At 65.1% G+C, this 57,321-nt stretch carries 51 protein-coding genes and 1 pseudogene (1 of these 52 only partly in view); 25 read left to right on the top strand and 27 right to left on the bottom strand.

The window, feature by feature from the left end; genetic code table 11:
- From QRN45_RS18370 to QRN45_RS18355, 4 genes are all read right to left on the bottom strand, one after another.
- Positions 1–72, bottom strand: the beginning of a protein-coding gene (locus tag QRN45_RS18370; RefSeq protein ID WP_284764232.1) for a tyrosine-type recombinase/integrase. It extends 864 nt beyond the left edge of the window; only the first 72 of its 936 coding nucleotides appear in the window; it begins with the start codon at positions 70–72; its stop codon lies beyond the left edge, outside the window.
- Entirely contained in the window at positions 69–1,190 is a 1,122-nt protein-coding gene (locus QRN45_RS18365) for a tyrosine-type recombinase/integrase (RefSeq protein WP_284764231.1), read from the bottom strand. Before QRN45_RS18365 ends, QRN45_RS18370 begins: the two co-directional genes overlap by 4 nt.
- A 272-nt stretch (positions 1,191–1,462) precedes the next feature.
- Positions 1,463–2,242, bottom strand: a complete 780-nt coding sequence (locus QRN45_RS18360) for a PDDEXK nuclease domain-containing protein (RefSeq protein ID WP_284764230.1) — start codon at positions 2,240–2,242, stop codon at positions 1,463–1,465.
- Positions 2,243–2,939: 697 nt separating this feature from the next.
- On the bottom strand, positions 2,940–3,830 hold the full coding sequence (locus tag QRN45_RS18355; RefSeq protein ID WP_241707822.1) for a ribonuclease Z: 891 nt from the start codon (positions 3,828–3,830) through the stop codon (positions 2,940–2,942).
- A gap of 103 nt (positions 3,831–3,933) precedes the next feature.
- Between QRN45_RS18355 and QRN45_RS18350 the strand changes: the two genes are divergently transcribed.
- Together QRN45_RS18350 and QRN45_RS18345 are read left to right on the top strand one after the other, a co-directional pair.
- Positions 3,934–4,908 carry a dienelactone hydrolase family protein gene (locus tag QRN45_RS18350; RefSeq protein WP_241707821.1) on the top strand — a complete coding sequence of 325 codons (975 nt, stop codon included), beginning with the start codon at positions 3,934–3,936 and terminating at the stop codon, positions 4,906–4,908.
- 29 nt (positions 4,909–4,937) lie between these two features.
- On the top strand, positions 4,938–5,609 hold the full coding sequence (locus QRN45_RS18345) for a DNA alkylation repair protein (protein ID WP_241707820.1): 672 nt from the start codon (positions 4,938–4,940) through the stop codon (positions 5,607–5,609).
- Here the strand turns inward: QRN45_RS18345 and QRN45_RS20960 are convergent.
- Positions 5,606–7,078 carry a polysaccharide deacetylase family protein gene (locus tag QRN45_RS20960; RefSeq protein WP_308196774.1) on the bottom strand — a complete coding sequence of 491 codons (1,473 nt, stop codon included), beginning with the start codon at positions 7,076–7,078 and terminating at the stop codon, positions 5,606–5,608. The genes QRN45_RS18345 and QRN45_RS20960 overlap by 4 nt on opposite strands.
- A 220-nt stretch (positions 7,079–7,298) precedes the next feature.
- Between QRN45_RS20960 and QRN45_RS18330 the strand changes: the two genes are divergently transcribed.
- The 5 genes from QRN45_RS18330 to QRN45_RS18310 all read left to right on the top strand — a co-directional run bounded on the left by QRN45_RS18330 (position 7,299) and on the right by QRN45_RS18310 (position 11,993).
- The gene (locus tag QRN45_RS18330; RefSeq protein WP_241707819.1) at positions 7,299–7,493 is read left to right on the top strand and encodes a DUF1918 domain-containing protein; all 195 of its coding nucleotides are present in this window, start codon (positions 7,299–7,301) and stop codon (positions 7,491–7,493) included.
- A gap of 69 nt (positions 7,494–7,562) precedes the next feature.
- Positions 7,563–8,051, top strand: a complete 489-nt coding sequence (locus QRN45_RS18325) for a DedA family protein (protein ID WP_241707818.1) — start codon at positions 7,563–7,565, stop codon at positions 8,049–8,051.
- Positions 8,052–8,083: 32 nt separating this feature from the next.
- Positions 8,084–8,887: a thioesterase family protein gene (locus tag QRN45_RS18320; RefSeq protein ID WP_241707817.1), complete on the top strand. Its 804-nt coding sequence runs from the start codon at positions 8,084–8,086 to the stop codon at positions 8,885–8,887.
- Entirely contained in the window at positions 8,887–9,663 is a 777-nt protein-coding gene (locus QRN45_RS18315; protein ID WP_241707816.1) for a lipoate--protein ligase family protein, read from the top strand. Before QRN45_RS18320 ends, QRN45_RS18315 begins: the two co-directional genes overlap by 1 nt.
- Positions 9,664–9,692: 29 nt before the next feature.
- Positions 9,693–11,993, top strand: coding sequence for an FdhF/YdeP family oxidoreductase (locus tag QRN45_RS18310; protein WP_241707815.1), 2,301 nt, complete (start codon positions 9,693–9,695; stop codon positions 11,991–11,993).
- Between the two features lie 34 nt (positions 11,994–12,027).
- On the opposite strand, the gene QRN45_RS18305 is transcribed toward QRN45_RS18310, so the two are convergent.
- Entirely contained in the window at positions 12,028–12,285 is a 258-nt protein-coding gene (locus QRN45_RS18305; RefSeq protein WP_059389319.1) for a mycoredoxin, read from the bottom strand.
- A 208-nt stretch (positions 12,286–12,493) separates the two neighbouring features.
- Here QRN45_RS18305 and QRN45_RS18300 point away from each other — a divergent pair, with 208 nt between their 5' ends.
- Entirely contained in the window at positions 12,494–12,937 is a 444-nt protein-coding gene (locus QRN45_RS18300) for a universal stress protein (protein WP_241707814.1), read from the top strand.
- Positions 12,938–12,950: 13 nt separating this feature from the next.
- On the opposite strand, the gene QRN45_RS18295 is transcribed toward QRN45_RS18300, so the two are convergent.
- The gene (locus tag QRN45_RS18295) at positions 12,951–13,340 is read right to left on the bottom strand and encodes a hypothetical protein (RefSeq protein ID WP_078108751.1); all 390 of its coding nucleotides are present in this window, start codon (positions 13,338–13,340) and stop codon (positions 12,951–12,953) included.
- Between the two features lie 184 nt (positions 13,341–13,524).
- On the opposite strand from QRN45_RS18295, the gene QRN45_RS18290 reads away from it, so the two are divergent.
- The gene (locus QRN45_RS18290; RefSeq protein ID WP_241707813.1) at positions 13,525–14,742 is read left to right on the top strand and encodes an MFS transporter; all 1,218 of its coding nucleotides are present in this window, start codon (positions 13,525–13,527) and stop codon (positions 14,740–14,742) included.
- Here the strand turns inward: QRN45_RS18290 and QRN45_RS18285 are convergent.
- From QRN45_RS18285 to trxB, 3 genes are all read right to left on the bottom strand, one after another.
- On the bottom strand, positions 14,732–15,979 hold the full coding sequence (locus QRN45_RS18285; protein ID WP_284764229.1) for an APC family permease: 1,248 nt from the start codon (positions 15,977–15,979) through the stop codon (positions 14,732–14,734). The genes QRN45_RS18290 and QRN45_RS18285 overlap by 11 nt on opposite strands.
- A gap of 4 nt (positions 15,980–15,983) precedes the next feature.
- Positions 15,984–17,234, bottom strand: coding sequence for an Nramp family divalent metal transporter (locus tag QRN45_RS18280; RefSeq protein ID WP_284764239.1), 1,251 nt, complete (start codon positions 17,232–17,234; stop codon positions 15,984–15,986).
- A gap of 170 nt (positions 17,235–17,404) precedes the next feature.
- Positions 17,405–18,382, bottom strand: a complete 978-nt coding sequence (gene trxB, locus QRN45_RS18275; RefSeq protein WP_241707810.1) for a thioredoxin-disulfide reductase — start codon at positions 18,380–18,382, stop codon at positions 17,405–17,407.
- A 102-nt stretch (positions 18,383–18,484) separates the two neighbouring features.
- Here trxB and QRN45_RS18270 point away from each other — a divergent pair.
- Positions 18,485–18,967: pseudogene (locus tag QRN45_RS18270) on the top strand (GNAT family N-acetyltransferase).
- Between the two features lie 28 nt (positions 18,968–18,995).
- Here the strand turns inward: QRN45_RS18270 and QRN45_RS18265 are convergent.
- The 4 genes from QRN45_RS18265 to QRN45_RS18250 form a co-directional block, all read right to left on the bottom strand.
- Positions 18,996–19,592: a TMEM175 family protein gene (locus QRN45_RS18265; protein ID WP_241707808.1), complete on the bottom strand. Its 597-nt coding sequence runs from the start codon at positions 19,590–19,592 to the stop codon at positions 18,996–18,998.
- 152 nt (positions 19,593–19,744) lie between these two features.
- Positions 19,745–20,728 (bottom strand): aldo/keto reductase, encoded by a 984-nt coding sequence (locus QRN45_RS18260; RefSeq protein WP_284764228.1) that lies wholly within the window; start codon positions 20,726–20,728, stop codon positions 19,745–19,747.
- Positions 20,729–20,741: 13 nt separating this feature from the next.
- Positions 20,742–21,785: an NAD(P)-dependent alcohol dehydrogenase gene (locus QRN45_RS18255; protein ID WP_078108758.1), complete on the bottom strand. Its 1,044-nt coding sequence runs from the start codon at positions 21,783–21,785 to the stop codon at positions 20,742–20,744.
- A gap of 126 nt (positions 21,786–21,911) precedes the next feature.
- On the bottom strand, positions 21,912–23,474 hold the full coding sequence (locus tag QRN45_RS18250; RefSeq protein ID WP_284764227.1) for a CehA/McbA family metallohydrolase: 1,563 nt from the start codon (positions 23,472–23,474) through the stop codon (positions 21,912–21,914).
- Between the two features lie 234 nt (positions 23,475–23,708).
- On the opposite strand from QRN45_RS18250, the gene QRN45_RS18245 reads away from it, so the two are divergent.
- Positions 23,709–23,951, top strand: coding sequence for a hypothetical protein (locus QRN45_RS18245; RefSeq protein WP_139359754.1), 243 nt, complete (start codon positions 23,709–23,711; stop codon positions 23,949–23,951).
- A gap of 102 nt (positions 23,952–24,053) precedes the next feature.
- Here the strand turns inward: QRN45_RS18245 and QRN45_RS18240 are convergent, their stop codons facing one another.
- From QRN45_RS18240 to QRN45_RS18225, 4 genes are all read right to left on the bottom strand, one after another.
- The gene (locus QRN45_RS18240; RefSeq protein ID WP_284764225.1) at positions 24,054–24,659 is read right to left on the bottom strand and encodes a DUF305 domain-containing protein; all 606 of its coding nucleotides are present in this window, start codon (positions 24,657–24,659) and stop codon (positions 24,054–24,056) included.
- Between the two features lie 135 nt (positions 24,660–24,794).
- The gene (locus QRN45_RS18235) at positions 24,795–25,223 is read right to left on the bottom strand and encodes a hypothetical protein (RefSeq protein ID WP_284764223.1); all 429 of its coding nucleotides are present in this window, start codon (positions 25,221–25,223) and stop codon (positions 24,795–24,797) included.
- Positions 25,224–25,319: 96 nt separating this feature from the next.
- On the bottom strand, positions 25,320–26,147 hold the full coding sequence (locus QRN45_RS18230) for a slipin family protein (protein WP_284764222.1): 828 nt from the start codon (positions 26,145–26,147) through the stop codon (positions 25,320–25,322).
- A gap of 206 nt (positions 26,148–26,353) precedes the next feature.
- Entirely contained in the window at positions 26,354–26,539 is a 186-nt protein-coding gene (locus tag QRN45_RS18225) for a hypothetical protein (RefSeq protein WP_078108763.1), read from the bottom strand.
- A gap of 83 nt (positions 26,540–26,622) precedes the next feature.
- On the opposite strand from QRN45_RS18225, the gene hrpB reads away from it, so the two are divergent.
- The 3 genes from hrpB (at position 26,623) to QRN45_RS18210 (ending at position 32,470) form a co-directional block, all read left to right on the top strand.
- Positions 26,623–29,358 (top strand): ATP-dependent helicase HrpB, encoded by a 2,736-nt coding sequence (gene hrpB / locus QRN45_RS18220; protein WP_284764220.1) that lies wholly within the window; start codon positions 26,623–26,625, stop codon positions 29,356–29,358.
- A 69-nt stretch (positions 29,359–29,427) separates the two neighbouring features.
- Complete coding sequence (locus QRN45_RS18215; protein ID WP_284764238.1) at positions 29,428–30,180, top strand: M50 family metallopeptidase; 753 nt, start codon at positions 29,428–29,430, stop codon at positions 30,178–30,180.
- Positions 30,181–30,292: 112 nt separating this feature from the next.
- Complete coding sequence (locus tag QRN45_RS18210; RefSeq protein WP_284764219.1) at positions 30,293–32,470, top strand: elongation factor G-like protein EF-G2; 2,178 nt, start codon at positions 30,293–30,295, stop codon at positions 32,468–32,470.
- Between the two features lie 3 nt (positions 32,471–32,473).
- Here QRN45_RS18210 and QRN45_RS18205 read toward each other — a convergent pair whose 3' ends face one another.
- From QRN45_RS18205 to kynA, 8 genes are all read right to left on the bottom strand, one after another.
- Positions 32,474–33,139 (bottom strand): alpha/beta hydrolase family protein, encoded by a 666-nt coding sequence (locus QRN45_RS18205; protein ID WP_284764218.1) that lies wholly within the window; start codon positions 33,137–33,139, stop codon positions 32,474–32,476.
- A 2-nt stretch (positions 33,140–33,141) separates the two neighbouring features.
- Positions 33,142–33,762, bottom strand: a complete 621-nt coding sequence (locus tag QRN45_RS18200) for an L-threonylcarbamoyladenylate synthase (RefSeq protein ID WP_241707796.1) — start codon at positions 33,760–33,762, stop codon at positions 33,142–33,144.
- Between the two features lie 27 nt (positions 33,763–33,789).
- The gene (locus tag QRN45_RS18195; protein WP_284764237.1) at positions 33,790–34,590 is read right to left on the bottom strand and encodes an ABC transporter permease; all 801 of its coding nucleotides are present in this window, start codon (positions 34,588–34,590) and stop codon (positions 33,790–33,792) included.
- 58 nt (positions 34,591–34,648) lie between these two features.
- On the bottom strand, positions 34,649–35,635 hold the full coding sequence (locus QRN45_RS18190) for an ABC transporter ATP-binding protein (protein WP_284764216.1): 987 nt from the start codon (positions 35,633–35,635) through the stop codon (positions 34,649–34,651).
- Positions 35,632–36,726: a LolA family protein gene (locus QRN45_RS18185; protein WP_284764215.1), complete on the bottom strand. Its 1,095-nt coding sequence runs from the start codon at positions 36,724–36,726 to the stop codon at positions 35,632–35,634. Before QRN45_RS18185 ends, QRN45_RS18190 begins: the two co-directional genes overlap by 4 nt.
- Positions 36,727–36,792: 66 nt before the next feature.
- Positions 36,793–37,647, bottom strand: coding sequence for a PaaX family transcriptional regulator (locus tag QRN45_RS18180; protein WP_284764214.1), 855 nt, complete (start codon positions 37,645–37,647; stop codon positions 36,793–36,795).
- On the bottom strand, positions 37,644–38,882 hold the full coding sequence (locus QRN45_RS18175) for a kynureninase (protein WP_241707792.1): 1,239 nt from the start codon (positions 38,880–38,882) through the stop codon (positions 37,644–37,646). Before QRN45_RS18175 ends, QRN45_RS18180 begins: the two co-directional genes overlap by 4 nt.
- Positions 38,883–38,931: 49 nt before the next feature.
- Positions 38,932–39,816 carry a tryptophan 2,3-dioxygenase gene (kynA, locus tag QRN45_RS18170; protein WP_264636489.1) on the bottom strand — a complete coding sequence of 295 codons (885 nt, stop codon included), beginning with the start codon at positions 39,814–39,816 and terminating at the stop codon, positions 38,932–38,934.
- Between the two features lie 298 nt (positions 39,817–40,114).
- On the opposite strand from kynA, the gene QRN45_RS18165 reads away from it, so the two are divergent.
- The 7 genes from QRN45_RS18165 to QRN45_RS18135 all read left to right on the top strand — a co-directional run bounded on the left by QRN45_RS18165 (position 40,115) and on the right by QRN45_RS18135 (position 49,911).
- A complete protein-coding gene (locus tag QRN45_RS18165) occupies positions 40,115–41,413 on the top strand; it encodes an aspartate kinase (protein ID WP_308196773.1) in 1,299 nt (432 codons plus the stop codon).
- A gap of 109 nt (positions 41,414–41,522) precedes the next feature.
- A complete protein-coding gene (locus QRN45_RS18160; RefSeq protein ID WP_241707790.1) occupies positions 41,523–42,923 on the top strand; it encodes a diaminobutyrate--2-oxoglutarate transaminase family protein in 1,401 nt (466 codons plus the stop codon).
- A gap of 46 nt (positions 42,924–42,969) precedes the next feature.
- On the top strand, positions 42,970–47,124 hold the full coding sequence (locus tag QRN45_RS18155) for a Pls/PosA family non-ribosomal peptide synthetase (RefSeq protein ID WP_284764212.1): 4,155 nt from the start codon (positions 42,970–42,972) through the stop codon (positions 47,122–47,124).
- Between the two features lie 54 nt (positions 47,125–47,178).
- The gene (locus QRN45_RS18150; RefSeq protein WP_241707788.1) at positions 47,179–47,676 is read left to right on the top strand and encodes an HAD domain-containing protein; all 498 of its coding nucleotides are present in this window, start codon (positions 47,179–47,181) and stop codon (positions 47,674–47,676) included.
- 169 nt (positions 47,677–47,845) lie between these two features.
- A complete protein-coding gene (locus QRN45_RS18145) occupies positions 47,846–49,060 on the top strand; it encodes an inorganic phosphate transporter (protein WP_264636487.1) in 1,215 nt (404 codons plus the stop codon).
- Positions 49,057–49,278, top strand: a complete 222-nt coding sequence (locus tag QRN45_RS18140; protein ID WP_241707786.1) for a hypothetical protein — start codon at positions 49,057–49,059, stop codon at positions 49,276–49,278. The genes QRN45_RS18145 and QRN45_RS18140 overlap by 4 nt, the downstream gene beginning before the upstream one ends.
- Positions 49,279–49,314: 36 nt before the next feature.
- Positions 49,315–49,911, top strand: coding sequence for a dihydrofolate reductase family protein (locus QRN45_RS18135; RefSeq protein WP_241707785.1), 597 nt, complete (start codon positions 49,315–49,317; stop codon positions 49,909–49,911).
- Here QRN45_RS18135 and QRN45_RS18130 read toward each other — a convergent pair.
- Positions 49,864–50,331 (bottom strand): hotdog fold thioesterase, encoded by a 468-nt coding sequence (locus QRN45_RS18130; RefSeq protein ID WP_241707784.1) that lies wholly within the window; start codon positions 50,329–50,331, stop codon positions 49,864–49,866. The genes QRN45_RS18135 and QRN45_RS18130 overlap by 48 nt on opposite strands.
- Before the next feature lie 157 nt (positions 50,332–50,488).
- On the opposite strand from QRN45_RS18130, the gene polA reads away from it, so the two are divergent.
- The 4 genes from polA to rpsA all read left to right on the top strand — a co-directional run bounded on the left by polA (position 50,489) and on the right by rpsA (position 57,153).
- Positions 50,489–53,131, top strand: a complete 2,643-nt coding sequence (polA, locus tag QRN45_RS18125) for a DNA polymerase I (protein WP_241707841.1) — start codon at positions 50,489–50,491, stop codon at positions 53,129–53,131.
- An 87-nt stretch (positions 53,132–53,218) separates the two neighbouring features.
- On the top strand, positions 53,219–54,535 hold the full coding sequence (locus tag QRN45_RS18120; RefSeq protein ID WP_241707783.1) for a GNAT family N-acetyltransferase: 1,317 nt from the start codon (positions 53,219–53,221) through the stop codon (positions 54,533–54,535).
- 237 nt (positions 54,536–54,772) lie between these two features.
- Positions 54,773–55,510 carry a polysaccharide deacetylase family protein gene (locus QRN45_RS18115; RefSeq protein ID WP_241707782.1) on the top strand — a complete coding sequence of 246 codons (738 nt, stop codon included), beginning with the start codon at positions 54,773–54,775 and terminating at the stop codon, positions 55,508–55,510.
- Between the two features lie 167 nt (positions 55,511–55,677).
- Positions 55,678–57,153, top strand: a complete 1,476-nt coding sequence (rpsA, locus tag QRN45_RS18110; protein WP_284764210.1) for a 30S ribosomal protein S1 — start codon at positions 55,678–55,680, stop codon at positions 57,151–57,153.
- Positions 57,154–57,321 lie beyond the last annotated feature (168 nt).

Genomic DNA, 57,321 nt, shown 5'->3' with positions numbered 1-57,321 from the left:
GCCCAGACCGACTCGCCATTCGAGCATCGCCTCGATGTGCGCCGCGAAGTTGCTGCTGAATGCCGCGCTCATCGCAGGCCCTCCATGGTTGGAACGAAGCGGTCCAGAGGCAGACAGCACTCCCGCAGCGACTCATCTGCCAGGGCAATGTAGCGCCTCGAGGAGGCGAGCTGGCCGTGGCCAAGTACCTGTGCGGCCAGCTCCAGCTCGGCACCGGACTCGACCAGACGAGTGCCCGTCGTGCGCCGCAGGGCGTGGAAGGTCTTGCCGTCGTGGGCCTGGTGGGACACTCCGGCTTTGTGGAGCCACCGATTCATGATCAGCGCCCCGGTCGGGCCGCTCAGCTTCACGAACGGGGCGTAGACACGGACGAAGACCTCAGGCGTCTCGCACACTGGTCTGCCATGCAGGAGCCAGTCGGCTATCGCGTTGCCAGCTTCTGCCGACAGCGGCAGTGTCAGCGGTGCTGACGTCTTGTGCTGGACCAAGTGGATCTCATCCCGACGCCAGTCGATCTGGTTAAGCCGTAGCGAGACGATGTCGCCGCAGCGCAGCCCGGTAGACAACGCCAACCGGACCATCGCGTAGTCCCTTTTCCCGCGCGGGGAGCCAGTCTCGATCACGGCGAGGATCCGGCCGGTCTCCTCGGGCGTGAAACAGGGCAGCGCCCGTGCCCGACGCGGCCCGACCCTTGCCAGCATGGCCTGGACCTTCAGCTCCGAGCTGCCCTGCTGGTTGGCGAACCCGAAGAACCGCTTGATGGCCCACACGGTGTTGCCCATGCCCGATGTGTGACGGGGCCCGACCGCGACGAGGAAGCCACGGACATCATCAAGCGTCGCCGCTCCGAGAGTGCGGCCGGCGCTGTCCAGGTAGCGCAGGAACTGGCGCGCCTCGCAGACCGCCAGGCGTGCCGAGCTCGACGCCAGCTCGCCGCGCAGCGACTCGGCGAAGGCAATGAGGACCGACTCCCCAGTCGTGCTCAGGCCGGACGCCGGTCTGCGCCGCCGCCAGACAACGACCCCGGTCTCCTGAAACTGCAGCATCATCCTGGCTGTCTTCTCCAGCGCCGACCGCATCGCAGGACCGATCTCCCCACGGCGCTCCCGCTCGTCGATGGCCGCCAGGAACGCCTCCACGGCCTGTTCTGTCAGCCGATCGATCCCTCGGCCGTCGCAGAACCTAATCACAGCGTGACAGCAGCTTCGGTAGTACCTGACCGACTCATCCGCTAAGCCGATACTCGCGGTTTCCGCCAGCACGCCCTCAGCAAGCGTTGATAACCCCTTCTCCATGACCCGGACCTCCATCGGACGGTCGCGGCCACTCCGAATGGGCCGCGATCCCACCACGATGCACAGGAAACCCCTTCGATGGACAGGAAACGCCCGGGACCAAGTCGCCCGCGCTTAGCCTCGAAGCAGGACAGGATTATTCCGACCCACACGGGAGACTGTCGAGGTCAAGGGCCTGCCCTCGCAGCAATCCGAATAATCCGAGAATCGGAACAATCCGTGAAGAACTCGTCGCTGCTGATGGTGAGCCTTACCTGCCGGCCCACGAACGCGAAGCCTTGGCCAAGTTCCAAGAGGAACTTCTCAACGTGCCGGATCAACTGGTTTTCAAGGTCGCGCTCGTCCCGCTTGCCACTCATGGCGACGAAATCGAAGACATAGGGGTCTTTGAACGACTGTTGGGCAAGATCAGAGTCCGACGGCGGCATGGTCGCCTTGAAGTTGGTGATCGCCTTGCCGGAGCGTTCGTGAAGCCGGGTTTCGATCTGGACTGCCAAGACGCTTCGCGACCAGCCTTCCGCCAGGGCCTGGTCGGCGTACCAGACCCTGTCAGCTTGGTCCGCCAGTTTGTCGAGCAGGATGACGTTGTGGCCCCACGGCAATGTTGCAACAGACTGTTGCAACATTGGGAAGTCCGGCCAAGCCTCTGCAAAAGACTTCATGTACCGGAGGTTTCGTGGTGAGAAGCCCTTCGCCTCAGGGAAGGCCGACCGGATGTCTGCCGAGAGCCGCGTGACCACTTTGCTGCCCCACCCCTCCGCGGACTCCCGCTCGGCCAGTTGCTTACCAATGGCCCAGTAGGAAAGGAGCATCTCCCGGTTGGCGGCTGAGACTGCCCTGGACCTGCCGGAATGGATCTGACGTGACACCGAAGCCAGCAGCTCCGGGTACCAAGCAGGCATGACGGATTTCGCGGGCGTTGATTCAAACGAAGCTGGTGCGGACATACCGGGGCGGATCCTTTTCTCGGCAATCATTTCAAGGTGAACCTATCGGCGGGCACTGACACTTTCTCCAGGACATTGGCCCAGGACAGGAGCCCGGGGGATGGGCCCGGGGGATGGGCCAAGAGCTCCAGACGGCCCCGTTACCCTGGGTGGTCAGCCGGGCTGCCATCTGCCGGCGCATCCAGTCATAGGCGTCCTCATGAAACGGATCGACCAATGAGTTGTGCGGAACATGGACGCCAGTCGACAGGAGGGCCTCAAGCACTTCCCTCGGCTGAATCGTGTGGAGCAGGAGCCGCTCAGCAGAGATGTCGTAGCCGATCCGGCCGCGCGGGACGGCAGCGGCGGGCCGGGCTTTTCTGATAGGAAAGATCAACACGCAGGCATCTTCAGTGCGGGCACCGACATTTCCGGCCGGCTACCAGGCAGCCAGCCACAAAGTAAAAGCCGACGCCCCCAACCAAGTCAGAACAGCACAGACCGGGGGGCCGGCGGCGTCTGGGGTAGAGAGCCCCGAGCCCCGGGCTCCAGGGGCCCTCCCGCCGTCGGCCCCGTCTTTTCCGGACCCGTCAGGGCCGGTAGCTGTCGAAGTGCCGAATCTGTTCCTACATATATTCAACCGTCTTTTCCTACGATCTGAAACGAGTGGCGTGTACTCGTTTTAGGTCCGGAACCTCGGCAATACCACCCTCACCAGCTATGGCCACCGCTGCCGTTTTGGAAAGGGAATCCGGTCCAAGTCGTTCGCCGCGAGCACCGGAATTCCTCCCGACCGCGCGCGGGCTTGCTCCGCGAGCAGGCCGACGTCGGTATAGCGCGACGAGAAGTGGGTGAGGATGAGCATGCCAGCGTGGGCGGTGGCAGCCAATGCGCCCGATTGGCCCGCCGTCAGGTGACGGTATTGGGCGGCGAGCTCGCCGTCGTCGTCGCTGAAAGTGGACTCCGCGACGAGAAGATCGACGCCCTCGGCGAGTTCCTCAGCACCGGCGCATGGCGCCGTGTCCATGACGAAAGCAAAGCTCTGCCCGGGCCTCGGCACGCTCACATCCTCCAAGCGCACCCCGCCCAGTTTCCCGTCCTGCTGGAGGAGGCTGATGTCCGGACCGGCAATCCCGGCCGCCGCCAGCCGGTCCGGAAGAAGGCTGCGACCGTCGCGTTCTGCAACCCTGTAGCCGTAAGTCTCGATCCGGTGCAAGAGCGGGCGTACCTCCAGTCCCGGGGCGACGGCTCCTGCGCCGCCATGCGGATGCAGGCGAAGGTCGGCGCCGGGGGAGGCCACGGCAACGAGCGCACGGATCATGTCCTCGCCGGATGCGGGATAGTGCAAGTGGACCGGATGAGGAACCCGGTCTAGGGCCATGCGGGAAAGCACCCCTGGAAGCCCCAGGCAGTGGTCGCCGTGGACATGGGTGATGCAGATACGGGTGATCTGGCGGGCCGAGACACCCGCCTGGATCATTTGGCGCTGGGTGCCTTCTCCAGGGTCGAAGAGCAGGCCCTCCCCGTCCCAGTGGAGCACATATCCGTTGTGGTTGCGGGTCCGGGTGGGGACCTGGGAAGCGGTGCCGAGGACCACGAATTCGCGCATGGATCCGAGTCTCTCACTGCCGGGCTGCTTTCCCCATCGTTTGCTGCCCTTGCCGGTCGCCAGCCTTGGGAGGAAGATATGCGGCAGACCCAGGAGGCCTTCCATGATCCAGCTCGGGAAATTTGAAAAGTACTTGGTCGAGGAATTCTTCGACGATTACCGCTCGGGAGACATGTCGCAGCGGGCATTCGTCCGTCGGCTCGCATTCATCACCGGGAGCATGGCTGCCGCGTCCTCGACGATGCTGCAGCTCGGATGCACTCCGGAGGAGGTCCCGCGAAGCGGTGATCCCATGCCAGCACCGGACGCATCGTCCGTCCGGCCGGTTACCACGGCGATGGCCGGGGCCGTGCCTGGAGCGAAGAGCCCTCTTTCCGTTCCCGAGGGCGCGCCCGGATTGGAGGCGGCCATGGTCCGGTTCCCGGCAGGCGAAACCGAAATCAGCGCCTACCTTGCGCGGCCCGACACGGCCGGCGCTGGGCCGGCGGTGCTGGTTTGCCACGAGAACCGTGGACTGACACCGCATATCCAGGACATAGCGCGGCGTTTCGCGCACGCCGGATACGTTGCCTTGGCCCCGGATCTCCTCAGCAGGGAAGGAGGCACATCGAGCCTGGATCCCGACGCCGTACCCGGAGCCCTGACCCGGGCCGGAGCTGAACGCCACGTCTCCGACTTCTCGGCGGGTTTCGACTATCTCCGGTCGCTGGATGACGTTGACGGAGAGCGGATCGCGATGAACGGCTATTGTTTTGGCGGCGGCATCACCTGGCAATGCGCGACGGAAATACCGAGGCTGAAAGCCACTGCCGCCTTCTATGGACCCGCCCCCGATCTCGATAAAGTCCCATCCATCAAACCTGCCGTCTTTGGCGTCTATGCCGAACTCGACCAGCGCATCACCGGCGCGATGCCTGCCCTTCGGGATGCCCTGGCTGCCACCGATGTGCGCCACAAGCTCACTGTCTATCCCGGCGTCGACCATGCATTCCACAACGACACCAGCGAGCGGTACAACGAAGCGCAAGCGACCGCTGCGTGGCGGGACATGCTGGCCTGGTTTGGCGAGTACGTCTGAACGCACGCTATTGCGGAAGAATGTTTCGCATGAGTGACGCTGGCGAGTTCATCGATGAGGCTTTACGCCGTGAAAGCTCCTGGATCCGCGCGGAAGACATGCAGAGCCGGCTCGGAGGAGGCCACCGTTATTACGGCTCCTCCGTGGGTGCCGTCCGCGGGACAGTCCGCGACGCCCTCCGCAAGTACCCGGCACTCGAGCACGACGAAGTCACCGCCTTGAGCTCGGAATTGTGGGAGGTTCCCGTCTTCGAACGAAGGCTCGCGGCAATCGTCCTGTTGCAGTCAAACGTCCAGCTCCTGATCAATACCGATCTGACCAGGCTTGAGGGTTTTATCCGCGAAGGAAGGCTCCGCGAATTGGTCGATCCGCTGGCGGTCGACGTGATCGGGCCGTTGATCGCCGGGCTGGAAGGGCAGCTAAGGTCGCGCGCTGACGGCGTGCTGGACCGGTGGGCGCAGGAACCAGACGAATGGCTTCGCCGCGCCGCCCTGATGTCGCCATGGAGGGCACTCCGTGCCGGCGGAGGCGATTGGGACGCGTTCCTACGGCACGCCGCCGTAGCGCTCGACGCCGTTCGCGATACGGGCGGTGACGCTGCGGTGGTCCGGGACGCGGTCTCCACTGTTCTGGACGGGATTGCCAAGCGCCGGCCCGATCTGCGGTTTACCGCGGTGAGCTCCGGGGGGAATTCCGCTTAGCTTCTCGGGAAACTGGTGTTGTAGCGGTACATGAATGCTGCCATGGCATCCCGCGCGACGGCGGTGACCGGCCGATACGTCCTGGTGCTGTTCGACTCTGTCCACCCGGTGGAGATTCCCGTGGTCGAGAGCCAGTTGATTTCCTTGTAGAACGGAGTCTGTGGTGTCACGTCAGTGAACGGTGAGGCGGCCGGGGCCGCGTAGGCCGGGCTGCCTGCGAGCCGATACATGAAGGCCGCCATGGCATCCCGGTTCACGGGCTGCAGCGGGCGGTACGTCCTGATGCCGTTTCCTTCGTCCCAGCCGGTAGAGATGCCCTGCGTCGAGAGCCACGTGATTTCCTTGTAGAACGGGGTTTGCGTCGTCATGTCGGCGAACGGAGAAACGGCCGGGGGCGAGAAGGCCGGGCTGCCCGCCAGCCGGTACATGAAGGCCGCCATCGCGTCGCGGTTCACGGGATCCAGGGGGTGGTAGGTCCTGGTCCCGTTTGCTTCGACCCAGCCGGTCGAAATGCCTTGGGTTGCGAGCCACGTGATTTCGGTGATGTACGTGTAGTTGCTGGGGACATCCGTGAAGGGGCTCGACGCCGGTGGCGGTGGCGGTGGTGGCGGGGTGGTGGACTGCCCCAACGCCTGGGCGACGGTCCGGACCGATGTGGTCCCGTTGGCAGTCCGTGCGGCCAACCAGGTGACGAACGTGTCAAAGAGCGTTGGGCTGATGGTCAGGGTCGGATCAGTGCCCACTGCGATGTGGTGGAAAGTCAGTTCCAGCCACCCTCCGGTGCTTTCGGCGTTAGTGACCAGGTCCTCCAGATTCTGCAGGGTCCAGGTGCTGTCGACTTCGTCCGGGGCCTTGGTGACCAGGGGGTTTGCCGGAGGAAGGGTCTCAGCGAACGGGCAGCTTGGGCAGCTCGCGGGTGAACGGATGTCGCCGAGCCCGCGGCCGCTGGCAAATCCACAGTTCTTCACATCAGATTGAACGGACGCGTTCTCGGCGGCAAAAGGATAGGCGAAGTTGTTCACCTGGAATCCCCAGCTTTCGAGCGTCGACTTGCCGTTGCAGATCTCGGCGCTGGCGGCTGCCGAGGTGAGCGTGGTGAGATCCGGGTGGGTAACCGTGTGGCCCCCGATCTCGTTACCGTCGCCCGCGATGGTATGCAGGTCGGTCTGCGTGAGGTACCCCGGGGTGCCGATCCAGCTGGTGGTGATGAAGAAGGTTCCCACCAGGCCGTGGGCTTTCAACACCTGCTCGGCGGCAAGCTGGTTGCCGTTGCCGTCGTCGAAGGTCAAACTCACGATGGTCTGGGCTGCCGCCCGGGCGGGAGCGGCGACTCCGGTGAGGGCTCCCGCCGTGAGCAGGAGGGCGCCCAGGACGGCCACGATCCGCTTGTACTTTTCGGGGTTGCCTATCCGGCGAATTCCGGCCGCTCGCGGGCCGTGCTTCCTGAAACGCTGATCCAAGCTGCGCATGGCTCCTCCACGAGACGAGGGCCCCCAGGTGGCGTATGAATGTAGGGTACGCCTTCGCTCGCGCAGGTTGAACACGAAAACAATCAAAATCCGAATTCACAGCTTGCTCCAAGGTTCCGGGGAGTGGGGCCGGGCAGGCACGGCCGCGTCGGCCGGCCGTCTCAAGCCTGTTCCCACGACGGCCCAACACTCGTACTCTGAATGCTGGGAGGTGGTTCCTGTGGAAGCAGCCCAGGGAGATCGGATCATCATTCATGGCAGGACGGTCGGGGCATCGGACCGGCATGGCGAGATTATCGAAGTCCGCGGAGCAAATGGTGCGCCGCCGTACTTCGTGCGTTTCGACGACGGCCACGAGACCATCCTTTATCCAGGTGGTGATTTCACGATCGATCGCACAGGCGGCAGGTCCTAACCGAGAAACGGCCGTCTTCCGCCTTGAGCTAAGGTAGGACTTAGCTGCTGAAGAGACCGGGGGGCGCGCGTGGACCAGATCCTCGACCTGCCCTTTGAGGTGGCACTTGCGGCGCTGTTCGCTGGGGTGATGGTCCGGGTCAACGCGACATACTGGATCGGCCGCGGCGCAGCGGCGGGAATGGAACGCACGCGTTTCGCACGCGCTCTGCATCGCCCCAAAGCAAGCAAAGCGCAGGCGTTGATACAGCGCTTCGGCCCCTACGCCGTCGTACTGACCTTCCTCACCATCGGACTCCAAACGGCCGTCAACTTTGCTGCGGGGGCTGCGAGAATGCCACTCAGCCGGTATCTCCCTGCGGCGATAGTGGGCTCCGGCATCTGGGCCTTCGTCTACGCGACTATTGGTCTCGCGGCGATCGATGCTTGGCTCGCTGTCCTAGCGGCCTCCCCGCTGGCAGCTGTTCTCCTGGTTCTCTCGCTCGCCGGACTTGCAGCCGGCCTGGTCATGTGGCGCCGACGTCGGACGGCCGTGGCGCCAGAAGATACAGTGGTCTGAGTTCCATTACCGGACCGGCGAAAGGGCAGGCGTTGAGTATTGAGCTTCCGGACCTTGCGGAAGGCGGTTTCTACTACGAATCGCTCGGGAACGGGCGGTTCCGCTCGACCATCCACGCCCAGGGCGCGTGGAATCCGCATGAGCAGCACATGGCGCCCGCATCGGGCATCATGGCCGATGCCCTGCTCCGACACGAGCCGCGCGACGACGTCCGGATGGCCCGCCTCAGCTACGAAATCCTGGGGTTGATCCCGGGCGGCGAATTCGACATCACTACGACGACGCTCCGCCCCGGCAGGACAATTGAACTGATCCAGGCGGAACTCTCGGCGGCTGGACGCGTGGCTATCCGGGCCACCGCCTGGCGCATGGCCACCAGCGACACGAGTGCGGTGGCCGCGATAGAGGACGTCGCCATGCCGGCCCCGGACGAATGCAAGCCGTGGGACGGGGCGAGCGTGTGGCCGGGTGGCTACATCCGGTCCCTGGAGATGCGGATAGCGGAAGGGCACCGGGCCGGTTCGGGCAAAGTCTGGATCCGCACAGAGCATCCGCTCACCGATGCTGCGGACAGCCGCGATCTCGCGAGGCTCGTTGGACTCGTTGACACAGCCAACGGCATCGCCGCCCGCGTTTCGCCCGGTAAGAACAGCTATATCTTCCCCAACCTTGACCTGCAGATCCACATGTACCGTGAACCCGCAGGGGAATGGCTGGGACTGGACAACATGGTCTCCTTTGGCAATGACGGCATCGGCCTGACGTCCACGGTGCTTCACGACATCAGCGGCCCCTTCGGCCGTGCCGAGCAGATCCTGACGCTGAGGAAGAGCTGATGGTGGAGGACGCCGCCCGGCCATTGCGCACGCTGACGGTGGTGCGCCAGGAAGAATCACTCGGCGTCGCTGATGACCTTGACTTCGGAATCGAGCTCCTCAACCGTGCCCGCAGGGGGCTGCTGGGACCAACACTGAGGTTGTACCGGCCCCGCCCTACCGTGGCGTTCGGGCAACGCGACGCCAAGCTGCCGGGATTCCAGGCCGCGTCCGAGGCTTGCCGGGACCTGGGCTTCGAACCCTTGATCCGCAAGGCGGGTGGCCGGGCAGCGGCCTACCACCGGGGCACCTTGGTGATCGACCATGTGGAGCCGCACGCCGACGCGATTGCCGGGGCGAAGTCCCGTTTCTCCTTCTTTGGCGAGCTCCTCGCGGGTGCGCTCCGCCGCGTCGGCGTGCAGGCCGCCGTCGGCGAGATCCCCGGCGAATACTGCCCGGGTGAGTTCAGCGTCCACGGCCTGGACCCGGATTTTCCAACCCACCAGATCAAGCTGGTCGGCACCGCCCAGAGGGTGGTCTCCGGGGGATGGCTGTTCAGCTCGGTGATCGTCGTCGAGAATTCGGCGCCCATCCGCGAAGTCCTCACGGCCAGCTATGAAGCCCTTGGCCTCGAGTGGGACCCCGCCACAGCCGGCGCCGCCAACGACCTCTTGCCCCAGCTGGACGTACCCACGGTGGAAGACGCCGTCGTCGCGGCTTACTCGGAATACGCCCGGCTCGTCGACGGCGATTTCCAGGACCTGCTTCCTGTGACGAGCACCAGCACGCCGTTGTAGGCCACAAAGGCCGGGACTACGCTTGAACAATGGACAAGAAACCGTCCGTCGTCCATGATTCCGATGCGGACCTCACCGTCGGTCCGCCGAAGCGGTCCGCCGCGGGATTGCCGAGCCTGGTGGACTCCTTGCCCCGTGCGTTGAGCGACATGGGGCCGTCCCGTGCCTGGAAGTCCTTGCTGGCCATGAACCAGAAGGATGGCTTCGACTGCATGAGCTGCGCGTGGCCGGATCCTCCGGAGCGGAAGGTGGCCGAGTTCTGTGAGAACGGCGCGAAGGCCGTCGGGTGGGAGGCCGATCCGCTCAAAGTTCCGTCCACTTTCTGGGACGAGAACGACGTCGACTCCCTCGCCGAACGTTCAGAGTACTGGCTGGGACAGCAGGGCAGGCTCGTGGAACCCGTCTACAAACCCGCAGGGGCGAGCCACTACCGGCCCATCAGTTGGGACAATGCGTTCCGGATTATTGCCCGCGAACTAAACGACCTGGAATCGCCCGACGAGGCAACCTTCTATACGAGCGGACGGACGAGCAACGAAGCCGCGTTCGTCTACCAGCTCTTCGTCCGGGCGTTCGGGACCAACAACCTCCCCGATTGCTCGAATATGTGCCACGAGTCCACCGGGCTGGCCCTCGGGGAGACGCTCGGCGTGGGCAAGTCTGCCGTAACGTACACGGACTTTGCCAAGGCGGATTTGATCATCATCATGGGCCAGAACCCGGGGACCTGCCATCCCCGGATGCTCACCGCATTGGAAGAGGCAAAGCTTGCCGGCGCCAGCATCGTGGCGGTGAACCCGCTGCCGGAAGCCGGACTCATCAACTTCAAGAACCCGCAACGTCCCCGTGGACTGGTAGGCAAAGGAACGGATTTGGCAGACCAGTTCCTGCAGATACGCCTCGCAGGAGACATGGCGTTGCTCCAAGCAGTGTCCAAGCGGGTGCTGGACGCGGAGAAGGCGGCGCCGGGGGCCGTCCTGGATCACGCGTTCATCGAGAAGCACTGCCAAGGACTCGAAGAGTTCCGAGCCCATATCGACCATCTGGACGAGCAGGAGGTCCTCGCCGCGACGGGCCTGAGGACGGAGGAAATCGACGAGCTTGCCTCCCGCTACCTGCGTGCCGAGAAGGTCATCATCACGTGGGCCATGGGCCTGACCCAGCACAAGAAGGCCGTGATGACCATCAAGGAGATCGTCAACCTGCTCCTGCTCCGCGGGAACATCGGCAAACCCGGCGCAGGTCCGTCGCCGATCCGTGGACACAGCAACGTCCAGGGGGACCGGACCATGGGCATTTGGGAGAAGATGCCGGAACCGTTCCTCAACGCCCTGCAGCAGGAATTCGGCTTTGACCCGCCCCGGCACCCGGGCCTGGATTCCGTGGACAGCATCCGCGGCATGCGGGACGGCCGGATCAAGGTGCTCGTCGCGCTCGGTGGAAACCTCGTGCATGCCATGTCCGACACCACAGCGGCCGAGTCAGCAGTCCGCAAGACCCGGTTGTCCGTCCAGATTTCCACGAAGCTCAACCGCTCCCACGCCGTAGTGGGGGAACAAGCGATGATCCTGCCGACCATGGGCCGCACGGAAATAGACCGTCAGGCCAGCGGCGAGCAGTTCGTCACCGTCGAAGACACGGTCTGCGCGGTTCACCGTTCGGCGGGAAGGCTGGAGCCGATTTCGGACAAAGTCTTGTCCGAGGTGGCGATCGTGTGCCGCATGGCCGGCACGGTACTCGGCGATAAGGTCCCGGTTGATTGGCACGGCTTCGAGGCGGACTACGACACCGTGCGCGAACACATTTCCCATGTGGTGCCGGGCTTTGAGAACTTCAACCAGAAGGCCCGGAGCCGTGACGGTTTCGTCCTGGCCCACGGCCCGCGGGACGAGAGGAAGTTTCCCACCGCCACCGGGAAAGCAATGTTCACGGTCAACGACCTTGAGACCATCCATCTCCCCGAGGGGCGTTTGCTGCTCCAGACAGTGCGCTCCCACGATCAGTTCAACACAACCACCTACAGCATGAACGACCGCTACCGGGGCGTGAAGAAGGGCCGCATGGTGCTTTTCGCCCATCGTGACGACCTGGCTGATCTGGGCCTTGCCGATGGTGGCTATGTGGACGTGCACAGTGAAGCCGACGACGGCGTGGACAGGGTACTGCGGCAGTTGCGGCTCATCGCGTACCCGACGGCGCGCGGTTGCGTGACTGCCTACTACCCGGAAGCGAACGTCCTGGTACCGCTGGATTCGACCGCCGAAGGCAGCAACACTCCCGCGTCCAAGTCCGTCGTGGTGCGCCTGGAACCGGCTGCGCCACCCGGATGACTCCCTAATCGGGATTAAGGCGGCAAGGCGGGGTTCAGGCGGCGAGGCGCGCTTCGACCTCGGCTGCGGATGGGTTGGTGGCCGCGGTACCGTCCGGGAAAAGGACCGTGGGGACGGTCTGGTTGCCGCCGTTCAGCTTCTCCACGAGTTCGGCCGTGCCCTCAACCTCTTCGATGTTGATCTCGTTGTAGCCGATGCCCTTGGCGTCCAGCTGCTTCTTGAGACGGTTGCAATAACCGCACCAAGTGGTCGAGAACATAGTGATGGTGCCGGATTCGGGAGTGAAGTCCACGGATTCTCCTGTCGTTGTTGTGACGAACTACTCGCGTCAACGGTAACCCGGCAGGCGGTATTCCTTCGTGCGCATGTGTCACATGACACTCAAGGGAGCGGATGGAATAAGCATTCTGCCGCGAAATGTGACTTTTGGCCCTGCAAGACAGCTCGGTTCGCCGTCAGGCTTCAAGAACCAGAGGTTCCCCTTCCGGCAGGAGTACGCCATGGACCAGGAAGCATTCACGGGCAAGATCGTTGTTGGTGTTGACGGATCTCGCGCTTCAATTGAGGCCCTCAAGAAGGCCCGAAACATAGCGGTGCCGTTGGGGGCGCAGGTCGTTGCCATGGCGTGCTGGTCGTTCCCGCAGGTCTACGGAGGATATGTAGCCATGGGCGTCGAGGATTACGAGAAGGAGGCCCAGGGAATACTTGAGGAATCGCTGTCACGGGCGTTTGGCCCGGTTGTCCCTGAAGACGTTACGTCGCGCCTCCTCTGCGGTCCACCCCGGGACTTGCTCATCGACGCCAGCAGGGATGCCGACATGGTTGTTGTTGGCCGGCGGGGCCATGGAGGATTCGCCGGGCTGTTGCTCGGCTCGGTCAGCTCTGCCTGCGTGGCCCACGCCCACTGCCCCGTCCTGGTTGTCCGTGCCCCCGAGGAGGGTTGAACCCGGGATGATCCTAGAGCGACTCTTCGACAGCCACGCCTGACTGGAACTCGCGGCCGTCGGCTTCACTGAAGGCCGTCATCACATGCCCCTTGCCAAGGCCGTTGATCGCCGAGAGGGGGAAATGGCCCGTAATGGTGTTCCCCGAGTGCTCAACACCCTTGAGGTCGTAGTTCTCCTCGGCGCTGAGGTCGTGGTTAAACGAGAAGAAGGCAATCGCCTCCCCGTTCATGAACTCGATGCCCAGTCTTCGTTGAGAGGAATAGTCCGGAGTCGCCGCGACCAGCCCTACGACAAAGGCGCCGGAACCCGGGATGTTGCCCTCGATCTCGAACTTCGCCACGAGCGTGGCTTCCGTGGCGGTAATGCTGGCCTGCTTCAGAAGTGCCTCATGGATGCTCATGGCTCAATCCTGCTCTGTGCGACCTCCGCCGTCCACCCCTGATTCGGCTTTTGTCAGAGCGTGGCGGCCGGCCGGATCTGATCGAGCCCACGCGCGGAATCCGCCCTGACCAGCCGGAAGGGGTGCCGATACAGGTACCGGCAGGCCCTCCCTTACGGCCAGGAAGGCTTCTAGGGTTGAGGGCGTGGATCACCGGAATGAAGGCATGAAGCGATTACTCGTCCCGTCTGCGGCGCTGCTGTGGGGGTTCCAGTTCGCGTTCCTCAACCCTGCCCTGGCACTCCTCCTGGTGGCCCTGTTCAACGCCACCCCTGCGGAGGTGGGATGGGTCCTTGCCGTCTACAATGCCAGCGGCTTCGTCGCCTCCCTTCTGCTGCCTGCCTACGCAGATCGTGCGAACGACTACCTTCGGCCCATGCTGGCCTGCGGGGTCCTGACCCTGGCGTTGTCCGCCCTCCTGGCGGTGGGCACGTCGCTGCCGATCGCCGTCGTGGGCTTGATTGTCCTTGGCGGTCCGGCGGGGGTCGGCAGCTCGCTGCTCTTCGCCCACCTCAGGCACTCGGGTGCCGGAGCGTCGGACGTGATGAACACCCGCGCGATTGTCTCCTTCGCCTGGGTGGCCGGGCCGCCGCTCGCGACGCTCATCATGGGCGCGCTGGGCAACCGGGCCATCCTGCTAGCCCTCGGCGTGGTGGCTGTGCTCAATGTCGCCACGACTGCCGCCATGATTTCCCGACGACGCGCTGCCTCTGTCGAGGATCGTCCCAAGGCCCATGCCGAAGAAGACGGGCAGCTGTTCTCGAAATCAGGCGTCGCCGCCGTCGTCTTCGCCTTTGTCGCCTTGCAGGCCACCAATAGCGCCGCCGTGTCCATCATGAGCCTGTTCGTGACGCAAGGGCTCGGCGTGGACGTCATCTGGGCGGGCGTCGCGCTCGGCGTGTCCGCCGCGCTCGAGATCCCTGCGCTCTTCCTGATCGGGCGGCTGGCACGCCGCTACTCCAGCCGGGCGCTCATCGCCTCCGGATGTGTCGCCGGGATCGCCTACTACGCGGGCATGGCTTTTGTCTCCAACCCCGGCACCCTGATTGCGCTCCAGGTCCTGAATGCCTGGTTCTTCGGGATCGTGGCAGGTGTAGGACTGACCCTGTTCCAGCGGCTGATTCCCCGTCCCGGCCTGGCCTCCGGCCTCTACACCAACACGAGGCGCGTCGGCGCTATCGTTTCTGGCCCCATCATCGCTTTGGGATCGACGACGGCGCTCGGCTACCAAGGCGTCTTCGCGGCGTGCGCGGCACTCACCGTCCTGGCGCTGCTTGTCATCGTGTTGGCCGGGCGGCCGCGGCCGACGCCGGCAAAGGAACGGCCTGCTGCCCCTGCGCCCGCACTTGACGCTAGCGATTGATCCTGACGACGCGAAGGATGATCCCAGCTACGAACATGAGCACGCCCAGGGCCGCCGATAGCGGCGGAAGCGTGGTCACGAGGACGACGCAGGCCAGGGCCCCGAACACCTGGAGGGCCTTGGGGTATCGGCGGTCTTCGTCCGGCTGGGTGAAAGCCGCGATATTGGCGACCAGGTAGTAGACGAGCACGCCGAACGAGGAGAAGCCGATCGCACCGCGCAAGTCGGCGACGGCGACGATCACGCAGATCACCACGGCGAGGGCGGCTTCGGCGCGGTGCGGGACCCGGTACCGGGGGTGGACGGCGGCGAGCCAGTGCGGCAGGTCGTGGTGCCTGGCCATGGCCAGCGTGGTGCGGCCCAGGCCCGCGATGAGGGCGAGCAAAGCGCCGAGGGACGCGACGGCGGCTCCGACGCGGACCACCGGGACCGCCCAGGCGAAGGTCCCGGCTCCGGCCGCGGCAGCGAGCGGCGTCGGAGTGCCTGCAACACCGTCAGGCCCGAGGGCGGCGAGAAGCGTCACTGCGATGATCGCGTAGAGGACGACGGCGACGCCCAACGCTATCCCGATGGCACGCGGAATCGCGCGGCGTGGGTCCCGGACTTCCTCTCCCATGGTCGCGATCCTCGCATAGCCGGCGAAGGCGAAGAACAGCAAACCTGCGGATTGGAGGATCCCGTACCAGCCGTGTGCAAGGAGGCCATCCCCGGGGATGTTGGCCGGGGACGGCGCAGAACCGGTCCAACTGGCTGCCACCCCGATGGCCAGCGCCGCCAGCACTGCGAGAACCAGAATGTGTGTCAAGCCTGCCGTACGGGTCACCCCGTGATAGTTCACGGCGGCGAGGACGACGACGGCGACGATCGCCACGGGACGTTCCCAGCCCGGAGGGGCGGCATAGGCGGCGAACGTCATGGCCATGGCCGCCGCGCTGGCGGTCTTGCCGATGACGAATCCCCACCCGGCCAGGTAGCCGGACCATGGCCCCAGCCGTTCGCGCCCGTAAATGTATGTTCCGCCAGACGTGGGGTATGAGGCAGCGAGTTGAGCGGAGGATGTGGCGTTGCAGAATGCCACCGCTGCCGCGATGACGAGTCCGATCAGCAGTCCTGACCCTGCGGCAGCCGCCGCAGGGGTGAACGCCGCGAACACGCCGGCGCCGATCATGGAGCCCAATCCGATCACGACCGCGTCAAAGGTGCCCAGCCGGCGGGCCAGGGCCTGGGGATTGCTCATGGGATTAGGACTTCCCCGCGACTGTCAAGACGATGAGGACGCAATTGAGGCCGACGATCAGTGCGGCGCTGGTCCACCCGGCAATCTTCAATGCCGTGGAGTCCGTATGGATGCCCATGACCTCACGCTTGCCGGTAAGTCGGATCAGCGGAATCAAGGCGAACGGAATCCCGAAGCTCAGCAGGACCTGGCTCAGCACGAGCGCCAGGGTGGGTTCTATGCCCGCGCCGAGAATGGCCAGCGCCGGAACCAGCGTGACTACCCTGCGGACCAGCAAGGGCACCCGGATCTTGAGGAGGCCGCCCATGACCGTTGCGCCGGCGTAGCATCCGACGGACGTCGATGCCAGCCCCGAGGCAAGCAAACCGACCCCGAAAGCGACGCCGATGATTGGTCCCAGGGCCGAGGTCACGGCGGCGTGGGCTCCGGCGATGGTGTCGGTTCCGTCGACTCCCCGCAGGCTGGACGCGGCCAAAAGGAGCATGGCGATGTTCACGACGCCGGCCAGCATCAGGGCACCCGCGACGTCCACGCGGGTGGACTTGATGAGCCGCGTCCGCACGGCGGGATCCTCCGAGAAACCGTGCCGGTCGCGGGCCAGGGCCGAATGCAGGTAGATGGCATGCGGCATGACGGTGGCACCGAGCATGCTCGCGGCGAGGAGGACAGTGTCCGTGCCCTCGAAGCGCGGCACCAAACCAGCGAGCACTCCACCGGTCTCGGGTGGGTTGACGAAGAGCCCCGAAACGAACCCGACCGCGATGACAGCAAGGAGAATCATGATTGCATATTCAAAGGACTTCTGGCCCCGGGAGGACTGGAGCCCCAAGAGAACCATGGAAGCCAGGCCGATGATGATTCCGCCCGGGAGCAGCGGCAGTCCGAAAAGAAGGTTGAGGGCGACCGCGCCGCCGATGACTTCGGCCATGTCCGTAGCCCCGGCAACCACCTCAGCCTGGACCCAGAACAGCCTGCGGCGGCGGGTTCCCAAGCGTTTGCCCAGCAGTTCCGGAAGGCTCTGGCCGGTGGCCAAGCCGAGTTTCGCCGACTGGTACTGCACCAGGACCGCCATGACGTTCGCCGCTACCAGGACCCACACGAGAAGGTAGCCGTAATTTGCCCCGGCAGTGAGGTTTGCCGCGACGTTTCCCGGATCCACGTAGGCGATCGCGGCGACGAAAGCCGGACCCAAGAAGAGCAGCCGCGACCGCCACCGGGCCTTGCCCGGCGGTCGCTCGGCAATCGTGGCAGCCATGGTTTCCTCAACATCGCGGATACGGACACTTGAGGATACCGTTAAGTTAGGCATGCCGAAAAGTGGTTTTTAGGTACGGCTTGATACGCGCGCACTTTTCCCAACTGACTCGCATTAGGTGTCGTTCTGAGACCTCAAAACGACACCTAATGCGAGTCAGTTGGGTGGGTTCAGGCGTGGGTGGGTTCTTCCACGAGCGCCGTGGCGATGCTGTCCGCGTCGTCGAGCGCGGCGAGGTACCGTTCGGCATCCAAAGCCGCGGCGCAACCCGTTCCGGCGGCCGTAATGGCCTGGCGGTAGCGGTGGTCCACTGCGTCGCCGCAAGCGAAAACCCCGGAGAGGTTGGTAACGGTGGTGGGGGAGTCCACCTTGATGTAACCCTCGGCGTCGAGTTTCACCTGTCCCTCGACCAGGTCCGTCCGGGGGACATGTCCGATGGCAACGAAGATGCCGGTTGCTGCATGCTCGCGCGATTCGCCGGAACGCGTGTCTGCCAGGGTCACCCCGGTGACCTTGGCGTCGCCGTGGATGGCGGTGATGGCCGAGTTCCACGCGAAGCGGATTTTCGGATTGTCCTTGGCCCGCTGGGCCATGATCCTGGAGGCCCGGAGCTCCTCCCTGCGGACGACGACGGTCACGGTCTTCGCGAACCGGGTCAGGAACATCGCTTCTTCCATCGCGGAATCGCCGCCACCCACCACGATGATGTCCTGCTCACGGAAGAAGAAGCCATCGCAGGTGGCGCACCAGGAAACGCCGTGTCCGCTCAGCCTCTTCTCTTCGGGCAAACCGAGTTCCTTATAGGCCGAGCCGGTCGCAAGGATCACGGCGGGCGCCTCGTGGGTGTCGCCCGAGCCGGTGACCACGCGCTTGAGGTACCCCGTCAGCTGGACTTCAGTGGCGTCGTCGAAGACTATTTTGGCGCCGAAGCGTTCGGCTTGCTCCTGCAGGCCATCCATGAGTTCGGGACCCTGGATGCCGGCGGGGAAGCCGGGGAAGTTCTCCACTTCCGTGGTGTTCATCAACGCGCCGCCGGCGGTGACCGAGCCTGCAATGACGAGGGGGCTCAGGCCCGCCCTGGCTGCATAGATTGCCGCGGTGTAACCGGCAGGGCCGGATCCGACGATGATCAACTGTTCTTTGTTCATGGGACAAGTGCAACAAGGTCGGGGGATTCAATCAAGGGCCCGGCCATCCACGGGCATAATGGGTGGATGTTCAGCGAAGCCGGAGCCGTCCTGATCCGGCCCATGCGTCCCGGGGATTGGCCCGAAGTCCGAGCGATTTTCACGGAAGGCATCGGGACCGGGCAAGCAACCTTCGAAGCGGCCGCTCCCGAATGGGAGCAATTCGACGCAAGCCGCCTTCCGGACCACCGTTTCGTCGCTGAAGCATCCGGGCTCGTACTGGGATGGACGGCCGTTTCCGCTGTGTCCTCGCGACCGGCTTATGCCGGTGTCGTCGAACATTCCGTCTACGTCGCCGGTTCTGCCCGCGGACGGGGTGTCGGAGGCCTGTTGTTGAAAGCGCTGGCTGCGTCCACCGAAGATCGTGGCATCTGGACCATCTAGTCGAGCATTTTCCCCGAGAACCAGGCCAGCATCCGCCTTCACCAGGCGAATGGATTCACGATCGTCGGCCGCCGTGAACGCATCGCACGCATGATCTCGGGACCTTTTGCCGGCCAATGGCGGGACACGCTCCTGCTCGAGCGGCGCTCACGGAAGGTCTGACGTGCTTCCTGCTGATCCCTGGCTCACGCTACTCCGCCCAGTCCTGGTGTGCGCGGGTGACAAAGTGCTCCACCCGCCGGTCGGGAACGAGCCAGATCAGCGCCACGACAGTGTAGGCGGCGACGGCGAGCAAAGGATGCACGAAGCAGAGGCCAAGACCTGCAAGATAGATGAGGGGTGACGTCTTCCCCTTCCAGTCCCGGCCAACCGCCTGTGCGAGTGGACCCTGCCGCCCCTGCTGCCGGATCAAGGACTGCTGCAGGACGAAGTAGGCAATCGCGGCGCAGAGCAGGTTGAACCCGTAAGCCAGCACCGGGACCTCGGCGAAACCCGTCTCATCCATCCAGCGTGTGCTGAACGGGAAGAGGGATATCCAGAACAACAGGTGCAGGTTCGCCCACAGAATTCTGCCGTTGACCCGGTCCGCCAAGTGGATCATGTGGTGGTGGTTGTTCCAGTAGATCCCCACGTAGACGAAGCTGAGCAGGTAGCTGAGGAACGTGGGAAAGACGCTGAGCAAGGCATGCCAGCTCGGTTCCGGTGGCACCCGCAGTTCAAGCACCATGATGGTGATGACAATGGCGAGGACGCCGTCACTGAATGCCTCAAGCCTGTTCTTGTTCATCGGATTGCCTTCATGGGGAAATCATCGTTGCTGCGGACCCCCGTGGCCAAGTGACACTCCCTGACAGCAGAAAGCCCCCACGAAGCGCGAGCACGCGGCCAAGGGCCATGGTGCTTGCGCCCGCAGGGGCATTCGAGCCGAGGGCCGCCGGATCAGGTCCAGTGCGGCTTGAGGACCTCGGTCCGGTCTGTCGCCGGGGCCGGGGTTGGCGAGAGGGCCGAGATCTCGTCCCGGAGTTCCGCCGTCATCCCGACGTCCAGCGCGGCCAGGGAATCTTCGAGCTGTTCGAGGTTCCGTGCTCCGGTGATCGGCGCAGTGACTGCCGGATGCGACATTGCCCACGCCACGGCCAGTGTCGCAGGCTTGATGCCGGACTCCTGGGCGAACGCGGTAAATCGATCGGCAGTTGTCAGGTCGCTCTCGACGTCGTACCGGTCTGCATAGCGGGCATTGTCGACCAGCCTGCCGCTTTCGGGACGCTTGCCGGCACCATATTTGCCGGTCAGCAGCCCCGCTCCGAGTGGGCTGTACGTGATGACGCCCATGTTCTCGGCCTGGGCCAGCGGAAGAATCTCCACTTCCGCCTGCCGTTTGACCAGGTTGTACATGGGTTCGATCAGCTCGAACCGCGCGAGACCCTCCTTCGCGGAGATGCCCTGAGCGGTCGCGATTTGCCAGGCCGCCCAGTTGCTCACGGCAGGGTGGAGGATCTTCCCCTGCCGCTGCAGATCGTCGAGCGCGCGCAACGACTCTTCGATGGGAGTGTGCTCATCGAAGGCGTGGACAAAGTAGAAATCGATCCATTCTGTGTCCAGGCGCTTCAAGCTTGCCTCGACGGCGCGCACGATGTGCCGGCGGGACAAGCCCTGGGCATTGATGTCCGCGCCGGTCGGGTAGAACACTTTGGAGGCAATGACGACTTCGTCCCGACTGTCCGAAACGAGCTTGCCCAGGATCTCCTCCGAGCGGCCGCCGCCGTAAACATCGGCAGTATCGAAGAAGTTGATGCCCAGCTCGCGGGCCCGGTGGAACATGTCCGCTGAGGCCTGTTCGTCGGCTTCGGAACCGAACGACATTGTCCCGAAGCACAACGGCGAAACCTGCACTCCCGTTCTGCCTACCGTGGTGTACTGCATTCTTTTCGCTCCCCTAACCCAGTGTCGAGCTGTCGATCACGAAGCGGTACCGCACATCGGACGCGAGAACGCGCTCGTAGGCGTCGTTGATCTTGTCGGCCGGGATGACCTCGATCTCGGCACCAAGTCCATGCTCGGCGCAGAAATCGAGCATCTCCTGGGTCTCACGGATGCCGCCGATTGCCGATCCGGCGAAGGAGCGCCGTCCTGTGATGAGCGAGAACACATTGACCGGGAGCGGCTCCGCCGGTGCACCCACGTTCACCAGCGCGCCGTCGAGCGTCAGCAACTGAAGGTAGGAGCTGATGTCGATCGGGGCGCTGACCGTGTTGATGATGAGGTCGAACGACCGCGCAAGCTCCTCGAAGGTGGCCGGATCGCTCGTGGCGAAGTAACTGTCCGCGCCCAAGCGCAGGCCGTCTTCCATCTTCTTCAACGACTGGGACAACACGGTGACCTCGGCGCCCATGGCGTGAGCGAGCTTGACGGCCATATGGCCTAGCCCGCCGAGTCCTACGACGCCGACCTTCTTGCCCGGGCCGGCACCCCAGTGCCGCAGCGGCGAATAGGTGGTGATGCCTGCGCACAGCAGGGGAGCGGCGGCGTCGAGCTCTATTCCTTCGGGGATACGCACCACGAAGTCCTCGGTCACGACGACGTGGGTGGAGTAGCCGCCCTGGGTGATGGTCCCGTCACGGTCGACGGCGCCATAGGTACCGGTCATGCCTTTCAGGCAGTACTGCTCCTCGCCCTTGCGGCAGTTCTCGCATTCGCGGCAGGAGTTCACCATGCAGCCGACACCGACGCGGTCCCCGACTTTGTGGCGGGTGACCGCGGGGCCGACTTCGGTGACGATTCCGGCGATTTCGTGGCCCGGAGCCAGAGGGTAGGACTGCGGTCCCCAGTCGCCGCGGACAGTGTGGATGTCTGAATGGCAGATGCCTGCGTACTTGATCTCGATCAGCACGTCGTGGGCGCCGACGTCGCGGCGCTCGATGGTGGTGGGGACGAGGGCTTCGCTCGCGGAGGGGGCGGCGTAAGCGTTGACGGTCAGCATTATTCTCCTGTTGATGGACGGAGGATTGGCACTTTCCATCAAACAGGAGAATTCCAAGCTGAGGGAGTCCCTGCTAGTAGGGGTACTGGCAGGGCCTCCCTCACATTGAATCGGATCCGTCGCGGACTAGCTGGCACCCAGGAAGATCGGGTTCGTCAACGCCGCCATGGGTCCGAGCGGGATGGCAGTTCCCATCTCCGTGCCGCTGCCCGAGGTTCCGTCGAGCTTCGGATGGCGGACCTCCACGCGAACGTAGGCCGCGAGCTGCGGGGTGGTCACCCACGTGCTCGTTCCCTGGCCCGACGCCGGAAGGGTGACCTGCTGGGTCTGTCCCTCATCCGTGATGAAGCGCACGACGCCGTTCGGCACCCCGGCGATTTTCGCCGTCACTGTGACACGGGCATCTGCGGCGACGTTGAGCCGCTCGCCAACGGTCGCGCTCTTGCCGCCGGACGTGACCTGGAAATCCACTGAGACGTCGGCGGACTCTGCGATCCAGTTCCGTCCGTTGCGGATGCCGTCCAGCAGGGCATCGCGCGACAGAGCCGCGGCGTTGACCACGTTGTGCGGGAGCCCGATGACCTGCGGAACACTGTGGGCGTCGCTGTTGCCCATGGCCGGGAGCCACCGGCCACCTGTGCGCACGGAGTGGGCCAGCATCGAGTCCCACGTGTTGACGGAGGACTCGTCGTCAATGGTCCACGGGCCCGTCCATACCTCTACGGCGTCGGCGTCGTCGTAACCGAACTTCCAGCGGCAGGCGACGTAGGGGCAATAGGGGTGTGCGGGAACAACGATTCCGCCGGAGGCGTGGATCCGCTGGGCTTCCTGCTCGAACCCCTTGTCGCGGGCCCGGTAGCGCCAGTCAATCCATTCGCCGGGCTCCAGGCCGAGCGCGAGGTAATGGCCGTTCCGCGTGGTGACTTCCTCGCCCGTGAGGATGAGCAGGTCGTTGCCGGCAAGCGGCCCCCAGACGCCGTGCGATGCCGGCGTGTTGTGGTCCGTGGAGATCATGAAGTCGAGGCGCGCGGCGCGGGCGCCGGCTGCGACCTCTTCGGGGGTGCGCTTTCCGTCGGAGTAGACGGTGTGCAGGTGCGCATCGCCGCGGTACCAGGCCGCACCACGGCCGGCAATCTGCTGCGGCGGGTACTGGGGCTTGAACGGAGCGACGTCGGGTCCATAGTCAAGGGTGATGTTGACGGTGTAGTCGAGGCCTTGCTCGGCTACCTGGTACGGGCCGAGGACGACGTTCCAGGTGCCCTTTCCGATCGGTCCGGGCAGGTAGCCCGGCGTCGTGTCGCCGGCGCTGATGCTGAATTCGGTGCGGAAACCGCCGGACCAGCCGCGGAAACCCTTCCCGGCGAGATCGGTGCCCTTCTCATCGAAGATTCCGATGTCGCAGGCGTTCCCGAGGAGTCCGGAGGCCACCTGGGGCTTGCTGTAGGTATACGAAACGCTGATCTTGTTGACGCCGGCGGGGACGTCGATCGGCAAATAGACGAAATCTGCGGCGCCCGGTTCCAGATGCCCGGTGATCGTCTTGCTCTTGCTGGTTCCGGTGGCGGCTGCCGCGAACGAAACCGGGGCCAGGGTCAACGCCGCGCCGGTCAGGGCGGCGGCGAGGAAGCCGCGGCGGGTGGCGGAAAAGGAGACATTGTCGCCCGAATGGGCTTTGCATGGTGAAGTCACTCCCTCGATGTTGCCGAGCGTTACTGAACAGTAGGCAACGGAACCAAGAACGCAACATGAAACCGGAAGCGCCAGCAAGCCGGGTCCATCCAGTGGACATGTCCTCAACGGACCCTTGCCACGAGCCATGCCCGGGCTTACTGTTCTTGGCATGCACCAAGGGCTGGGGCGACGGCGCAAACCTTTCCCATGGACCGAACAGGACGGTGTTTTCAGATGTGCGATATTCCGGGTTTGATCAGTCGCCTTCAATCCGAAGACCTCGCGCGATTGCGTGAAGCAGGCAAAGAAAAGCCCTTGGAACCGGGGATGGTCGCCGCGATAGATGCCGCGGCCGGCGGACCGGGCGAAGGCCGCGGCTATTACGTGGTCAGCGGTTCCTTGTATCCGGTGGACGCCAGGGACTACCACCTCAGGGAAGATGTAGCGGAGGCCGTGCTTGCAGCGGAAGGAACCTCCGTAGACGTGACGGCCTAAGGCCGGGTCAGCCATAACCCGGGGCCGCCGAGCGCCGGCCCGCCCTGGAAAACCGGGTGGGCCGGCGCTTTTGGCTGGATGTGCCTTTCGCTAGATGCGCATCTACAGCGTGCCCAATAACTCCTGCATTTCCTTGATCTCGGCTTCCTGGGCCACCACGATGTCCTTGCCGAGTTTGAGGGCGTCCGCGTTCTTGCCTTCGGCGCCTTCCTTCTGCGCCATGGCCACGGCCCCTTGGTGGTGGGCGATCATGTGGGTCAGGAACAGCCTGGCAGCTTCACGGCCCTGGGCCGCCTCGAGTTTCGTCATGTCCCCGTTGTCCACCATTCCGTTCATGGTGTGGCCGCCCGACATCTCCGCCGGCTCGTTCCAGTCCTTGATCCACCCCGTCATCTTCTCGATCTCCGGTCCTTGGGCTGCCTTGATCCTGCCGGCGAGCGCAGTCACCTGGGCAGGGATGCCGTTCTTGGCGAGCACACCGTCGCTCATCTGGACGGCCTGGGCATGGTGGGGGATCATCATCCGGGCAAACTCTGCGTCCGCGGCGTTGTGGTCTGCCGGCGCGGCCGCAGCTGAACCGGCAGGGGATGCGGAGGCGCTCCCGTGGTTCATTCCCGGCATGCTGCTGTCGCTGGTTCCAGCCGAGCAGCCGGCAAGGGCGATCGCCGTGGCAACGGTAATGGTGGTCATGGCAAGGTTTTTTCTCATGCTTTTGGGGTCCTTCAATCATCAGCCTGCAGAGGTGCGGCTGCGTGGGACGCGCACGGCAAACCCACCGTGTGGGCGGCGCGTCAGGGAGGAGTCTTGTGCAGCGGACGGGCGAGACCGGTGCGGGTGTGGATTCTACGTGCGACTGATGCAGAGATCGCCCGGGGAAGGACTACCCGGACGGTGCGCATAGTCGGAGACCAGGACACCTGCTCCGGTTGCCCCCGCAGTGGCATAGGGCGGGACGCCGGGCAAGGGTGCTGTCAGCGTGTTGTGGCCCGGCGCAGGGACGCAGGCGGCGTGCAGGGCCGACATCCCGGTGCAGCTGCCTGGGCATGTGCACGACGGCGCGGGTGGAGAATCCGCGTGGTGGACTGCGGGGTGGCTAACGACTGAGGCCTGGTTCACGACGGCGGCCGGGCCCGCCGAGGGGGCGGCTTGCATGCTGTGGCCACCCGCCATGACATGCATTCCGACGATTCCGGCGATGATCGCAAACAGTCCTGCCAACAGGCCGATGCGGAGGAGGAAGGCGGTGGCACGGCCCCGTAGGGGGTCGGTCATGGTCTTCCTCCTTCTGCAGCTTATGCGATCTGTTCCCGGGCTTTACGACGGGTTCAACGAGTATAGGCCGCGTTCAGTTTCATCCTGCTGCCAGTCTCACCCGGCCATGGTCCGTCCCGTCATGGTCCTCGGGGGCTGAGCAGCTTTCGCCGCGGCGGCTTCGCGGGCGAGGAATGCTCCGAGCTCGCCGATGGTGCTCATCAAAGGCGCGGGGAAAACGACGGTGGTGTTCTTGTCCACGCCGATCTCCACCATGGACTGCAGGTTGCGCAACTGCAGGGCCAATGGGTGGGCCATCATAGTGTCGGAGGCCGTGCCCAGTGCGGCTGCGGCCAGGGACTCGCCTTCGGCGGCGATGATCTTGGCACGCTTCTCACGCTCGGCCTCGGCCTGGCGGGCCATGGCGCGCTTCATGCTCTCCGGCAGCTGGATGTCCTTGAGTTCCACGAGGGTCACTTCGACGCCCCATTCCAAGGTCAGTCCATCCAGGATCTGGCGGATGTTGGCATTGATGACGTCTGTTTCCGCGAGCGTTTCGTCGAGCGTGTGCTGGCCTACTACTTTGCGCAGCGTGGTTTGTGCGATCTGGTCGATTGCGGCGTAGACGTTTTCGATCGCAAGGACGGACTTGATGGCGTCCACCACCCGGAAATAGGCGACGGCGGAAATGTCCAGGCTGACGTTGTCCCGCGTGATGATGCCCTGGGACTGGATAGGCATGGTGACGATCCGCAGGGAGACTTTCCTCAGCCGGTCGACGAACGGGATGATGACCACAAGCCCAGGGGTCCGGAGTCCCTGGACCCTCCCCAGCCTCAGCAGGACACCACGCTCATACTGCGTGACAATGTGGACGGCCATCGCAAACCAGATGACCAGCAGGACAATCAAGACAATCAGCCAGGTGATGGCGTCCGCTGTCATGGCCGCACACCGGCTTCGTCGCTTAGCTCTGATGCATTCATGGCGGAGATCCTTCGGTGGCAGTGGAGGGAAAAGGGAGCCCACTTTCCGCAGCGGGGCGGGCGAACCGCTCACGTTGTATCTCCAGTAAATACCTTGGATTCGCGGAGTTGTAGGGCCACACGAAAGGAATGCCCCCCTGGGGACATTCCTTTCAATGCCGTGGCCTAGACCCTCTCGCGGGTCCGGTCGATAACCGGCTCCGGATCGTTCGTGAACTCACGGTGACGGCGTGGGAAGGCCCAGAACATGAAGTCCTTCGCGTCCACCTTGGGCTCAGGGCGTTCCTCGGGTTCCTGTGAGGCATCTTTCCTGGTGTCCCGCCGGAAATCCTTGTTGTAGCCGTAGCACATCACAGACCTCCTTCTAGCAACTGCCTTTTAATCGTCCTCCCGATTCGGCAAGGAGTCCACCTTTGAGGGTCCGATCCGCATCTATGCACAATGGAGAAGTGAAATCCCCACTCGTTCCCCGGAACGCCGCGCTCGCCTACCGCCCTTTCGACCTGGACAGGATCGGCGCGGGACTGGTGTTCGGAGAATCGCTGGGGGAACTCGCCAAAGCCCTCGATGCGGGAGGAGCGGCAGGAACCGCCGTCGTGCAAGCGCCCCCGGGGACCGGCAAGACGACCCTTGTGCCGCCCTTGCTTGCCAACATCGCACTCGCCAGGAACGAGGCCGGCGCCGTCACAGGCAAAAAGCTCCCCCGGGTGGTGGTGACCCAACCACGACGGGTGGCAGCGCGATCAGCGGCACGGCGCCTCGCCGCCCTCGACGGCAGCGGGCTCGGCGATCGGGTCGGGTACACGGTCCGCGGAGAAAGCCAAACAGGTCCGGGCACCATCATTGAGTTCGTCACCCCCGGAATCCTCCTGCGCCGACTGCTGGCGGATCCCGGCCTTGAGAACGTCGGCACCGTGATCCTGGACGAAGTCCACGAGCGCGGCCTGGAGACGGACCTTTTGCTCGGAATGCTCATAGAGGTCCGTGAGATGCGGGACGACCTGACGCTTGTCGCGATGTCGGCAACCCTCGACGCGCCACGGTTTGCCGCGCTGATCGGAGGCGCCGGCGCCGGAGAAGGCGCAGGCAGGAAGCACGACGGCGGCGGCCCGGCACCCGTCGTCGACTGTCCCTCCGCGCTGCATCCCTTGACGGTGGACTGGGCGCCCGCGGCAGGTCCACGGTTGGACGGACGCGGCGTGGCCCGCGCCTTCCTGGACCATGTGGCGGATACCGCCGCGGCGTTGTACACGGACACGCTCGCAGCCGATCCGGATATCGACGCCCTGGTGTTCCTTCCTGGTGCGTGGGAGGTCTCCTACGTCGCGTCCCGGCTGCGCGCCAGAATGGCTGCGAGGCTACCGGGAGTGGAGGTATTGGAGCTGAATGGACAGGCGAGTCCGGCGGAACAAGACCAGGCGGTTTCCGGCCGGGAGCCCGGCGGACCTCCGCGGATCGTCGTCTCGACTGCCCTGGCCGAGTCCTCGCTGACAGTTCCGGGAGTCCGGCTGGTCATCGATTCGGGACTGTCCCGTGAGCTGCGGCGTGACGCCAACCGCGGGATGTCGGGACTCGTCACTGTCTCCTGCTCGCGTGCCTCCGCCGAGCAGCGCGCCGGACGCGCGGCACGCCAGGGGCCCGGACGGGTGGTCCGCTGTTACGAGCAAAAGGCGTATGGTGCCGCACCTGCCCACCCGACCCCGGAAATCGCGGCAGCCGACCTGACGGGCGCCGCTCTCGTCCTGGCCTGTTGGGGATCGCCGGGCGGCCGGGGGCTGGCACTTCCAGACGCTCCGCCCCAAGGTGCCATGGATGATGCCATCGAGGTACTGCGGGAGCTCGGTGCGATTGGCCCTGACGGACTGGCCACGGAGGCGGGAAAGACCCTGGCCAGGATCCCTGCCGATCCACGACTGGCCCGCGCGCTGCTGGATGGCGCCGCCGCGGTCGGGCACCGGGCGGCTGCCGAGGCCGTCGCCCTCGTGGCCGGGGATCAGCGGGCTCCCGGGGCTGACCTGACGCGCCTTCTGGCCACACTCCGGACGGGCAAGGATCCGGCCGCCAGGCGTTGGGCGGAGGATGTCCGCCGCATGGAGGCGATCGCACGCCAGGAAAGGTCCGGCGTCGGGCCTTCCCTGACCACACCGCCGAGCTGGCCTTCACCGGTGAGTCCGGCAGAAGCGCTCGGCTTCGTCGTCGCGCTCGCGTTCCCGGATCGCGTGGCGCGTCGCGTCCCAGGCGCCGGCCCCGAACGCTACCTGCTGACATCCGGGACACGTGCCGGACTGCCGGCAGGCAGTACGCTCGCCGGCCACGATTGGCTCGCCGTGGCCGAAGTGTCCCGCGCGGAGGGCCGGGATGCGGCGGGCACCGGCGCCGTCATCCGATCCGCAGCCCCCTTGGCAGCGGATGCGGCGGAAGCTGCCGCCAGCCACCTGACGAGCGACACGGTGGAAGCCGATTTCACACAGGGCCGTGTCACCGCCAAGAGGGAACGGCGGCTGGGAGCGATCCTGCTTTCGTCCACGCCGGTGCGCCCGACCATCGACGACGGGCGCGTTGCCGTCGCCCGCGCCCTGGCGAAAGAGGGCCTGGGGACGATTGGATGGTCGCCGGCCGCCGATGCCTTGCGCCGGCGATTGGCTTTGCTGCACAGGGAACTGGGTGATCCATGGCCGGATGTCTCCGAGCCGGCGTTGCTGGCCCGGCTGGAGAAGTGGCTCGCGCCTGAACTCGAAGCGCTCGCAGGAGGCGCTGCCACGAGGGGGATTGACCTGGGCGAGCCGTTGCGGCGGCTTGTGCCGTGGGCTGAGGCGGCCCGACTCGGCGAGCTGGCACCGGAATGGCTTGAGGTGCCGAGCGGTTCGCGGGTGCGGATCGAGTATCCGGACGCGGCCGACGACGACGGCCGGCCGGTAGTGGCCGTGAAGCTGCAGGAGTGCTTCGGTTGGGCAGAGACGCCGCGTGTGGCAGGCGGACGCGTGCCGGTGCTGTTCCATTTGCTCTCCCCGGCCAGGCGACCGCTCGCCGTGACAGATGACCTGGCTTCCTTTTGGTCGGGCCCCTACGCCCACGTCCGTGCGGAAATGCGGGGCCGCTATCCGAAGCATCCCTGGCCCGAGGACCCATGGACCGCGCCCGCCACGGCCAGGACCAAGCGGAAGATGTGATCCCGGTCTGGCGACGGTTCCAGCCCTCTGGGAGGCATTCACAGGCTTTTTCTTTAGGATGCCACGGTGATGAACATGGAATTGCGACCCGCTGACCTGGCCAACGACTGGTGGCAGGCCGTCCTGCGGGGATTCACCACCCAAGAGGTCCCGAACCTGGCGGCCCCGGTTGTCCTGGGTATCCTCGCTGCGGCCGTCGTATTGAGCATCCCGCGGGCCACCTGGCGTTGGTTCGGCCTCTACGTGACCTTCGTGCATGAGCTGGGCCACGCGTTCGCCGCCCTCATGACGGGGCGGGTTGTCCACGGGCTACGGATCGGGCTGGACCACTCCGGACAGCTCCTGAGCAGCGGGCGCGGCAAGTTCGGCGCAGCCTGGTCCGGTTTCTGGGGATATCCGAGTCCCGCGGTGGTGGGCGTGGCGCTCATCTGGTCCGTGTCTGCAGGGTGGTCCGGGGCGGCCATGTCCGTCGGTGCGCTGGTATTGCTGCTCGCGCTGATCTTTCTACGGAACTTCACCGGAATCTTCGTCGCGCTCCTGAGCGCGGCGACTGCCCAGCTGCTTGTCATGTTTGCTTCTGCTTCGACGGTCAGCCATGTGGTGCTGGGCCTCGGCATAGCGCTCGAGGTGGGGGCCGTGCGGGACTGGTTCAAGGTGGCTGCCGTACATACCGGCCGCCGGGATCGGCTCGCGTCCTCGGATGCCTACATCCTGGCCCGTTCCACGGGGGTGCCGTCCTTGTTGTGGCTGGCGGCTTTCGCGGTTGTCATTGCCGCGAGCGCGGCCATTTCCGTTCGCGTGGTGTGGGGAATGCTCTCCTAGCCTGCAGTTTCGGCACGGACTCCGTGGATTGCTCTTGCCGTGCGCCGGTCCAGGGTGTGGAATCGGTAAGCAAAGGACGCGGGGGATCCGGCTTCTACTCCAGGAGGTGCTCATGTCGGCGAAAGGCCCAGGCAGTGCGACGAAGGGGTCGAACCGGACCAACCCCGATCTTCGACGCGCGGACCCCTCCTCGGCGCCGGCCGACCGGCCGGAGAATATCCGCAACGTCGTGCTGATTGGCCGCTCAGGCGCTGGAAAGACGATGCTGCTCGAGTCACTTCTCTACGCTGCCGGCGTCGTGACCCGCATGGGTTCGATCGTCGACGGCACCACGGTGAGTGATTCGGAAGCGACGGCCATCCATCAACAACGATCCATAGGGCTCTCCGCGGCGCCCCTGGTCTTCGACGACGTCAAAGTGAACCTTCTCGACACCCCGGGCTACGCCGATTTCATGGGCGAGCTGCGCGCGGGGCTCCGTGCTGCGGATGCGGCGTTGTTCGTGGTGTCGGCGGTTGACGGGGTCGACGTCGGAACCACCGCCCTGTGGGGTGAATGCGAGCGCGTCGGCATGCCCCGGGCGGTCGTGATCAGCCGGCTTGACCATCCACGGGCGAACTACGATGCCGTCCTGGCCGAATGCCGGGCCGCCTTCGGCGATTCCGTCCTACCCCTCTACGTGCCCGTCCGTGACGCCGATGCTGTTTCGGGAGTGCTCGGTCTGCTTTCGGGCACGGTGTCGGAGTACACCCCAGGGGAGCCGCGTCCCGCGGTACGTCCCGCGACCGCGGAGGAACTGGCCGGCGCGGAGGGTGTCCGCGGGGAACTCATCGAGGGCATCATTTCGGAGAGCGAGGACGAGAGCTTGATGGACCGGTACCTCGGAGGCGAGGAGGTCCCCATCGATACCCTCGTGGACGATGTGGAGACCGCGATCGTCCGGGGCACCTTCTTTCCGGTGCTGGCGAGCTCTTCCGTGACCGGAGTCGGCACGGCCGAACTGCTGGAAGTGCTGACCCGGGCGTTCCCGTCACCGACTGAGCGAAACCTCCCGACGGTCACCGACTTGGGCGGGACGCCCGTCGCACCCCTGGCGTGCGATCCGGATGGTCCGCTCCTTGGCGAAGTGGTGCGTACCACCGTTGACCCGTTCCTGGGGCGAGTGTGCCTTGTCAGGCTCTTCTCGGGGACGCTTCGCGAGGACTCTGCCGTGCACGTCGGTGGGCACGGGCTGGCCGAACGGGGCCACCCCGACCACGACAGCGACGAGCGGATCACCCACCTTTACTCTCCGTTGGGGTCCAGCCTCCGTCCGGTACAGTTCGCCGTGGCCGGGGACATCTGCGCGCTGGCGAAGGTGGCGAGCGCCGAGACGGGAGATACGGTTTCCGCCCGCGAGGCTCCCTTGCTGGTGGAAACCTGGGACATGCCCGAGCCGCTGATGCCTGTGGCGATCGAAGCGGCGTCGCACGGCGATGAGGACGCGCTGTCCAAGAGCCTGGCCAAGGTAGCCGCGGGAGATCCGACCCTGAGGGTGGAGCGCAACTCCGAGACGCATCAGCTGGTCCTGTGGTGCATGGGCGAGGCCCACTCGGAGGCAGTCCTCGACCGGCTGCGCGAGCAGGGGGTGAAGCTGCAGACAGTGGACGTCATCACGCCGCTCCGGGAAACCTTCGCAGCCCAGGCCGCCGGCCACGGGCGCTATGTCAAGCAATCCGGCGGCCACGGGCAGTACGCGATTTGCGACATCGAAGTGGAGCCCCTTGAACGCGGGGCGGGTTTTGAATTCGTCGACAGGATTGTGGGCGGGGTCATCCCCGGCACGTATGTCGTCTCGGTCGAGAAGGGCGTCCGGGCCCAGATGGGCAAGGGGGTGCGGGCAGGTTTCCCGGTGGTCGATATCAGGGTGATCCTGGTAGGCGGCAAGACCCACAGCGTCGATTCGTCGGACGCGGCATTCCAGGCGGCCGGCGCGTTGGCCTTGCGGGAGGCCGCTGCGGCGGGCAGTATTCAACTCCTTGAACCGATTTCGGCCGTGACGGTCCTTGTGGCCGACGAGCATGTGGGTGCGGTCATGAGCGATCTGTCTTCCCGCCGCGGGCGCGTCACCGGGACGACATCCGTGGGCGGAGAGCGCACTGAGATCAGCGCCGAAGTCCCGGAACAGGAACTGCTGCGGTACGCGATCGTGCTGCGGGGACTCACGGCCGGCAGCGGCCGCTTCCGCAGGGAGTACTTGCGGCACGAGCCACTGCCGCCCGGCATAGCCGTCGCCGCGGCGAAAGCCTGAGGCTCAGCCGTTCCTGCGAAGGAACGCCGACACGGGGGCCGCTAGTGATGCCCCGATGTCCGCGGCACCCTTCTTGACTCCCGCGCGCACGAAGGAATGGTCGCCGCCGTCCCACCACTCGATGGTGGCGGCGGGTCCGATCCGGGCCACGACGCCTTCGAGCAGCCCGGGCGTCGCGAAGGTGTCCCGGGTGCCCTGCAGGAAGAGCATCGGCAGAGCGAGCCCGTACAGGTGCTCGTCGCGGAGCTTCTCCGGTTTCCCCGGCGGGTGCAGCGGGTAGCCGAGATAGACGAGTCCGGCCGCGGACATTCCTTCGGCCACCGCCATCGACGCCATGCGGCCGCCGAAGGACTTGCCGGCCGCCCACACGGGTTCGCCCTCCGACCGGGACGCCGCTTCTGCCATGACGGCCCGCCACGCCGAGATCGCAGCGGGTGGCCGGTCGGGGAACTTCCTGCCGGCTTCCCGGTAGGGGAAGTTGAAGCGCAAGGTCGCCACGCCGTCGTCGTTCAACGCGTGGGCCAGGCCGGCCAGGAACGGATGTTCCATGCCGGCTCCGGCTCCGTGTGCGAGGACAATTGTCGCCGCGGCTTTGTCCGGCCGGGCGTAGATCCCGGAAATCGCGGTGCCGTCGACGGCGATCGTGACGCGCGACTCGGCAGTGCCCATGCTCACTCGAACCGGGAGGGATCGCCGGTGCCGCGCCTGACAACTTCGGCCGTGCCGCTTGAGAAGTCCACCACGGTTGTGGGCTCTGCGCCGGTGTCGCCGGAATCGATGACGGCTTCCACCAGATTGTCCAGGCGTTCCTTGATCTCCCAGCCTTGGGTCAGGGGCTCCTCCTCGTCGGGGAGCAGCAAGGTGCTGGACAGGAGCGGTTCGCCCAGTTCGGCGAGCAGGGCCTGGACAAAGTTATGGTCGGGAATCCGCACGCCTACCGTCTTCTTCTTGGGGTGCAGGAGACGCCGCGGCACTTCCTTGGTGGCAGGCAAGATGAAGGTGTAGCTTCCCGGCGTAACGGCCTTGATGCTGCGGAACACGTCGTTGTCGATCATCACGAACTGGCCGAGCTGCGCGAAATCCTTGCAGACCAAGGTGAAATGGTGCTTCCCGTCGAGCTGGCGGATCGAGCGGATCCGGTCGAGGGCTTCCCTGTTGCCGATTTGCGCGCCGAGCGCGTAGCAGGAATCGGTGGGGTAGGCGATGAGGCCGCCGGACTGGAGGATCTTCACCACCTGGGAAATCGCGCGTGGTTGGGGGTCCTGCGGGTGAACATCGAAGAATCTTGCCATGCCATGAGCTTACGGGCAGGCCGAACTTCAGGACAGGACATCCTTGCTCGTGAACTTGCCGTAAGCCAACGCGCCGGCCACCAGGATGTAGCCCGCCTGCAGCAGGGCGTTGTCGCCGAAGCTCGTCCACGAGATCGGTTGGCGCAGAAGATCGGCGAAACCCAGCCAGTAGTGGCTGAACAGCCACGGGTGCAGCCACTCCAATTGCGGCAGGTTGTCAGCCACTTGCGACACCACGGACAACACGATGGTGGCAGCCATGGCTCCGACCGGCACGTCCGTGAAGGTGGAAATTGCCAGTCCGATAGCGGAGAGCCCCAACAATGACACCGCGATGTACGCGGCAATCAGCAAGGAACGCACCACGGACTCGCCGACGCCGATCGTGTCGCCCGACAGCAGGGTGACAGGGCCCACCGGGAAGAGCGCGACGCCGGCCAGCGCGCCCGCGGCTGCAATCGTCAGGGTCGCTGCCAGGCAGAACACTGAGGCGGACGCGTACTTGATCAACAGGAGGCGGACACGTCCCGCCGGGGCGACGAGCAAGTATCTCAGGGTGCCAAGGTTTGCTTCGCCGGCAATCGTGTCGCCTGCCACCACTCCGATGGTGAGGGGGAGGAACAAAGGTACGGAGACGATCATTGCCGTGACGCCGACGAAAAGCCCGTTCTGGGTGATGCGGTCAAGGAAAGGCGGGCCGCGACCCGGCGCCACGGGATGCGAGCTCAGCTTGACCGCGGCGGCGATGAGGATGGGGATCGCCGCGAGCGCCAGGAGCATGGCCCATGTCCGCAGCCGCCGGAACAGCACCGAGAGCTCGGAGGCCATGAGCGACCACGAGCTTTGCGTGCCCTCCAGCACGGCAATCGTCGCTTCGGTTCCGCGTTCAGCCGGCAATGTCGAAGCCCTCTCCGGTGAGGGAGACGAAGCGCTCCTCGAGGCTCGCGTTCTCCACGCCGAAGCCCCGGACCCGGACGCCGCCGGACACCAAGGCAGCCACGATCGCCTCGGGTGCCACATCGAGCCCCGCCGGACCGGTACTGACGAGGCTCCGGCCATCGGGACCGTACGAGCCGGGCGGCGGGGCAACCAGTTCCGACTTCAGGCCGAGCCTGGAGAGGACAAAGACAGCGGCCTCGATATCGGGCGTGTGGAGCCGGATGATGGCCGTGCCCGCCGCGCGCAGTTCGTGCAGGGTTCCTTGCGCCACGAGCTTGCCCACGCTCATGACGCCCACATGGGTGCACATCTGCTCCACCTCCGCGAGGAGATGGCTGGAGACGAACACGGTGGTGCCCCCGGCCGCCAAGGAGCGGACCAGGCTGCGGACCTCCCGGGTCCCTTGCGGATCCAGGCCGTTGGTGGGCTCGTCCAGGACCAGCAGTTCCCGCGGCCGCAGCAAAGCATGCGCAATCCCCAGCCGCTGTTTCATCCCGAGGGAATAGGCGCGCACCCTTTTGCCCGCCGCGTGGGACAAGCCCACCCTCTCGAGCGCGTCATCCACGCGTGCGGCGCGGGTCCGTGGGGCGGCGTGAAGATCGGCGCTGTCCAAGCGCCGCAGGTTCGCTGCCCCGGACAGGAAAGGGTAGAAGGCCGGGCCTTCCACGAGCGAGCCCACGTTGGGCAGGACAGCTGCCAGTTGGCGCGGCATCTCGCCGCCAAGGACCCGGATGCGGCCGTTCGTGGCGGACGCCAAGCCAAGAAGCAACCGGATGGTGGTGGTCTTGCCGGAGCCGTTAGGACCGAGGAATCCAAAGACCGAACCGCGGGGCACCGCCAGGTCGACGCCGTCGACGGCGGCCCGGTGGCCGAAGCGCTTGCTGAGGCCTTGCGTCTCTATCGCCAGTTCAGCCGGCGGGGATGCCTCCGTCATTTCGCGGCGGCTGCGGCCTGCAACCGCTCAAGTGGCACCATTCCCGCGAAGACGCGGCCGTCGTCGAGCATCAAAACAGTAGCCAGGCTGGTGGTCAGCGCTCGACCGCCGGCGACAGGCTGGGTGAGCTGGGCCAACATCGGTGCCGAGCGGACATCGTTCGGCACAGTGCCGGCGGGCAAGCCCATCACTGCGTCCCAGCCGGTGCCCGTGATCGTTGGCCGGGCCGCTGTTGCCTTTGGCTGCCCGGTCTTTCCAGGGAGGGATCGCAACTGCGGGGTTGCCTTCTCCTCCACGGCGGCACCGCGGGGCGGAGTGAAACTGAACAGGGCGGCGTCGGGCGCCGACAAGCTCACGTCAGTGAATGCGAGCGAGAACGCCGCTGCCGCCTGGCCCCGTGCCCGGACATCGACGCCGAGCGGGAGGCCCAAAGCGGAGTCGACGGCGATTGTCACCGAATCGACGAGAGTGCCGGTACTGCGCGGCTTGATCACCAGTTGGTAGGCCGTGCGGCCGGCCACCGTGGTTCCGTCGCCCACGGCCACGTCCGTGGTGGGCCCGACGGCGGCGAGGAAGTGCTGCGCGACGACGTCAGGCGTGGTGACTCCGGGAGTCGGCGTCGCGTGCGGGGCCGCTGAACGCGCTGGTTCGGCGGGCATCGTCATGTGCGCCGCGCTGTTGTCTGCCGAGTTGTAGAGCCAGAGATCGTTGCCGTTGCGGACGACGTCGCGCTCAGCGAGCATGTCCATCACCTGGAACCTGGCTTTGGCGGGACCGTCCATGTAGACCCGGGCTGTGTGTGAACCGCTCAAAAGCTCCATCACGGAAGCGGGCCCTTGGCTCGCCGTTGGCCCGACGGAGGGGAGTTTGGGCAGCCCCAGATCGGAACTTTGTTGAAGGGTTCCGGACAATGCATGGACGTCGGCGCGGCCGATCATGGCGATGACTTCCGCGGCCGTTTTGTGCGGCAGGCTCGTCGCAGCTCCGGCTTGGTAGGAACCAGCCAAGGCCGCCGCAGCAAGGGCCACCGGAGCCAGCACTGCCGGCAGCCAACGCAACCAGACGCGGGTCATGACGACCTCGCGAACCATCCACCATCGGGGAAGTTCATGGTTCCAGACTACTCCTGGTGCCCGGACTGATCACGTGTTCACGGGCTATCCCTCCAACGTCGTCCGCACGAATTCGGCGCTGGGCTTTGCATAGGCAGAGCCGAGGCGCTCGAACAGGGCGATCCCCGCCATTCCGGGCCAATCCTCGGGAAGGAATTCGGCGGGCAGCCCCGGATCCAGATACGGGATGATCCGCCAGCGGTCGATGCTTCGGACATAGCGGGCGAAGGTCGCGGCAGTGTCCGGGCCGCCGTCGGGACCGTTGCCCGGGCCGTCGTCGTCGGCCATGGAACCATGATGCAGGATGAAGTCGCGATGCAGTTCCGCGACTGTGTCGAGGTCCCACCACGCGGAGGCGGCCTCGCGGAGGCTGCCTCCGACCAAGGGAGTGTCCGTCACGAACACCGTGGCCATGCCGCGCAGCTCCAGGTCCTCCAGGATCTCCTCCACTTCCTCCCGCAGTGCGTCGGGGCAGATCCACAGCCCTGCCGCTACGGTGCCGCAGCCGATCCAGTGCAGCCGCCGCCGCAACTGGTGCCGCTTTTCCCGCTCGGTTTCCGGGATGGAGAAGGACACGAGGCACCAGCGGTCGGCTGACGACATCAGGCGGGGTTTGAAGATCCGCCGGTCGCCGCGGGCGAGCATTGCTGCGGCACCCTCGGTGACGGCGAAGCCGGGAATCCCGTGACGCAATTGCGGCAGGACGATTTCCTTCTTCTTCAACCGTGACAGCGCCGTCCGGGACGCGGCAGCGCTCAACCCGAGTGCCTCCATGAGGGCGATGAGGTGCCTCGTGGACATCCATCCACCGGCATCGCGGAGGTACAAGCCGATGACCGTGCGCAGCAGTGACGTGGTGCTCCCGGGCCGGGAGTCCATGTCGTCAAGGACAGCGCTCACAGGAGTTCGGCGAGGGCGTCCCGGATGGCGGTCACTCCCAGCTCAACCTCCGCGTAGCTCGTGCTGAGCGGCGAGAGCCCGATCCGCAGTCCGTGCGGCGGACGGAAGTCCGGAATGATGCCCCGGTCCCAGAGCGTCCGGGTGACGTCACCGAACAGGGGATGGTCAACCGTGATGTGCGAGCCGCGCTCGGCGGTGTTGCGCGGGCTGACAATCTCGGCGCCGAGGGGGACCAGCATGTCCTCAGCCAAGGCAGCTGCGTAGTCGGTCAGTTTGATGGACTTCTCCCGCACGGCGTCCATGCCCACCGATGCGATCAGCTCGACCATGTCCTTGAGCGGCTGCATGGCCAGGACCGGGGGAGTGCCGGTGATGAAGCTTCGGATTCCCGTTGCCGGTGTGTAGCTTTCCGTCATGCCGAAGGGGTTGTCGGCGCCCATCCAGCCCCAGATCGGCTGTTGCAGGCGGTCCTGCTGCGATGCGTTGACGTAGGCGAACGCGGGAGAGCCCGGGCCGCCATTGAGGTACTTGTACGTGCAACCCACTGCGAGGTCCACGCCCCAGGCGTCCAGTTCGAGCGGCACCGAGCCCACCGAGTGGCACACGTCCCAGAGCATGAGCGCTCCGGATTCCTTGACCCTCGCGGTGATCGCAGCGGCATCCGCCAGGAAACCGGAGCGGTAAGCCACATGGCTGAGCACGACGACGGCGGTCCGCTCGCTGAGCAGTCCCTCGAGGTCCGTGGTCCGGACCCCGCTGGCCGGGTTGGAAGCGACCCACTTGATGGTGGCGCCCTTCTCCGCGGCGATGCCTTCGATGATGAAGCGGTCCGTGGGGAAGTTGTCCCGGTCCACAACGATCTCATCGCGGCCAGGCTGGGCGTCGACCGCCGCCCGGATGAGCTTGTAGAGCATCACGGACGTGGAATCGCCCACGGTGACCTGGCCGGCGGCCGCGCCCAGGGTGACGGCGCCGATCCGGTCGCCGACCGTGGTGGGCTCGTCCATCCACTGTTCGTCCCAACCGCGGATGAGGCGGCTGCCCCAGGCGTCCTCCACGAAGGACGCGAGCTTCGCCGACGTCGCCTTGAGCGGACGGCCGAGGGAGTTCCCGTCGAGGTAGGCGGTGAGCTGGCCTTCCGCCGGGGAGTAAAAGGCCTCACGCTGCCCGGCGAGGGGATCGGCGGCGTCGAGTTCTGCCGACGTCGGCCGTTGCGTTTGCTGCGCGCTGTTCATGTCTCTCCTGAGGGGAAATGTGGGGGTTTGCTCGGGTTGGAATTGCGGCTCAGTTGCCGATCTCGGTGCGGACGGCGTAGAGCTCCGGGAAGAAAGTCAGGTCCAGGGCCCGTTTGAGGAAGTCGACGCCGGAGGAGCCTCCCGTGCCCACCTTGAATCCGATGGTCCGTTGCACGGTCCGCAAGTGGCGGAAGCGCCAGGCGTGGAAGTTGTCCTCGATGTCCACGAGGTCTTCGCACGCTTCGTAGAATCCCCATGGCGTGGCTTCCGATTCGTAAATCTCCTGGAAGACCGGGACCAGGTCCTTCCGGAACGTCCACGGTTCGCTGGTGTCACGGTCCAGGATGTCGGCCGGAACGGCATAACCGGCCCGCGCCAGCACCGCGAGGAAGGCGTCGTACAGGGTCGGCTCCTCCAACAGCGTCGTGAGCTGGCTGTGCGCCGCGGGATCGCTCTCGAAGACCCGCAGCATGGAGCGGTTCTTGTTGCCCAGCAGGAACTCGACGCCGCGGTACTGGTGGGACTGGAACCCTGAAGAGCTGCCCAGGAAGCGCCGGAATTCGGAGTACTCGCGCGGAGTGAGCGTGCCCAGGACGGACCACTGCTCGGTCATGGTCCGCTGGATCGCCTTGACGCGGGCGATGCATTTGAGGGCCTTGGCAAGGTTGTCCACATCGAGGAGCCGTCGGGCTTCAAGAAGCTCATGCAGGATCAGCTTGAGCCACAGTTCGCTGGTCTGGTGCTGGATGATGAACAGCAATTCGTCATGGTGCTCCGGGGTGCTCAACGGGTGCTGGGCAGTGAGGAGGCGGTCAAGGTCCAGATACCCGCCATAGGACATGGCCTGGCTGAAGTCGGTGCGGACCGAATCCTCGATGGGCCGGATGTTTGTGGCCTTGATGGTCTCTTCGGAGTGGCCGGTGCGGTTTTCCATGCATTGAGCGTATCACTTGCGTGACGCACGTCAAGATTATGAATTTCAGGTTCATCCTGAGCCGCCTTCCCAAGGCTGCTTTTTGTTGCCTACGTGAACCGCTCGCACGGTCCATACGTTGTAAGATCGGCAGGGGGGTATGCGGGCTCCAGGAGGCTCCATGTACCAGCAGACAGTCAGCATTCGGGATTTACCAGCAGACCGTCGGCATCCGGAGGCAGACGGATCAGAACAATTCCCCGGTCTCGAACAGATGGCGCTTCGTACGCGTACAAAACTTCGGGCCCGGGACCTCATAGTGCAAAAGTACGGTGGCTCCTCGGTCGCCGACGCGGCGGCCATCAAACGGGTGGCCCGGCGGATCGCCGAGACCCGCGAGGCCGGGCATCCGCTGGTGGTGGTGGTTTCGGCCATGGGCGACACCACCGATGAACTGCTTGACCTGGCCGTGTCCCTCAGCCCCAGTCCTCCGGCGGGCGAACTCGACGCGTTGCTGACCACGGGTGAACGGATCTCCGTGACCCTTTTGGCGATTGCCTTGGCCGAGCTGGGCGTGCCTTCCCGGACCTTCAGCGGCAAAAAGGCCGGACTGATTACCGACGGCGTCCACGGCAAAGCGCACATCGTCAACGTTGACCCGCACCGTATCCGCGCTTGCTTGAAGCGCGAAGAGGTTGCCATCGTGGCTGGTTTCCAGGGGAAGGGCCTCAAGAAGAGGGAAGTCACCACCCTGGGCCGGGGCGGTTCGGACATCACCGCCGTCGCCTTGGCCGCAGCGTTGGGCGCCGGCATGTGCGAAATCTATACCGACGTCGACGGCGTATACACGGCCGACCCGCGGGTGGTTCCCCGCGCGCGGAAAATCGACGTCATTTCAAACGAGGAAATGCTGGAGCTGGCTGCGTCCGGTTCCAAAGTGGTGCATACCAGATGCCTCGAGTATGCCCGCCGTTTCGGCGTCCCCATCCACGTGCGTTCGTCCTTCAGCCGTGCCATGGGAACGCTGATCCTCCCGGGCCAGGACCAGGAGTCGGACTGGGACCACAGGCCCATCTGGGAACGGGCTCCGGCCGTGGAGCAGCCAGTGGTGTCCGCGGTTCTCTGTGACGCGTCCGTGGCGAAGCTGAAGGTCATAGGCGTCGCGGATGGCGTGGGAAAGTCCGCGGAAATCTTCGGGCTTCTGGCTGATGAGAGCGCCGAGGTCGACATGGCAGTTCAAAGCACCTCGTCCGTGCGCGCCGGCGGAAGCGATATTTCGTTGGCGGTTCCCAGCCGGGACGGATTCCGCGTCCGGGCGGCCTTGTCCGCTGCCCAGGGGGCCATCGGCTTCCTGGACCTCCAATACGACGGCCAGATCGGCAGGCTCTCGCTGATCGGGCTCGGCATGCGCACTGACGCCCAAGTATTTTCACGGCTCTTCAAGGCCCTTTCGGACGCGGGAGCCGAGATCGAGTTGATCTCTGCGTCGGACATCCGCATCGACGTCGTCGTCCGCGTGGCGGTGCTCGAGGACGCACAACGCGCCGTGCAGTTGGCCTTCGGGCTGGACCCCGCGGGAAATGACCAGGCAGGAGAGGAGGCCGTCAGCGCGCCATAGCGGGGCCGCAGTACCGGCCCCCCATCTCCCCGCGCCGCAGGCAAGGCCGCGGGAAGCGCCCAGTCATCGATCCGCCACCGCGGATCCCCCGGATAAGGACCCGATCGCCATGTACACACACCAGCAGCAGGCTACCTTGACCTCGGCACATGTCACCGGACCCTTGCCAGGACCCAGATCAGCCGAATTGTTGGCGCGCCAGGAACGAACAGAATCCAACGCCCGCACCTATCCACGGCATCTTCCCATTGCGATTGCCGAAGGTTCCGGTGCGTTCGTGCGGGACGTCGATGACAATGTCTTCCTTGACTTCCTGGCCGGTGCCGGGGTTTTGACCTTGGGGCACAGCCACCCGGAACTGGTTGAGGTGGTGGCCGGACAAGTGCGGAACCTGAGTCATGGGCTTGATTTCCCGACGCCGGCCAAGGACGCCTTCGTGCGGGCACAGCTGTCCATGCTTCCGCCCGGACTCGCCGAACGGATGAAGGTCCACTTCTGCGGACCGACCGGTGCAAATGCCGTGGATGCCGCCATCAAATTGTGCAAGACGGCCACTGGGCGGGGGGACGTCATTTGCTTCCAGGGCGCATTCCACGGCAGCAGCGCGGTCGGGATGGCGTTGACCGGGCTGGTCGAACAGAAGCGGCCGGTGGCGAACGGGATACCCGGAGTGCACTTCTTCCCCTATTCCTATTGTGCCCAGTGTCCCGTGGGCCTGAACCCGGAGACCTGCGCGACCAATTGTGTCCAGTTCCTCGAACACTCCCTCAAGGACCCGCTCGGGGGCATCCCGCTTCCCGCGGCGGTCATCATGGAAATGGTCCAAGGCGAGGGTGGAGTCGTACCGGCCACCATTGAATTCGCGCAAACCGTGCGCAGGGTGACGCGTGAGCTGGATATCCCGTTGATTATCGATGAGATCCAGACGGGCTGCGGGCGTACCGGAACCTGGTTCGCGTTCGAGCAGTTCGGGATCGAGCCCGACGTCATCGTGGCATCCAAGGCCCTGAGCGGGATAGGCCTCCCGGTTGCCCTCATCATCTACAACAAGGACCTTGACCGCTGGCTCCCCGGTGCCCACACCGGGACATTCCGTGGAAACCAGCTGGCCTTCGCCGCCGGGGCTGCCGCCGTCGAGATCATCCGGCGCGACGACGTTCTTGGCAACGTCCGCAGCCGCGGTGCGCAGATTGCCCGGCTTCTCGCGCCCTTGGCCAGCAACCCCTGGGTGCGTGAAGTTCGGGGCCGCGGGCTGATGTGGGGAATCGAGCTCGCTGATCCGGACACAGGCCGTCCTGCCGGAAGACTGGCCCGGGCAGTGCAGCGAAATGCCCTGGAGCGGGGCCTGATACTCGAATGCGGAGGGCGCGACGACTGCGTCGTCCGGCTCCTGCCACCGCTGAACATCACGGTAGAAATCGTCGATGCCGCCTGCGAGCTGCTGCTGGCCGCCATTGCCGAACAAAGCGCCATGGCCGAACGCAGGACCACGACGGATGCAGTCCGATAAGGCTCGACGAATTGGCATGACCCATTGGCGGGACCAGGAGGGGAAGATGGGAAGGCATACGGACCACGGCCGGACCCCCGGCGAAACGGCCACAAGCGCCGGACCCATGATCCAGCTAAGGGACGGCGCTGCGGTTCTCCTCGGCAGCGCACCGGACGCCACGGCGTCGGGCAAAATCACAAACGGCACCACCATCCGGTGGAGCCCCGGCGAGCGGCTCGAGGAGCTCTTCGAGGACCGGTGTGACCGGCAACGGGCCGAAGGCCGCAGCCATCATCCGGCAGTGGAAACGACCGATGGATCACTCAGCTACGAAGAACTGGACGCCCGGGCCAACCGCCTCGCCCGCTACCTCCAGGCCCGCGGCGCAAGCCCGGGCGACAAAATCGCACTGCTGTTCGACGACGCGGTGCGGTCCTATGTCTCCATGCTTGCGGTCCTCAAGGCCCATGCCGTCTACGTGCCCCTCGACCCGGCGTTCCCCTCCGAGAGAATTGCCTACATTGCCGCCGATGCCGACGTCACCATGATCCTGACTGTCTCCCGCCTGGCGGACAGCCTCCCGCCCGCGAGCGCAGCCCTCGCGGTTCGCATGGACAAGGAGGACCGCCGCATTGCCGCGTTCGAAGCCTCCCGACTGGCCTGGGCCGGGGAGGAGTCCCCGGCCAACGGACTGGCATACATCATCTACACGTCAGGATCCACGGGGCGGCCCAAGGGAGTGGCCATAGCCCACGCCAGCATCTGCCACTTCGTGCGGACCGCCGCCGAAACCTACGGCTACGATGCCCGCGACCGGGTCTACCAGGGCATGACCACGGCGTTCGACTTCTCCGTGGAGGAGATCTGGGTGCCATGGATGGTGGGGGCCACCTTGGTTCCCCGACCGCCCGGGAACAACCTCCTCGGGCCGGACCTTGCCGAGTTCATAGAGGCCCGGAACATCACCGCCCTTTGCTGTGTGCCGACCCTGCTCGCCACGCTCGACGACGACGTGCCCGGGCTGCGGTTCCTGCTCGTCTCCGGCGAAGCCTGCCCCGAGGACCTTGTGGCGCGCTGGCACCGGCCCGGCCGGCGCTTCCTGAATGTCTACGGGCCAACCGAAGCGACAGTGACGGCGACCTGGGGCACGGCGGAGCCCGGCAAGCCCGTGACGCTGGGCAAGCCCCTGCCCGGCTATGCGGCAGTCATCCTGGATCCCGTCCAGGACCGGGCCCTGGCCCACGGCGAGTTGGGCGAAATCGGCCTGGCGGGAGTAGGGCTCGCCAGGGGCTACATCAACCGGCCCGAGTTGACTGAAAGGGCATTCATTCCGGATTTCCTCGGCCTCGAGGACAACCCGTCCCACCGCATCTACCGCACCGGCGACCTTGGCCGGTTCAACGACCACGACGAAATCGAGTACCACGGCCGCACCGACACGCAGGTGAAGGTCCGGGGCTATCGGGTTGAGCTGAGCGAAATCGAAAGCGTCCTCCTGCAGATGCCGGGGATGGCGGCGGCTGTTGTGAAAACCTGGGAGCCCGAGCCGGGAATCACGGAACTTGCCGCCTACTACACGCTGCACCACAACGCACCCACGGTGGAAGGCGGGGACATCCGCGCCTGGCTGCGCGAGCGGCTCCCCGCCTACATGGTGCCAGCGTATTTCCTGTCCCTCCGGACCATGCCGATGATGGTCAGCGGGAAAGTGGACCGCAGGAGCCTGCCGGATCCCACCGGCCCGCGCGCGGTCAGTACAGGCGTCGCCGACACCAGCCCGGTGACGCCCACGGAACGGATCCTCGCCCCCGCTTTGGCCTCGGCCCTCCACCTCACGTCTGTCTCCACCACCGCCAATTTCTTCAACGATCTCGGGGCAAACTCCCTGTTGTTGGCGCATTTCTGCGCCAACGTCCGCAAGGTCGCCAACCCACCGTCAGTCTCGATGCGCGAAATTTATGCACATCCGACCATCGCCGCGCTGTCGGCCGCCTTGGACTCCGCGAGCGTCGGATCGACGGCGGGAGCCGACGTCGAGGGCCGGGAAATTGCGACGGCTGAACCCTTCCTGCGCGTCGGGACCGGCCAGTACCTGCTGTGCGGGGTTTTGCAGGCATTGGCGGGCCTGGCCTACGCCTACCTCGTCGTCCTCATCCCCTCCGCAGGTGAACAGTGGATCGGTGGCTCCCGGCAGCCCGGCGTCCTCGCGGCCCGCTCCGTCGTCGTCGGCACCGTATCGTTCCTGGCCTTGGCAGTCATGCCCATTGCGCTCAAATGGGCGCTCATCGGCCGGTGGAAGGCCGAGGAGTTCCCCCTCTGGTCCTTGCGGTACGTCCGCTTCTGGTTCGTCAAGACTCTCGTCAACACAAGCCCGGTGCGCTTGTTCGTCGGGACACCGGTCTTCCCCCTGTACCTCAGGGCTCTGGGGGCCAGGATCGGCCCGGGAGTAACGATCCTCTCCTCAAGGATTCCAGCATGCACCGACCTGCTGACAGTGGGTGCGGACACAGTGATCCGGAGGGATTCCACGTTCAATTGCTACCGCGCCCACGCCGGCCGGATCCAGACAGGGCTCGTCACTTTGGGCCGCAATGTCCTGATCGGCGAACAGACGACCCTGGATATTGATACCGCCATGGGCGACGACGCCCAACTGGGGCACAGCTCCTGCTTGTACCGCTTCCAGACGGTTCCGCCGGGCGCATCCTGGGCAGGCTCACCGGCCGAGCCCACCGGCACCAGCTACCGCAGGGCGGGACAAGCCGCTTCCGGGACCGCCCGCCGGGCCAGTTTCAGTTTCTGGACCGTACTGGTCCACGTGGTCCTGGTGTCTTCCATCGGGCTTGGAGTCGTCGACGTCATGCTCGCCTTCCTCCCCACGGGCGAAACGAACCCGACCCGGCCGCTCTTCTGGGAAGCGCTTTTACTGATCTCGGCCGTCCTTCTTTTCGGCAGCATCCTGGCCGCGTTCGCCGCCGCCGCCACCCTTCCCAGGCTGATTGCCTTGCTTCTTGTTCCGGGCAAGGACTACCCCCTGTACGGCGTCCGCTTCGGACTCTTGCGGACAGCCCAGCGCCTGACCAACCTCAAAGCCCTCCTCCAGCTCACCGGTGACAGTTCCCTGATCGTCTACTACCTGAACGTCCTGGGCTACCACCAGCCGGACCTGGTGCAGACCGGATCCAATTTCGGCGTGGGGCTGAAGCATGACAGCCCCACCCTGACGACTGTCGGCAGCGGCACCATGGTCTCGGATGGCCTTTCGATCATCAATGCGGACTATTCGAACACTGCTTTCCGCCTCAGCCCCACCATCATCGGGGCCAGGAGCTTCTTCGGCAACAACATCGCCTATCCCGCCGGGGCCAGAATGGGGGACAACTGCCTCCTGGGAACAAAGACGATGGTGCCTTTGGACGGTCCGCTCCGCGAGGGGGTTGGCCTCCTGGGCTCACCGCCCTTTGAAATACCGCGCACCGTTGACCGTGACAACGCCTTTGACCGGTTCCGGACGCCAGAGGAGCTACGGCGCCGGATCCCGGCAAAGAACCTGCACAATACCGTCACGGTAATCCTCTACCTGCTGGCCCGGTGGGTCGAACTGTATGTGATCCTCCTCGTTGCCTGGGGCTCGCAGGCCTTCCTCCCGAGCGCAGGAGGGCTCGCCGCGGTGGTCGCGGTGGGAACGATGGTGGTCACCACGGGCGCCCTGATGGTCCTCGTGGAGCGGGCATCCCTGGGATTTGGAAGGCTCTCGCCGACGTTTTGCTCCATCTACGAAGTGCCCTTCTGGCGGCACGAGCGCTTCTGGAAACTCGGCGCCGGGGGCATTGTGCAAATGTTCAACGGCACACCCTTCAAAGCAGTGATCTGGCGGATCCTGGGGGTTCGGATGGGCAAGAAGGTCTTCGACGACGGTTGCGGGATCCCGGAAAGGACCCTCGTCACCATCGGTGACTACTGCACCCTCAACGCCTACGCCGTCGCGCAATGCCACTCCATGGAGGACGGCGCCTTCAAACTCGATTCCATCAACGTGGGCATCGGCTGCACGCTTGGGGTGGGTGCATTCGTCCACTATGGCACCACCATGCATGAAGGTTCCGAGCTCGAAGGCGATTCGTTCCTGATGAAGGGCGAGGACATCCCCGCCTACGGCATCTTCGGCGGCAATCCCGCACGGGAGCTGAGCCGGAAGGCTGCCCCCGGACTGCTCTAACGTCGGCGCGTGGCTTACGCTGGCCCTAATGGGCGCGTCTGGTGAGGGGGTTGCATGACCAGCGTGTCACTCTATCTGGACGTCGACGGCGTGGTGAACCCCTTCGGTCCCATGGGCTTCACCGATTGGGGTACTGAATGGAAAATCGCCGACGCCGGCATACTTGACGTCGTTTACGCGTCCGAACTGGTCGATGAGCTCAACGAGCTGGCCGCGCATCCCGCGGCGAGGTTTGTCTGGCTGACCACGTGGCAGCGGCTCGCCCCTGAGTTCCTGTGCCCGGCCATCGGCCTCCACGGTAAGCACTGGCCCGTCCTGACGAGCGACGGTTGGGACCAGACCGCCGATTGGTGGAAGTTCGACGTTTTGCAAAAGGACGTCCAAGAATCCGGAGCCGAACGCATCGTGTGGATGGATGACCAGTTGAACCATGAAGCCGCGGCACGGTCCTGGGCGGAATTCCTCGGCCCCCGTGTGCTTTGGATCTCACCGGACCCGCGGCGGGGCCTGTCGCGGCGAGATATCGAGGCTGTTCGGCAATTCCTTGGATGATTCGATGTTTGGCCCTGCCGTCAATGGCACGTAGGATTCTTAGGGTTCCACGCCCGCCATAGTTAATTCCGCCAGTACAGTCAGATGAACGCCTGCTGAACTGTTTTGCGTCAGGCAGGCCCCGGGGAAGTGGAACTGCGCATCGTCGACTCTGCAGATTGGGCACCAGGTGGGAATCACCTTCATGGTCGCGCTTGTCATAGCGCTGGCCTTATTTTTTGACTTCACCAACGGGTTCCACGACACTGCGAACGCCATGGCGACTCCGATTGCCACAGGGGCCATCAAGCCCAAAACGGCTGTCGCCTTGGCCGCGGTGCTCAACCTCGTGGGCGCGTTCCTGTCGACCGAGGTGGCAAAGACCATATCGGGAGGCCTGATCCGCGAGGGCACGGACGGTGTCCACATCACGCCGGAAATCATCTTCGCCGGGCTGATGGGAGCGGTCCTGTGGAACATGTTCACGTGGCTCAAGGGGCTGCCGTCCAGTTCTTCGCACGCTCTCTTCGGCGGCCTCATCGGTGCGGCGATCGTCGGCATCGGATTCAACGCCGTCAACTTCGACACCGTGCTCCAGAAGGTCATCCTTCCCGCCGTCTTCTCGCCGCTGCTGGCGGGGGCCGTCGCCTATATATGCACCAAACTGGCCTACGCCCTGACGTCACGCCACGACCCCGAAACCGGCGACAAGCTGACCCAGAAGCGCGGCGGGTTCCGAACCGGCCAGATCTTCACCTCCAGCCTTGTCGCGCTGGCCCACGGCACCAATGACGCGCAAAAGACCATGGGCATCATCACCCTCGTGCTGATCGCCGCCGGAACCCAGCCCGCCGGAAGCGGACCCCAGCTCTGGGTCATCGGGGCCTGCGCGCTTGCCATCGCCATCGGAACCTACGCCGGCGGCTGGCGCATCATCCGGACCATGGGGTCCGGGCTGACCGACGTCAAGCCGGCCCAGGGCTTCTCCGCGGAAGCCAGCACCGCTTCGGCCATCCTCGCGTCCTCCCACCTCGGCTTCGCGCTGTCCACCACACAGGTGGCCTCCGGCTCGGTCATCGGCTCGGGTCTCGGACGCAAAGGCACCACGGTGCGCTGGGGAACTGTCGGGCGCATCGCCACAGGCTGGCTCTTCACCCTCCCCGCGGCCGCGATCGTGGGCGCCTTGACCGCGTTCCTCATCGGCACCGGCACCGCTGGCGTGGTGATCGCCGCCGTTGTGGGCACCGCCGTCGTCGTCTACATGTTCATCTACTCGAGGAAGTCGCACGTGGGCCACCACAACGCCGTCGAAGTCGAGGAAGCCGGCACCGCCGTCCGCTTCCGCAAGAAGAACGCCAAAAAACAAAGTCCGAGCAAAAGCACGAGTGAGGACATCCAGGCATGAAGTGGTTGGATCTGGTTCAGGTGGCCGGCGCGACCCTCGTCGCCGCCGTGGTCCTCGTGGTGCTGTATTCGCTCGGCGTCCGGCTCACTGCCGTCGCGGGCGACGCCCGGCAGAAGTCCCCGGCCATGGTCCGGACCCTGGCGTACGCGTGTTTCGCGGCCTGTGGAATTGCCGTGCTTTTCGGGATCTATCTGATCGTTCCGTACTTCACGAAGTAGCTGGGAACCCCGCTGCCTCATGGGTAGGGTGGTGCCATGGCGGACTTCCAGTACTACGTGGCATCCTCGCTTGACGGGTTCATCGCCACGAAAGAAGACGATCTCGGCTGGCTGCTCCAGTTCGAAGAGGCCGAGGGCGTCACCGAGAGCTACGAAGACTTCATGGCGGGCATCGGCTGCATCGTCATGGGTGGCCAGACCTATCGCTGGCTCATGGAGCACGAACCGGGCAAATGGCCCTATCCGGGTGTTCCATGCTGGATCTTCACCCACCGCGAGTATGCAGCGCCGCCCGGCGCGGACGTCACCTTCGTGCGCGGCGAGGTCGCGGAATTCGCACCGGACCTGATTGCCGACGCCGGTGACAAGAACGTGTGGCTGGTTGGCGGTGGGAACCTGGTGGCGCAGTTCGCCAAGGCAGGCCTGCTGGACGAGATGATTGTCACCCTCATCCCCGTCGCCTTGGGTACGGGCAAGCGCCTTTTGCCGGTCGAGAGCCCGACGGCGCCGCTCGAGTTGGTCTCGTCCCGCACCCTCGGTGCCGCAGCAGTCGAGATGCGCTACCGGTTCCCGGCCCGTGCCGGGTCAGCGGACCCTGTTCTCCCGGATCATGTTGGTGATCCGGGCCGTTGACAGTCGCCGGCCGTGTTCGTCGGTCATGACAATTTCATGGGTGGCGAGCGTACCGCCCAAGTGGATGGCCGTGCATGTGCCGGTGACCAGGCCGGCCGCTATGGAGCGATGATGGGTTGCGCCCACCTCGATTCCCACCACGTGGCGTCCGGCTCCTGCATGCAGGGCCGCCGCGAAGGAGCCCAAGGTTTCGGCGAGAACCACATGGGCTCCGCCGTGGAGGATGCCGGCAACCTGGGTGTTTCCCTCCACCGGCATGGTGGCCACGGTCCGTTCCGGCCCGAGCTCAAGGAACCTGATGCCCATCTTCGCCACGAGCGACCCCACCCCGTAACGGGAAAGCCAACCGTGCAACTCCGGCGGAACGCCGGCCGCATTGAGTTCGTCAGTGAACGGGCCCGGCGTGAAATTGTCCATCATGGCAACTAGGCTGGCACCTGTGAGCGAAACAACCAAACCGGACTCAGTTCCAACGTCAACGTCAACTGCCACCGCAACGGCACCAGACCCTTCGGCAACCATTGCGGGCACCGCGGCGGCTGGCCGCCCGAGGCTTCTGGTCCTCGATGGACACTCGATGGCGTTCCGGGCGTTCTATGCCCTGCCGGCTGAGAACTTCGCCACTTCCTCGGGCCAGCATACCAACGCCGTGCATGGCTTCACCTCGATGTTGATCAACCTGATCAAGGACCAGAAGCCCACCCACGTTGCAGTGGCCTTCGACGTCTCGGACGACACGACGTTCCGCAAGGCGGAGTACAGCGAATACAAGGGTGGCCGCAACGAAACGCCCCCGGAATTCCGCGGGCAGATCGATCTCATCGACCAGGTCATGGCGGCCTGGGGGATCAAGACCATCAAGATGCCCGGCTACGAGGCCGATGACATCCTCGCCACGCTCGCGGCACGGGGCGAGGCCGCAGGTTACGAAGTCCTCCTGGTTTCGGGGGACCGTGACGCTTTCCAGCTCATTACAGACAACGTGTTCGTCCTGTACCCGAAACAGGGGGTTTCCAACATTCCCCGCATGGACGCGGCAGCCATCGAAGAGAAGTACTTCGTTCCCCCCTCCCGCTACTCCGATCTCGCCGCGCTGGTAGGGGAGTCCGCCGACAACCTCGCCGGCGTTCCCGGCGTCGGCCCCAAGACCGCAGCCAAGTGGATCAACCTTTACGGCGGCCTGGAAGGGATCCTGGAGAACCTGGATTCCATCGGCGGCAAGGTCGGTGGAGCCCTCCGGGAAAACATCGACGCCGTCAAGCGCAATCGCCGCCTCAACCAGCTCCTGGGCGACCTTGAGCTCCCTGTGACGCTCGCCGAACTCGAGGAGCCGCGTCCTAATCGCCAAGAGGTCGAGACGCTCTTCGACACCCTCGAATTCAGGACCCTCCGCGCCCGGCTGTTCGCTCTCTACGGCGATGACACCGCCGGCGCGCCTGCCGAAACCATCGACGCGCCCGACTACGCGGTCCTGGAAGACGCAGCCGCCCTGGAGGCCTTCTTCGCGGGGGGTGCGGGGAGCCGTGCCGCGGTCGCCGTGCAGTTGGTTCCGGGACGGATTGGCGACGACGCCGCTGCCCTGGCCATCGTGCGGTCCAACGGGGCTGCCTACATCGAGCTGTCGTCCCTGGACGCGGCGGCCGATGCCGTCCTGGCCAAGTGGCTGCGTGATCCCGAAGAGGCCAAGGTCATGCACGAGTTCAAGGACGCCCTGAAGGCCTTGCACCATCGGGGACTTGGCCTGGAAGGCGTGGTGGACGACACCGCCATTTCGGGCTACCTGATCCAGCCGGACCGCCGCAGCTATGAGCTCGCCGAACTCGCCCAGCACCACTTGAGGATCACTGTCGCGGCTGCGGCGGCGCCAACAGGGCAGCTGGAACTCGAATTCGGCGATGGGCCGGACGGTGCCGCAGCCAGCGCGCTCGTCCAGCAGGCCGCCGTCGTGCACGCGCTGAGCAAGCACTTCGAAAGCGAGCTCGCGGAACGCAAGGCCGAGGCGCTCCTGACCACTCTGGAACTGCCGGTCGCACGGGTCCTGGCCCAGATGGAGCTCTCGGGCATCGCCATCTCCACGGAGCGGCTGAACGAGCAGCTCGCTGACCTCGCCAAGGTCATCGACAACGCCCAGGAGCAGGCATTTGCCGCAATCGGCCACGAGGTCAACCTCGGTTCGCCCAAGCAGCTCCAGACGGTCCTCTTCGAAGAACTCGGCTTGCCCAAAACCAAGAAGATCAAGTCCGGCTACACAACGGACGCCGCCTCGCTGAAGGCCCTCCTGGAGAAGACCGGCCACGAGTTCCTGGTTCAGCTCATGGCCCACCGCGAATCCTCCAAGCTGGCCCAAATGCTGGAGACTCTCAAGAAATCGGTGGCAGAGGACGGCCGCATCCACACCACGTACGCGCAGAACGTCGCGGCCACCGGACGCATTTCCTCCAACAACCCCAACCTGCAGAACATCCCGGTGCGCAGTGAGGAAGGCCGGCGCGTGCGCGGGATCTTCGTCGTCAGCGAGGGCTACGAATGCCTGCTGTCGGCCGACTACTCGCAGATCGAAATGCGCATCATGGCCCACCTGTCCGGGGACGAAGGACTCATCGAGGCGTACAAGGAGGGTGAGGACCTGCACCGCTACGTCGGCTCGCACATCTTCAACGTGGCACCGGAAGACGTCACGAGTGCCATGCGGTCCAAGGTCAAAGCCATGTCCTATGGATTGGCGTATGGCTTGACCTCGTTCGGCCTGTCCAAGCAGCTGGAAATCTCGGTCGACGAAGCCAGGACCCTCATGAAGGACTACTTCGACCGCTTCGGCGCCGTGCGCGACTATCTGCGCGGCGTGGTGGAGCAGGCCCGGATCGATGGTTACACCGCCACGATCGAGGGCCGCCGTCGCTATCTTCCGGACCTGACCAGCACGGACCGCCAGCACCGTGAGATCGCCGAACGCATTGCACTGAACTCGCCGATCCAGGGTTCGGCGGCGGACCTCATGAAGCGGGCCATGCTCGGCGTTTCGGCCGAGCTCACCAGCCAGGGACTCAAGTCCCGGATGCTGCTTCAGGTCCATGACGAACTCGTGCTCGAGGTGGCGCACGGCGAACGCGAAGCCGTCGAAAAACTCGTCACTGAACAAATGGGGACGGCGGCCCGGCTCACGGTGCCACTGGACGTGCAGGTAGGCGTCGGCTCCAGCTGGTACGACGCCGGGCACTAGCAGGCGCACCGGCCTGGTTGCAGGCTTCAACGGGGCACGCCGCCGGGATGGTGGCGTGCCCCCATGCTGTCTGGCTAGGCTCGGGACGTGGCTGATCCCAGGGAAACCAACGAAAAATACAACGTCAAGCGCTTTCGTTCCGTCGGAAAGGACAACCCGGACTACGGACAAGCACGTGAGTGGCTCCGCGCCGTCGGCTTCGGATTCCACGACGAGCAGCGAAGCGATGAGCTCATCGACAAGATCCTCGCGATGTACCAAGCGGACAACCGCGAGCTGACCGGCGTCTACGTCAACGAAGAACCACCCTTGCACGCGCTCAACCCGGGGTTTCCGGTGGCTACCTTTGGAACGCTGGAAAACAAACTGAATGTCGGCTTCGGCCAGGAACTGCGGACCCGCCAGATCACCGCCGTCACCGTCCGCGGGACGCACCGGCGCCATGGCATCCTACGGGGAATGATGACCGCGGATCTCGCCGATGCCAAGGACGATGGCTTCGCCATGGCCGCCCTGACCGCATCCGAGGCGTCCATCTACGGCCGCTTCGGCTTCGGCGTCGCAACCTTCGAGCGCAGCATCAAGGTGGACACCGGTCCGAAATTCCGCATCCGGCACGAGCCCGTTGGCCGGGTGGAGATCGCGGATCCCAAGGTCCTCCTCGAACTCGCGCCCGAGGTTTTCGGACAGGTTCACCACCGTACGCCGGGGTCCATCGTGAGGCAGGACTCCTACCGCCATCACGTGTCCGGGGCCATGAAGCGCGACGGCAGCGAGGACAGAGCCATCAAATGTGCGCTCCACTACGCACCGGACGCCACAGTTGACGGCTACGTCTCCTACAAGTTCGCCGGTTGGGATACGAAGCCATACACGGTGGAAATCGTGGACCTCGTCGCCGCGTCGGACTCCGCCTACCTGGAATTGTGGCAGTTCCTGGGCAGCCTGGACCTCGTCGACCAGGTCTCCTGGCCTGACGCGCCCGTTGAAGACCCTCTCGCGTGGGCGCTCGTGGACGGGCGCTGCGTCACGTCATCCGACTACCGCGACATGTTGTGGCTGCGCGTCCTGGACGTCCCGGAAGCCCTGTCGGCACGGCGCTACGGGGCCGACGGGCGGTTGGTGCTGCAAGTCAGGGACGCGCTGGGTTTTGCCGACGGTACGTGGGAATTGACGTCCGACGGCGGCGTCGTAACCGTCAGGGAGGCGGGTGGCGGGAGCCAGGACATGAGCCCGGACCTGAGCATGGATGTCACGGATTTGGGGTCGGTCTTTCTGGGCGCCGTCAGTCCTGTAATCTTGGCTTCGGCAGGCCGGATCCGCGAGCACACGCCCGGAGCAGCATTGGCTGCCCAGCACATGTTCGCCGTCGAACGTCCGGCCCATTGCCTCACACACTTCTAGGCACATCTCCGTACGCAGAACCAACCAACAGAAGAGGATTCCATGGGGGAATTCCAGCCGGGGGGACACTCCTCCGGCCCATCAGGGCTGCCGGGCCGGCGGTCGTTGCTGGCGGCTGCCGCCGGACTCGCAGTAACCGGCCTGGCGGCTTGCGCCCAACAACCGGCAGCTGCACCCGCATCCCGCCCCGCGTCGGGTTCAGCGCCGGTCGTGGAGGATATAGGCCAGCATCCGGTCGTGCCCGAAACGCGGCCCGCGCTGCCGTCGAGATCCCAGGTTGTGGCCGAATACTCCAGGCGCAAGCCCGTCCAATGGGGGCTCGACGTCGTCGGCGTGGTGTCGAAGACAACGTCCCCTCATGCGGTCCTGACGTTTGATGCTTGCGGTGGTCCGAACGGTTCGGAATGCGATCACCGCCTTCTCCAGACCCTGCGCAAGTTCAACGTTCCCGCCACGCTGTTTGTCAACGGTCGCTGGATCAAGGCGAACCCCGGGCTGGCGGCTGATCTCGCGGCCGATCCCTTGTTCGAGCTCGGCAACCACGGCTTCCGGCACCAGCCCCTTTCGGTCAGCGGGCGCTCGGCATACGGCATCACCGGCACGTCCAACGCCGGCGAGGTTTATGACGAAATCATGGGCAACCAGGAAGTCATGGAGCGGCTCTGCGGCAAGGCTCCCCGCTTCTTCAGGGCGGGAACCGCCTACTATGACGACGTCGCGGCAGCGATCACCAATTCCCTCGGACTGGTTCCGGTGAGCTTCACGGTGAATGGCGACGGCGGCGCGACCTTCCCGGCCCCGACGGTCGCGGGCGAGGTGGGAAAAATCGCCGCAGGCCGGGGCGCCGGCCACATTGTGATCTCGCATTTCAACCAGCCCACGAGCGGCACCGCTGAGGGATATGCACGAGCCCTCCCAAGCCTGATGGACCGTGGCGTGACGTTCGCGCGGCTTGGTGACACGCTGCCGCTTTGACCCTCCTTGAGGCGAACGACTAGAATGAACGGGCGCATACTACTTGCGCGCAAATTTACAATCCACAATTCAGGATGACCCGGCGTTTTGCCGTGTCCTGCGGACCGGCGACGGAAAGCGGGCGGTTTGCCTGACCGATACTCTATCCACAACGGAGCCCCTACTACATGACCATCACCTCCACCGAGAAGCCCGGTACCCCCGTAGTCGCGATCAACGACATCGGTACCGCTGAGGACTTCCTCGCAGCTGTCGACGCCACCATCAAGTACTTCAACGACGGAGACCTCGTCGAAGGTATCGTCGTCAAGGTTGACCGCGACGAAGTTCTGCTCGACATCGGTTACAAGACCGAAGGTGTCATCCCTTCCCGTGAGCTTTCCATCAAGCACGATGTCGACCCCGGGGACGTCGTCTCCGTTGGCGATCAGGTCGAAGCCCTGGTGCTCACCAAGGAAGACAAAGAAGGCCGACTGATTCTCTCCAAGAAGCGTGCTCAGTACGAGCGTGCCTGGGGCGACATCGAAAAGGTCAAGGAAGAAGACGGTGTCGTCACCGGTACCGTCATCGAGGTTGTCAAGGGTGGTCTTATCCTCGACATCGGCCTGCGCGGCTTCCTGCCCGCATCCCTCGTCGAGATGCGCCGCGTCCGCGACCTTGCTCCGTACATCGGTCAGCAGATCGAAGCCAAGATCATCGAGCTGGACAAGAACCGCAACAACGTTGTTCTTTCCCGCCGTGCGTGGCTCGAGCAGACCCAGTCCGAGGTTCGCTCCACGTTCCTCAACAAGCTGGAAAAGGGCCAGGTTCGTCCCGGCGTCGTTTCCTCCATCGTCAACTTCGGTGCATTCGTGGACCTTGGCGGCGTAGACGGTCTGGTTCACGTTTCCGAGCTGTCCTGGAAGCACATCGACCACCCGTCCGAGGTTGTCGAGGTCGGCCAGGAAGTCACCGTCGAGGTCCTCGAAGTGGATCTGGACCGCGAGCGCGTGTCCCTGTCCCTCAAGGCTACGCAGGAAGACCCGTGGCAGACCTTCGCCCGCACCCACGCCCTTGGCCAGGTTGTTCCGGGTAAGGTCACCAAGCTGGTTCCGTTCGGTGCGTTCGTTCGCGTCGAAGACGGCATCGAAGGCCTCGTCCACATCTCCGAGCTGGCTGTCCGCCACGTTGAGCTTGCTGAGCAGGTCGTCTCTGTTGGCGACGAGCTCTTCGTCAAGGTCATCGACATCGACCTCGAGCGCCGCCGCATCTCCCTCTCCCTCAAGCAGGCTAACGAGGGCGTTGACGCTGACAGCACCGAGTTCGACCCGGCTCTGTACGGCATGGCCGCTGAGTACGACGAAGAGGGCAACTACAAGTACCCCGAGGGCTTCGACCCCGAGTCGAACGAATGGCTCGAGGGCTACGAGACGCAGCGCGCCGCTTGGGAGCAGCAGTACGCTGACGCCCAGGCACGTTGGGAAGCTCACAAGAAGCAGGTTTCCCAGCACGCTGCTGACGACGCCGCTGCTGCCGCTTCCGGCGAGAGCGACTCCGGTACCACCAGCTACTCTTCCGAGCCGGCTGTCGCCGAGTCCAACTCGGGCACCCTGGCATCCGACGAGGCCCTCGCAGCTCTGCGCGAGAAGCTGACCGGCAACTAATTGCCCCCGGCCCGGATTTCCGGGCCGGATCAAAGCGGCTCCTGCGATTCATTCACGAATCGCAGGAGCCGCTTTTGTTTAACCCTGTCCTACTCCTGCCCGGGTTGCTCTTGCCCGGGTCCCCACGGGACATGCCCATCGTTCGCAGCAAGGACTGGGCATATACCC

The sequence above is a fragment of the Arthrobacter sp. efr-133-R2A-63 genome (assembly GCF_030209795.1).
In the GTDB taxonomy this organism is placed as follows: Bacteria; Actinomycetota; Actinomycetes; order Actinomycetales; family Micrococcaceae; genus Arthrobacter; species Arthrobacter bambusae_A.
Note: the sequence above shows the minus strand (reverse complement) of the source record. Positions and strands in the feature narration are given on the sequence as shown.

Excerpts from the sequence above, each read along its gene's own strand:
- QRN45_RS18360 (WP_284764230.1), bottom strand. The coding sequence starts at position 2,242 with ATGTCCGCACCAGCTTCGTTTGAATCAACGCCCGCGAAATCCGTCATG.
- QRN45_RS18355 (WP_241707822.1), bottom strand. The coding sequence starts at position 3,830 with ATGCGCGAATTCGTGGTCCTCGGCACCGCTTCCCAGGTCCCCACCCGG.
- QRN45_RS18350 (WP_241707821.1), top strand. The coding sequence starts at position 3,934 with ATGATCCAGCTCGGGAAATTTGAAAAGTACTTGGTCGAGGAATTCTTC.
- QRN45_RS18345 (WP_241707820.1), top strand. The coding sequence starts at position 4,938 with ATGAGTGACGCTGGCGAGTTCATCGATGAGGCTTTACGCCGTGAAAGC.
- QRN45_RS20960 (WP_308196774.1), bottom strand. The coding sequence starts at position 7,078 with ATGCGCAGCTTGGATCAGCGTTTCAGGAAGCACGGCCCGCGAGCGGCC.
- QRN45_RS18315 (WP_241707816.1), top strand. The coding sequence starts at position 8,887 with ATGGTGGAGGACGCCGCCCGGCCATTGCGCACGCTGACGGTGGTGCGC.
- QRN45_RS18310 (WP_241707815.1), top strand. The coding sequence starts at position 9,693 with ATGGACAAGAAACCGTCCGTCGTCCATGATTCCGATGCGGACCTCACC.
- QRN45_RS18300 (WP_241707814.1), top strand. The coding sequence starts at position 12,494 with ATGGACCAGGAAGCATTCACGGGCAAGATCGTTGTTGGTGTTGACGGA.
- QRN45_RS18295 (WP_078108751.1), bottom strand. The coding sequence starts at position 13,340 with ATGAGCATCCATGAGGCACTTCTGAAGCAGGCCAGCATTACCGCCACG.
- QRN45_RS18285 (WP_284764229.1), bottom strand. The coding sequence starts at position 15,979 with ATGAGCAATCCCCAGGCCCTGGCCCGCCGGCTGGGCACCTTTGACGCG.
- QRN45_RS18280 (WP_284764239.1), bottom strand. The coding sequence starts at position 17,234 with ATGGCTGCCACGATTGCCGAGCGACCGCCGGGCAAGGCCCGGTGGCGG.
- trxB (WP_241707810.1), bottom strand. The coding sequence starts at position 18,382 with ATGAACAAAGAACAGTTGATCATCGTCGGATCCGGCCCTGCCGGTTAC.
- QRN45_RS18265 (WP_241707808.1), bottom strand. The coding sequence starts at position 19,592 with ATGAACAAGAACAGGCTTGAGGCATTCAGTGACGGCGTCCTCGCCATT.
- QRN45_RS18260 (WP_284764228.1), bottom strand. The coding sequence starts at position 20,728 with ATGCAGTACACCACGGTAGGCAGAACGGGAGTGCAGGTTTCGCCGTTG.
- QRN45_RS18255 (WP_078108758.1), bottom strand. The coding sequence starts at position 21,785 with ATGCTGACCGTCAACGCTTACGCCGCCCCCTCCGCGAGCGAAGCCCTC.
- QRN45_RS18240 (WP_284764225.1), bottom strand. The coding sequence starts at position 24,659 with ATGAGAAAAAACCTTGCCATGACCACCATTACCGTTGCCACGGCGATC.
- QRN45_RS18235 (WP_284764223.1), bottom strand. The coding sequence starts at position 25,223 with ATGACCGACCCCCTACGGGGCCGTGCCACCGCCTTCCTCCTCCGCATC.
- QRN45_RS18230 (WP_284764222.1), bottom strand. The coding sequence starts at position 26,147 with ATGACAGCGGACGCCATCACCTGGCTGATTGTCTTGATTGTCCTGCTG.
- QRN45_RS18225 (WP_078108763.1), bottom strand. The coding sequence starts at position 26,539 with ATGTGCTACGGCTACAACAAGGATTTCCGGCGGGACACCAGGAAAGAT.
- hrpB (WP_284764220.1), top strand. The coding sequence starts at position 26,623 with ATGCACAATGGAGAAGTGAAATCCCCACTCGTTCCCCGGAACGCCGCG.
- QRN45_RS18215 (WP_284764238.1), top strand. The coding sequence starts at position 29,428 with ATGAACATGGAATTGCGACCCGCTGACCTGGCCAACGACTGGTGGCAG.
- QRN45_RS18210 (WP_284764219.1), top strand. The coding sequence starts at position 30,293 with ATGTCGGCGAAAGGCCCAGGCAGTGCGACGAAGGGGTCGAACCGGACC.
- QRN45_RS18205 (WP_284764218.1), bottom strand. The coding sequence starts at position 33,139 with ATGGGCACTGCCGAGTCGCGCGTCACGATCGCCGTCGACGGCACCGCG.
- QRN45_RS18200 (WP_241707796.1), bottom strand. The coding sequence starts at position 33,762 with ATGGCAAGATTCTTCGATGTTCACCCGCAGGACCCCCAACCACGCGCG.
- QRN45_RS18195 (WP_284764237.1), bottom strand. The coding sequence starts at position 34,590 with ATGGCCTCCGAGCTCTCGGTGCTGTTCCGGCGGCTGCGGACATGGGCC.
- QRN45_RS18190 (WP_284764216.1), bottom strand. The coding sequence starts at position 35,635 with ATGACGGAGGCATCCCCGCCGGCTGAACTGGCGATAGAGACGCAAGGC.
- QRN45_RS18185 (WP_284764215.1), bottom strand. The coding sequence starts at position 36,726 with ATGGTTCGCGAGGTCGTCATGACCCGCGTCTGGTTGCGTTGGCTGCCG.
- QRN45_RS18175 (WP_241707792.1), bottom strand. The coding sequence starts at position 38,882 with ATGAACAGCGCGCAGCAAACGCAACGGCCGACGTCGGCAGAACTCGAC.
- kynA (WP_264636489.1), bottom strand. The coding sequence starts at position 39,816 with ATGGAAAACCGCACCGGCCACTCCGAAGAGACCATCAAGGCCACAAAC.
- QRN45_RS18160 (WP_241707790.1), top strand. The coding sequence starts at position 41,523 with ATGTACACACACCAGCAGCAGGCTACCTTGACCTCGGCACATGTCACC.
- QRN45_RS18155 (WP_284764212.1), top strand. The coding sequence starts at position 42,970 with ATGGGAAGGCATACGGACCACGGCCGGACCCCCGGCGAAACGGCCACA.
- QRN45_RS18150 (WP_241707788.1), top strand. The coding sequence starts at position 47,179 with ATGACCAGCGTGTCACTCTATCTGGACGTCGACGGCGTGGTGAACCCC.
- QRN45_RS18140 (WP_241707786.1), top strand. The coding sequence starts at position 49,057 with ATGAAGTGGTTGGATCTGGTTCAGGTGGCCGGCGCGACCCTCGTCGCC.
- QRN45_RS18135 (WP_241707785.1), top strand. The coding sequence starts at position 49,315 with ATGGCGGACTTCCAGTACTACGTGGCATCCTCGCTTGACGGGTTCATC.
- QRN45_RS18130 (WP_241707784.1), bottom strand. The coding sequence starts at position 50,331 with ATGATGGACAATTTCACGCCGGGCCCGTTCACTGACGAACTCAATGCG.
- polA (WP_241707841.1), top strand. The coding sequence starts at position 50,489 with ATGGCGTTCCGGGCGTTCTATGCCCTGCCGGCTGAGAACTTCGCCACT.
- rpsA (WP_284764210.1), top strand. The coding sequence starts at position 55,678 with ATGACCATCACCTCCACCGAGAAGCCCGGTACCCCCGTAGTCGCGATC.